32 protein-coding genes are annotated in these 42,529 nt (G+C 47.2%); 22 read left to right on the forward strand and 10 right to left on the reverse strand.

What is annotated here, in order from left to right:
• From AAGC78_RS18845 to AAGC78_RS18860, 4 genes are all read left to right on the forward strand, one after another.
• A partial coding sequence (locus AAGC78_RS18845; RefSeq protein WP_435785654.1) for an ABC transporter permease occupies window positions 1–1,055 on the forward strand: 1,055 nt, incomplete at its 5' end.
• 46 nt (window positions 1,056–1,101) lie between these two features.
• A complete protein-coding gene (locus AAGC78_RS18850; RefSeq protein ID WP_435785655.1) occupies window positions 1,102–2,301 on the forward strand; it encodes an ABC transporter permease in 1,200 nt (399 codons plus the stop codon).
• A gap of 15 nt (window positions 2,302–2,316) precedes the next feature.
• Window positions 2,317–3,684, forward strand: coding sequence for a sigma-54-dependent transcriptional regulator (locus tag AAGC78_RS18855; protein WP_435785656.1), 1,368 nt, complete (start codon window positions 2,317–2,319; stop codon window positions 3,682–3,684).
• A complete protein-coding gene (locus AAGC78_RS18860) occupies window positions 3,668–5,011 on the forward strand; it encodes a sensor histidine kinase (RefSeq protein WP_435785657.1) in 1,344 nt (447 codons plus the stop codon). The genes AAGC78_RS18855 and AAGC78_RS18860 overlap by 17 nt, the downstream gene beginning before the upstream one ends.
• A 167-nt stretch (window positions 5,012–5,178) precedes the next feature.
• On the opposite strand, the gene AAGC78_RS18865 is transcribed toward AAGC78_RS18860, so the two are convergent.
• Window positions 5,179–6,426: an MFS transporter gene (locus tag AAGC78_RS18865; RefSeq protein ID WP_435785658.1), complete on the reverse strand. Its 1,248-nt coding sequence runs from the start codon at window positions 6,424–6,426 to the stop codon at window positions 5,179–5,181.
• 152 nt (window positions 6,427–6,578) lie between these two features.
• Between AAGC78_RS18865 and AAGC78_RS18870 the strand changes: the two genes are divergently transcribed.
• The gene (locus AAGC78_RS18870; protein WP_435785659.1) at window positions 6,579–7,367 is read left to right on the forward strand and encodes an AraC family transcriptional regulator; all 789 of its coding nucleotides are present in this window, start codon (window positions 6,579–6,581) and stop codon (window positions 7,365–7,367) included.
• Between the two features lie 6 nt (window positions 7,368–7,373).
• On the opposite strand, the gene AAGC78_RS18875 is transcribed toward AAGC78_RS18870, so the two are convergent.
• Both AAGC78_RS18875 and AAGC78_RS18880 read right to left on the reverse strand, forming a co-directional pair.
• Entirely contained in the window at window positions 7,374–8,426 is a 1,053-nt protein-coding gene (locus tag AAGC78_RS18875) for an AraC family transcriptional regulator ligand-binding domain-containing protein (RefSeq protein ID WP_435785660.1), read from the reverse strand.
• A gap of 1 nt (window position 8,427) precedes the next feature.
• Entirely contained in the window at window positions 8,428–9,360 is a 933-nt protein-coding gene (locus tag AAGC78_RS18880; RefSeq protein WP_435785661.1) for a GGDEF domain-containing protein, read from the reverse strand.
• 436 nt (window positions 9,361–9,796) lie between these two features.
• Between AAGC78_RS18880 and AAGC78_RS18885 the strand changes: the two genes are divergently transcribed.
• From AAGC78_RS18885 to AAGC78_RS18895, 3 genes are all read left to right on the forward strand, one after another.
• On the forward strand, window positions 9,797–12,562 hold the full coding sequence (locus AAGC78_RS18885; RefSeq protein ID WP_435785662.1) for a TonB-dependent receptor: 2,766 nt from the start codon (window positions 9,797–9,799) through the stop codon (window positions 12,560–12,562).
• Between the two features lie 112 nt (window positions 12,563–12,674).
• Complete coding sequence (locus tag AAGC78_RS18890) at window positions 12,675–14,645, forward strand: phytase (RefSeq protein ID WP_435785663.1); 1,971 nt, start codon at window positions 12,675–12,677, stop codon at window positions 14,643–14,645.
• Between the two features lie 7 nt (window positions 14,646–14,652).
• Entirely contained in the window at window positions 14,653–16,635 is a 1,983-nt protein-coding gene (locus AAGC78_RS18895) for a PhoX family protein (protein ID WP_435785664.1), read from the forward strand.
• Window positions 16,636–16,706: 71 nt separating this feature from the next.
• Here the strand turns inward: AAGC78_RS18895 and AAGC78_RS18900 are convergent, their stop codons facing one another.
• Window positions 16,707–17,000: a hypothetical protein gene (locus AAGC78_RS18900; protein WP_435785665.1), complete on the reverse strand. Its 294-nt coding sequence runs from the start codon at window positions 16,998–17,000 to the stop codon at window positions 16,707–16,709.
• A gap of 97 nt (window positions 17,001–17,097) precedes the next feature.
• Entirely contained in the window at window positions 17,098–17,667 is a 570-nt protein-coding gene (locus AAGC78_RS18905) for a gluconokinase (RefSeq protein ID WP_435785666.1), read from the reverse strand.
• Between the two features lie 115 nt (window positions 17,668–17,782).
• Here AAGC78_RS18905 and AAGC78_RS18910 point away from each other — a divergent pair, with 115 nt between their 5' ends.
• The 3 genes from AAGC78_RS18910 to AAGC78_RS18920 are packed head-to-tail and all read left to right on the forward strand — an operon-like array spanning window position 17,783 to window position 22,621.
• Window positions 17,783–18,817 carry a LacI family DNA-binding transcriptional regulator gene (locus AAGC78_RS18910; RefSeq protein WP_435785667.1) on the forward strand — a complete coding sequence of 345 codons (1,035 nt, stop codon included), beginning with the start codon at window positions 17,783–17,785 and terminating at the stop codon, window positions 18,815–18,817.
• 51 nt (window positions 18,818–18,868) lie between these two features.
• Entirely contained in the window at window positions 18,869–20,242 is a 1,374-nt protein-coding gene (locus AAGC78_RS18915; protein ID WP_435785668.1) for an MFS transporter, read from the forward strand.
• Window positions 20,243–20,266: 24 nt separating this feature from the next.
• Window positions 20,267–22,621: a GH36-type glycosyl hydrolase domain-containing protein gene (locus AAGC78_RS18920; RefSeq protein ID WP_435785669.1), complete on the forward strand. Its 2,355-nt coding sequence runs from the start codon at window positions 20,267–20,269 to the stop codon at window positions 22,619–22,621.
• 76 nt (window positions 22,622–22,697) lie between these two features.
• On the opposite strand, the gene maoP is transcribed toward AAGC78_RS18920, so the two are convergent.
• Complete coding sequence (maoP, locus tag AAGC78_RS18925; protein ID WP_435785670.1) at window positions 22,698–23,108, reverse strand: DUF413 domain-containing protein; 411 nt, start codon at window positions 23,106–23,108, stop codon at window positions 22,698–22,700.
• A 287-nt stretch (window positions 23,109–23,395) separates the two neighbouring features.
• The gene (rpsT, locus tag AAGC78_RS18930) at window positions 23,396–23,665 is read right to left on the reverse strand and encodes a 30S ribosomal protein S20 (RefSeq protein WP_435785671.1); all 270 of its coding nucleotides are present in this window, start codon (window positions 23,663–23,665) and stop codon (window positions 23,396–23,398) included.
• A gap of 296 nt (window positions 23,666–23,961) precedes the next feature.
• Here rpsT and AAGC78_RS18935 point away from each other — a divergent pair, with 296 nt between their 5' ends.
• The 3 genes from AAGC78_RS18935 to AAGC78_RS18945 all read left to right on the forward strand — a co-directional run bounded on the left by AAGC78_RS18935 (window position 23,962) and on the right by AAGC78_RS18945 (window position 29,462).
• On the forward strand, window positions 23,962–26,733 hold the full coding sequence (locus AAGC78_RS18935) for a carbohydrate binding domain-containing protein (RefSeq protein ID WP_435785672.1): 2,772 nt from the start codon (window positions 23,962–23,964) through the stop codon (window positions 26,731–26,733).
• Window positions 26,734–26,911: 178 nt separating this feature from the next.
• Window positions 26,912–28,750 (forward strand): serine/threonine protein kinase, encoded by a 1,839-nt coding sequence (locus AAGC78_RS18940; protein ID WP_435785673.1) that lies wholly within the window; start codon window positions 26,912–26,914, stop codon window positions 28,748–28,750.
• 31 nt (window positions 28,751–28,781) lie between these two features.
• The gene (locus AAGC78_RS18945; RefSeq protein WP_435785674.1) at window positions 28,782–29,462 is read left to right on the forward strand and encodes a hypothetical protein; all 681 of its coding nucleotides are present in this window, start codon (window positions 28,782–28,784) and stop codon (window positions 29,460–29,462) included.
• 79 nt (window positions 29,463–29,541) lie between these two features.
• Here AAGC78_RS18945 and AAGC78_RS18950 read toward each other — a convergent pair whose 3' ends face one another.
• The 3 genes from AAGC78_RS18950 to AAGC78_RS18960 all read right to left on the reverse strand — a co-directional run bounded on the left by AAGC78_RS18950 (window position 29,542) and on the right by AAGC78_RS18960 (window position 32,265).
• Window positions 29,542–30,423, reverse strand: coding sequence for an SPFH domain-containing protein (locus AAGC78_RS18950; protein ID WP_435785675.1), 882 nt, complete (start codon window positions 30,421–30,423; stop codon window positions 29,542–29,544).
• Between the two features lie 76 nt (window positions 30,424–30,499).
• The gene (gene murU, locus AAGC78_RS18955; RefSeq protein WP_435785676.1) at window positions 30,500–31,189 is read right to left on the reverse strand and encodes an N-acetylmuramate alpha-1-phosphate uridylyltransferase MurU; all 690 of its coding nucleotides are present in this window, start codon (window positions 31,187–31,189) and stop codon (window positions 30,500–30,502) included.
• The gene (locus AAGC78_RS18960) at window positions 31,186–32,265 is read right to left on the reverse strand and encodes an aminoglycoside phosphotransferase family protein (RefSeq protein ID WP_435785677.1); all 1,080 of its coding nucleotides are present in this window, start codon (window positions 32,263–32,265) and stop codon (window positions 31,186–31,188) included. The genes murU and AAGC78_RS18960 overlap by 4 nt, the downstream gene beginning before the upstream one ends.
• 291 nt (window positions 32,266–32,556) lie before the next feature.
• Here AAGC78_RS18960 and AAGC78_RS18965 point away from each other — a divergent pair, with 291 nt between their 5' ends.
• The 8 genes from AAGC78_RS18965 (at window position 32,557) to coxB (ending at window position 42,442) form a co-directional block, all read left to right on the forward strand.
• Complete coding sequence (locus AAGC78_RS18965) at window positions 32,557–35,004, forward strand: LPS-assembly protein LptD (RefSeq protein WP_435785678.1); 2,448 nt, start codon at window positions 32,557–32,559, stop codon at window positions 35,002–35,004.
• Between the two features lie 15 nt (window positions 35,005–35,019).
• A complete protein-coding gene (locus AAGC78_RS18970) occupies window positions 35,020–36,339 on the forward strand; it encodes a peptidylprolyl isomerase (protein ID WP_435785679.1) in 1,320 nt (439 codons plus the stop codon).
• 138 nt (window positions 36,340–36,477) lie between these two features.
• Window positions 36,478–37,476 carry a 4-hydroxythreonine-4-phosphate dehydrogenase PdxA gene (gene pdxA / locus AAGC78_RS18975; RefSeq protein WP_435785680.1) on the forward strand — a complete coding sequence of 333 codons (999 nt, stop codon included), beginning with the start codon at window positions 36,478–36,480 and terminating at the stop codon, window positions 37,474–37,476.
• A 13-nt stretch (window positions 37,477–37,489) separates the two neighbouring features.
• Window positions 37,490–38,329, forward strand: a complete 840-nt coding sequence (rsmA, locus tag AAGC78_RS18980) for a 16S rRNA (adenine(1518)-N(6)/adenine(1519)-N(6))-dimethyltransferase RsmA (protein ID WP_435785681.1) — start codon at window positions 37,490–37,492, stop codon at window positions 38,327–38,329.
• A gap of 1 nt (window position 38,330) precedes the next feature.
• A complete protein-coding gene (gene apaG / locus AAGC78_RS18985) occupies window positions 38,331–38,699 on the forward strand; it encodes a Co2+/Mg2+ efflux protein ApaG (RefSeq protein ID WP_435785682.1) in 369 nt (122 codons plus the stop codon).
• Window positions 38,700–38,729: 30 nt separating this feature from the next.
• Entirely contained in the window at window positions 38,730–39,542 is an 813-nt protein-coding gene (locus AAGC78_RS18990; protein ID WP_435785683.1) for a symmetrical bis(5'-nucleosyl)-tetraphosphatase, read from the forward strand.
• Window positions 39,543–39,694: 152 nt separating this feature from the next.
• The gene (locus AAGC78_RS18995; RefSeq protein ID WP_435785684.1) at window positions 39,695–40,528 is read left to right on the forward strand and encodes a putative porin; all 834 of its coding nucleotides are present in this window, start codon (window positions 39,695–39,697) and stop codon (window positions 40,526–40,528) included.
• 753 nt (window positions 40,529–41,281) lie between these two features.
• Window positions 41,282–42,442 carry a cytochrome c oxidase subunit II gene (gene coxB / locus AAGC78_RS19000; protein ID WP_435785685.1) on the forward strand — a complete coding sequence of 387 codons (1,161 nt, stop codon included), beginning with the start codon at window positions 41,282–41,284 and terminating at the stop codon, window positions 42,440–42,442.
• Window positions 42,443–42,529 lie beyond the last annotated feature (87 nt).

Genomic DNA, 42,529 nt, shown 5'->3' on the forward strand with positions numbered 1-42,529 from the left:
CGCTTTATGATGCACATGTAGCAGACGAAGTTGTCGTGATGCGTAAGGCTGGAGTGACTATCCAGCATCCTGAACCTACGGAGATTCCGTCGACCTACCATACGCGCATGACGACGCGTGATTTTTTTAGCATGTTCGATGTGCAATTTATTTACGGCGGCCCCTGGAGTAAAAACGCGGACGAAAGTCCAGAGCATGTCGTTATCCTTAGTGAAGGAATGAATAATAAGTTCTTTAAGGGAGAGAACAGTTTGGGGCAAGCGATTTTGCTGGATGGTGAGTTATTTACGGTGGTCGGTGTAGTCAGCGAGAGATGGCAGTTGGTGCCCAATGTTTACGATTTGAATAATCTGCCGTTTGAAGCTGCACCTGATGCGTACATTCCTTTCTTTTTTGCTGCAGCCAAAGCTTATCAAGGCTGGGGCAATGTTCAGGGGTGGGCAAATGAAAACATACGAAATCACCAGGATTTTTTACAAAGTGAAGATATATGGATACAAGCCTGGGTTAGCCTTAACTCTGCGGAAAAACGGCAAGAGTTTACCCAGTTTCTGGAAAACTATATTGCCACTCAAAAAGAGCAAGGCCGGTTTAAGCGATCACCAGCCTATCAATTGAATACTCCAGAAGAGTGGTTAAATATTAATAATGTGGTGTCCAAAGACAACAAACAATTGTTAATGATCTCATTTGTGTTCTTGATGATTTGTCTGGTCAATAGCACGGTATTGATGCTTGCAAAATTTTTGCGAAAAGCACCTGAAACGGGCATTAGACGAGCCCTCGGAGCGAGTCGTTATTCGATATTTTTTCAGCATTTAACCGAAGCCTTTATCGTTGGCGTTGCTGGCGCTTTACTCGGGTTACTGTTATCGCTAGGCGGGTTGGCAGCTGTGCGCGCGCTTTACAGCAATTACGAAAATGTTGCCGTGTTTAACAGTGTTACGGTCGCAGCAGCGATGTTACTTGCTTTGGTTGCCACTCTATTAAGTGGCTTTCTACCTGCCTGGCGAATTAGCCACTCAGCACCTGCAAAATATTTAAAAACCCGATAACAGCAATCAATAAAAATGAGCGCCAAGCTCATTCCAGGATTATTTTATGTTAGATGTCATTATTAAAAGTTTGTGGCGAAATAAAACCGGGCCGTTGCTTATTATTATTCAACTTTCGCTCACCATTGCCGTTGTCAGCACTGCATTATTCGTAGTCAGCGAGCGAATAGCGAAAATTGAGCGGCCGAGTGGAATGATCGAAGAAGAAATATTCAATATGTGGATGCGACAAAATTCATCCGATTCAGATATGGAACACATTGTGAAAAGAGATATGGACATTATTCGCGCAATGCCAGGTGTTATTGATGCTGCGCCTGTCTCTAATATTCCTGTATCAGGTGGTGGATCTGCAACATCACTCTACAAAAGCCCGGAAGAAAAGCTCACAGATTTTAATACTGCGATTTATGAAATGACCGACCATGGCTTGCCGACGCTTGGGCTAGTGCTGATAGAGGGGCGAAATTTTAATGCAAACGAAGTTAATTTTTTTGCGCAAGAGAATGCACCTGAACAGACGGTAGCTATTATTACCAAGGAGCTTGCCGGGAAAATGTTTCCCGATGAGTCCGCTGTAGGTAAAGCGGTATATATGGGAAACGTACAACTGACAATCATCGGGGTTGTAGAGCGCTTGATGGGCCCCTGGCCGGATTCTGAATACGCCACTAGTGCGACAATTATTCCCGAGATTATTAAAGACAACACTATCAATTACCTCGTGCGAGCCAATAGCGAACAACGCAATGAAATAATGCTCTCTCTGGTTGAAAAGCTGCGCTCGATCGATAGCACGCGTTTAATCTCAGATGAAAAGTCAGTGATGCAAATAAAGCGTGAGACTTACACCAGTGACTATGCAATGATCAAAATTTTGTCGTTTGTTATATTTCTGCTGACTTTTGTGAATGCCTTGGGAATCTTTGGTCTTACCACATTTTGGGTAACCCAGCGCCGCAAACAAATTGGTATTCGGCGTGCGCTGGGTTCTACTAAAGCGGGTGTCATGCGCTATTTCATGCTTGAAAATGTCACCTTGGTGGTATTCTCTGCAATTGTCGGCAGTGCTATCGCTTATGTGAATAGTAGCTATATGGCGCGAACACATGGGACGGAATTGTTGCGTATCGAATATGTGCTGATAACAGTGGTTTTTCTGTTACTAGTTACGTTATTGGCAGCCTACTCGCCAGTTCGAAGAGGTGCGCAGATTTCCCCGGTTGAAGCCGTGTCCAACGTTTAAATACATGTGAGATGTATGCCAAAAGAATCCGCTCAAAAAGTTCTGATTGTTGATGATAATCCCGCTGTCGGAAAGGCGCTTCACTTGCTGTTTGATGTGCATGGTATTGCAGCAGAAATTGCGCTGACACCACAAGCGGCAATCAAACGTTTGCAAGGGGATGGCAACATTGCTTTAGTTTTACAGGATATGAATTTTTCTGAGGACACTACGTCGGGCGAGGAAGGCAAAACACTTTTCTACAAGCTCAGGCAAGTGCGGCCAGATATCCCCGTCATTTTAATCACTGCGTGGACACAACTCGAAACTGCCATAGAGTTGGTTAAAAATGGCGCAGCTGATTATATTGCCAAGCCTTGGGACGATATTAAATTAGTGACAACCGTTAAAAATTTATTGGAACTGGAAGACTTGCAACATCAGCAACGATTGCAAGCTCAAACATTGCTCACTGAAAAAGCGCGCTTATTAGCAACCGCTAATCTTTGTGGACTCGTTTACCAAAGTGCTTCGATGCATGCATTGGTTGACCTTGCTGTAAAAATTGCTCGTTCGGATGCGCCAGTATTGATCACTGGTCCCAATGGTTCAGGTAAGGAAAAAATTGCGCAAATTATTCAAAAAAACTCGCAGGTCAACAGTGGCCCCTTTGTGTGCATCAATGTTGGTGCATTACCACAAGAATTGATTGAGGCAGAATTGTTTGGTGCTGAGGCGGGTGCTTATACCGGCATCAGTAAAAGGCGTATCGGTCGTTTTGAAGCGGCAGATGGCGGTACCTTATTTCTTGATGAGCTGGGCAACCTGTCAGCAACAGGGCAGGCAAAGCTGCTGCGAGTTTTGCAATCCGGAGAATTTGAGCGGCTGGGTTCGAGTGAAACCCGTCATTGCAACGTGCGGGTTATCAGCGCCACCAACACCAACCTTGAACGTGCTATTAAAAGCGGTGAGTTTCGCGAAGATTTGTTTTATCGCCTTAACGTATTTGAATTAAAAGTTCCTCCTCTGGAAGAGCGCAAGGAAGATATATTGCCGCTCATACACCATTTTCTGCGCGGACAAGCCAAGTTGGAGGATTCGGTCTTGCAGGCCTTGCATTGCTATTCTTGGCCGGGAAACATACGTGAACTGGAGAATGCCTGTCAACGAGCATTGATATTAAACGAAGGTGGCAAGTTTCTACTCAAAGACTTTGGCTTACCCATAGATGAAACAATAACTGATAGCTACAAGCCCCTTATTACAGAGCCCTCGCGCGACGTTATCGAAATGGTACTCAAACAAAATTATGGTGTAGTCGCTCAAGCAGCGCGACAGCTTGGCTTTTCCCGGCAGGCACTCTACCGTCGATTGGAAAAATATAAGATTGAATATAACCAATAAAAAATTCTCCCTCGAAGGAAAACTCTGCGCGATAGTTGCGCTATCGGTCACGCTTGGCTTGGGAATTCTTGTTATAGGGTCGATGTTCATTGATGAGCTATTCGTTGCGCTTGTAGTCGCTCTCCCAATCGCACTGTCGGTCTCAATTTGGTTGGTGCGTAAATTGGTGCTGAATCAAAAGGTCAAAATCGCCGCCATCCAGAGTGGCATGCTCAATCTTATGGACAACGATTTTAGCGTGAGCATCGCAAATACCGGCGGTGATGAGTTAGGTGAAATCATCACCATTTTTAATCAGCTCTCTGAAAAGTTGCGCAAAGAACGTCAACATGTTCATCAGAGAGAATTACTTCTGGATATGGTGATTCAAAATTCCAATATGGGTGTGGTGCTCATCGATCAAGAAGACAGGATTATTTATTCAAATGGATTTGCAAAAGAAATGCTTAACGCCGGCAAGCCAATTAATGGCTTGCACTTTGTAGATGCTATAGAAACAGTTGGTAACTCGCTGAAAGAAATTCTAACCAGCAGGAGCAATGGTTTATTCAAAGTGAAGGATAAATCAGGTGAGGAGCTGTATCACATAACTAGCGGGCATTTTATTCTCAGTGCACGCAAGCATGAGGTGTTGCTGCTAAAACGAATGACGTTTGAACTCCATCGCCAGGAAGCGATGATATGGAAAAAAGTGATTCGCACTATTACCCATGAACTCAACAATTCGCTAGCACCTATCTCTTCAATGGCGCATTCCGGGCAGTTGCTGGTTGAGCAGGAAAAATACAATCAATTGAGTGTGGTTTTCGAAACTATAGGCGAGCAAGCTCAGCATCTTAGACATTTCATTGATGGTTACGCGCGAATTGCCAAATTACCAATACCTGAAAAAAAGTTAGTTGATTGGTCGGAGTTTATAAGAAAACTATCGATAGCATTGGAGTTTTCTTTTGACGGAAATATGCCTGTCAGACCAGGATATTTCGACCCGGTGCAGATCCAGCAAGTGATAACCAATTTGCTAAAAAACGCTCACGAATCCGGCTCAACCACAGATCAGGTGTATTTGACGTTGGAGCAAAATAGTCAAGGTAGTGTGCTGCAGGTTTTGGATCGAGGCTCAGGTATGTCTATCAGCACTATGGAAAACGCGTTGCTACCTTTTTACACCACCAAACAATCGGGCAGTGGAATAGGTTTGTCTCTGTGTCGCGAAATAGTGGATGCCCACGGAGGACATATCTTTCTTGAAAACCGTAGCGGTGGTGGGCTCTGCGTGAAGATATTACTACCTAACGACCCTGGTTACAGTTATATAAAACATTGAATACTTGGTGTGTCTAACGGTACCCGTGCTTTATAAGCTATGAGTAAACTGATATTTAACCAGATTGAAAAATAGCGGCCTAAAGTAGAATTGTTTGGCAGTCACGCTAAACAGTTCTACCTTCAGGCCACATCCGCCTAGTCACAGTCACATGTACATACAAATCATTAATTGCGTTTCATGCTCGGCAACAAAATAGTCACTACACCGAGCAGTGGTAAGTACGCGCAATAAGCAAACACGTGTTCGATCGTGGTTGCGTCTGCTAATGCGCCCAAGGCTGCTGCTGCGATTCCGCTGATTCCAAACGCAAAACCAAAAAATACTCCGGAAATCATGCCGATTTTGGTCGGCACCAATTCTTGTGCGAGTACGATAATCGCGGAAAATGCTGAGGATAAAATCAAGCCAATCACTACCGATAACACCGCTGTCCAAAATAAGTTGCAGTAAGGGAACAGCAAGGTGAACGGCGCAACACCGAGAATGGAAATCCAGATTACTGCTTTACGGCCGATCTTGTCGCCAATCGGGCCGCCGGCAAATGTACCCAGTGCAACGGCTGCTAAAAACACAAATAAAAACAATTGCGCATCAGAAACTGACGTGGAAAATTTTTCCATCAAATAAAAAGTGTAGTAGTTAGCAAATGCTGTCATGTAAATGTATTTGGAAAATACCAACAGCGCCAATACCGTTAATGCACCTATCACTTGATTGCGCGACAGATGCGCGAAGTGCGCGTGTTTTTTTACGCTCTTGATTGATGCCTGCGAGCGAATTGTCCAGCGCGCTACGCTGAATAACACGGCAAATCCGACAATCGCAAACAATGTGAACCAGCCGATTGCACCTTGCCCACGCGGAATAATAATTGCCGCCGCCAGCAGCGGCCCCAAGGCTGCACCGGCATTGCCACCAACCTGGAAAGACGATTGCGCAAAGCCAAAACGGCCGCCCGATGCCATACGTGCAACACGCGAGGCTTCCGGGTGGAACGCCGATGAACCCAAACCAATTACCGCAGAAGCAATCAACAGCCAGGCAAAATTATTTGCGAATACCAGCATCACCAAACCGACCAAGGTGAATAACATTCCGCTCGGCAATAAATAGGGCTTTGGATGTTTGTCGGTGTAGAGCCCGATTGCTGGTTGCAGCAACGATGCAGTCACCTGGAACGCGAGGGTGATCAGGCCGACCTGGGTAAAGCTCAGCGCGTAGTCTGTTTTCAACATCGGGTAAATCGCCGGCAAAACCGACTGGATCAAGTCGTTAATCAAATGCACAAAGCTGACCGCGCCGATTACCGGTAACACCGTTTTGGTTGCATCAAAGCTGTTGGCAGGAGCGGTAACCGGCGGAATTTCGCTCAAGACTGCACCGGCAGGAGTAAGGGTTTCTATCTGGCTCATAAATACCACTTTTAAAAGGGAACATGCGGCCATCACACAGGTAATGGCCGGGCAGGTCAGTATAAAATGTCAGAAAAAGTAGAAATGACATAAACTGTCGAATAAGTGACAAACTGAAACCTGTTAGTGACTGATATCGAGTGGGAGCCGTGATGAGTATTGTCGAGCAGCGCAGCCCGGATGAGTTGCAGTATGTGCCGCGCCCTATAGTGGCATGGGGTGGGCACTATGCCAGCGGCGATGAAATTCCCATCCACACCCATCGCCGCGCGCAGTTACTGTACGCGGTTGAAGGCGTGATGCGGGTGATTACGCCCAACAGCGTCTGGACTATTCCCTCACACCGCGCACTCTGGGTGCCGCCCAATGTTGAGCATCACTCGTTTATGATGAGCGATCTGGAAATGCGCACGCTCTACGTTAGCGAAGATGTTCCACTAGCACTTGGCAAAGAGTGCCGCGCAATTTCGGTGTCGGGATTATTGCGCGAATTGATTTTGGGTTTGCTGCAAGAACCAGCGGAATATCCGATACCAGGGCGCGGCGAACATTTGGTGGCGTTGATCCTGACCGAGATTAATCGCGCGGCGACGCAATCAGTAGAAATTCCCTGGCCGCAAGATCGACGTTTACAAACCGTTTGCCAATTTGTAATGAACTCACCCGGCGTCAGTCACACCATTGATGATCTCGCGGCTATGGCGGGCGCAAGCGCACGCACGCTGATTCGTTTATTTCCCAAAGAAACCGGTTTGAAATATCACCAGTGGGTGCAACAAGTCCAACTCGCTGAAGCGCTCTGTCGGCTTGGTCGCGGCGAAAGCATCGCGCGCATTTCCAACTTCCTCGGCTACTCCAATCCCAGCGCATTTTCGGCAATGTTCAAACGCAACTTTGGCGTTACACCGAATCAGTATTTTCAAAATAAAAGCGATAGCTAAAACTTTCTAACAGTGTTTATTGATTTTACTCGGCAGGGCACCGGTCCATTTTTTAAAGGCGCGGCGCAAGTTAGCGGCATCGTAGAAGTGAAGTTTTTGGGCGACTTGCTCGTTGGTCCAACCTTCGTGGCTCAACCAGTAAATCGCCAAATCCTTGCGTACTGAATCGTATTGCTCCTGAAAGTGGCTATTATGCTTTTTCAGTTTGCGCTTAAAGCTGGCGCTGCTCATACCAAAATCCTCGGCGGTTTTTTCGAGGTTGGGATTGCTGTGAATATTATTGTGTAGATAGGTGTAGGTTTCCGCCAAAAATCCCTGCTGCAATTGCAGTTCTGCTAATTGTTGTTCGGCCGCGCGTTGGGCAATAACCCGCGCACTGGGCGATGTATTTTTCCATGGGCGATGGAGATGTTCGCGTGCAATCGCCATTGCATTTGCTGCTGCATTAAAATGTACTTCACCATCCAGATGCACTTCGTATTGTTCGGTATGTGCAGGTTGTGTGCAGGTAAAATAGAATTGCCAGGGCAGGGCTTCACCACCCAGCCATCGTGAAAGAGCGCCCAGAGCTGTTGCCATCATCTCCAGTAAAAATAATTGCGTCGCTTCGTTTGCGCCTGTGCCTTGCCAGTAAATCACCAAACGCTCTTGCTCATAAATAATGCGTGGATTGAGCAGTGGTACAAGCAGGATTTTATAGCTTGTTAATGAATCCAGCGCATCTTGCAAATTCGTTGCGTTCACCAAGGCATTTCCTGCGGCCGCGTAATTTCCCGGAAATAAACGGTGCCCGAGCAAAAAGGCTAATTCATTTGCGTTGTGATGCTTGCGCGCATTTTCTATCAGCTGGAAACACTGTTGCGGCGATACGGTTAAATTACCGCTGAGTATATCGGCATAAAAAATTCCGGTTCCGCGCAGCAATTTATGTTCTTCCTGCCCGCGTCCCAACGCCAAATCAATAAGCGCTGCTGGCCACTGGTGCGCAGCAATAAACGGCGTGTCTATTTCGTAAAAGCTGCCGGGCATGTAGTTGTCGGGCGAGAGAGTCGTGTTCATATCAGGCGGCGAGATGAATAGCGCATTGGGATTTTTCTTTTGCGTGCAACAAGGCTTTGTTTGCGCGAGTGATCAATGCTTCCGGCGTATCGACTGTTTGATTGTCCGATACCGACAAAGCAACACCGATACTCACGGTATGAAATACACTTTCACCTTGGTTATAGGTTTTAAATGCAAAGTGACGCACTGCATTGGCAATTTCCTGTGCGAGGGTTTCTGCCATCAATTTCCCGGTGGTTGGCATTACTACGGCAAAGCGGTCACCCGCGTAATGGCAAAGCAAATCGTTGCGGCGGATATTAAGTAGCAGTAATTCGCCGAGCGATTGCAATAAACGGTCACCTTCGCTATTACCGTAGCGACGATTGATCTGAGAAAAGTTGTCGACATCGATTAAGAGTAGCGCTAGCGGTGCGGATTCACTTTGATGCATAGCAAGTTCATGCTGTAGCTGCTTACGCAAATAATTCGCACCACTTAAATTGGTGGTGAAATTCAAATCGCGATGTTCGCGAAAAAGACGTTCGCGCTTGCGCAATTGTTCGCTGATGATCAATTGTTCCCTGTGCCAGTGATAAATACCGATAGTCAGTAAAATTAGTCCAATTGGCATAAAGCCCGATTCAATCCAGTGATCCCATACCACGACTTCCGGTAGCGCAATAAATTCGTCGAGCACATCCTGAAATCCTGCCAGTGCAATACAACTTAATCCAAGGCTGAGCAATTGAGTTACGCGGCCGGAAGGGCGGCTGTGCAAAATTAACATCAACCAGACTACCGCCAGCGTCGCTAAACCACCTTCACTGAACACATCCAGCCAATTTATTTCCGCCCAGGTTTTTACATCCCCTGCGCCAAGGTTAGCGATCAGGGCGATATTGGTCGCAATTCCCAGCAGGGCGATTTTCCATTTATGGAGTTTCAACATGATTCTTTAGCGCTCACGAATAAGTTCGCGCACTGTTAACAGGTTTTTGTGACGATTTTGTGACGGAGAGTTGTGTGGTTAAAAAATGCTTCAAACGGGCGCAGGAGGCAAATCAGATCAAACGAAATTTTTCTCTTGCGGTGCTTATTTTCAGGCGTTGAACATAAGCCGCTGATTTAATTGGGAACATGAATGATAAAGATGTATATGCCGCTGCTATTCGATTGATCGCACGGGAGTTCTTGAAAAATACAAGAGTCATATCAGCTCAAATTAATCCGTTTTTTAAGAGGATTTAGCAAAAAAAATCCCTTCTTCTAATGCGCTAAAAAAACGCGTCACGTAACTGTCATTTATCCCCATTAGCGTGGCGGCGTCTAAAGCCCTGTGGCATTTATTAAACCAACACCTTCGCATTCACTATTGGGGACCAGCCGTGAAAAAGCCTGCACGATTTACTTCTGCTACACAAAAACATTTTGCCAAAACAACCTTTGCTTTGGTGTTCGCTGGCCTTGCAAGCCACGCCTTCGCCGACGGACAAGTAGAAGGTGTAGTAAAGGCAACCGAGCAGGGTATTGCGCTGCAGGGTGTGAATGTTCGTATTGAAGAATTGAATCGTCTTGCAGTCAGCCAGCGCGATGGTCGCTATACATTCCTCAATGTAAAACCGGGTACTTATACATTGGTAACCAGCTACATTGGAGCGGACGATATTCGTCGCTCGATTGTGGTACAGGACAACCAAACTACCAAATCCAATTTTGAATTGAGTGGTGTATCGGGTGCGGTCGAAAACATTATCATCATCGGTCAGGCTGCGGGAATTAACAAAGCGCTGAATAATCAACGCAGTGCTGACAATATTATTACTGCAGTTTCTTCTGATGCGATTGGCCAATTCCCGGATACCAACGTTTCAGAATCTTTGCAGCGTTTACCAGGGCTTTCAATTGAGCGTGATCAGGGCGAGGGTCGCTATGTGCGCGTACGTGGTATGGGGCCGGATTTTAATGCGGTAACCATTAATGGTGTTGGTGTTCCTGGGCCGGATGCAGATCGTCGTGCAGTGGCGCTGGATGTAATTCCTTCCGATTTGTTGGAAGGTTTGGTGGTAACTAAAAGTTTGACTCCGGATATGGATGCTAACTCTTTGGGCGGTAGTATTGATGTGCAAAGCCTTTCCGCATTTGATCGCGATGGTTTCTTTTATCAATTAACCGCTGAAGGAAGTTATGACGATAACACCGAAGAAGTCAGCCCTAAGATTGCGGCTACGGCGAGCAACCAATTCAGTATCGGCGGCGATGACAATAATCTCGGTGTTGCATTCGGAGTGAGTTCGTTCAAGCGTGAATTCGGTTCCGATAACGTTGAAACTGGCGGTGCATGGGATTTTGAAGACGGTGCCCGTCTGGAAGAAATGGAGCAGCGCGATTATCGCATCACCCGTGAACGTTCTGGTTTAACCTTGAACTTTGATTACAAACCATCAGACAGTACCGATTTATATCTGCGTAACCTGTACAGTGAATATTCGGATTCAGAAATTCGTCTGGCTAACGTGATTGAGTTTGAAGATGCACTTGCCGAAGGTGAAACTGGTACTGCAGAAGTACAGCGCGAATTAAAAGACCGCAAAGAAACCCAGAAAATACTTTCGACTTCTTTGGGCGGGCAAACCCGTTTGGAGAAATGGACACTGGATTACCGTCTCGCTTACAGCAAGTCCAGTGAAGATGAACCACAGAATGTTGCGGGTGCGGTTTTTAAAATCGATGACGATGTAATTGCCGATGAAGTATTTGATGTTTCTTACACCGGCACCCAAAAAATCAGTATCTCTGCACCTGCTGAATTTTATCAGCCCGCATCCTATAAGCTGGACGAAGTAGAGTTGGGTAGCACTAACACGAACGATGAAAGTTCCGCATTGAATCTGGATTTTACTCGCGAGCTTGAATTGGGCGGCAACGCTGCACAAATAAAGTTTGGTGCAAAATACGTTGAGCGCAGCAAAGATAATAATGTTGATATCTGGTTGAGCGAAGATTTTATCGGCGATACTTCACTCGCGGCTTTCTCGGGTGGTAATGTGGATTATCACTTCGGTCAATTTGGCTCAACTATCAATGCCTCAAGTGTTAAAAAATCGCTCGATAATATTGAGGTGGATGAAGTTGAAAGCAGTATCGGTGACTACGAAGTAACTGAAGATACCAGCGCAGCTTATATCATGGGGCGTATTGATATTGGTGATCTGCGTCTCTTGACCGGTGTGCGTTATGAAAATACCGATTTTACCGCGCAGGGTTTTTCTTATGAGGAGGCGGCTGAACAGCAATCATTTGAAAACTCTGATGATTACTTTTTACCAGCACTGCACATTCGCTACAGCATCAGTGATCAAACCCAATTGCGTGCTACCTGGACTAACTCGGTTGTGCGTCCCGGATTTGCGCAGCTATCGCCCGGTCGTTTAATTGAAGAAGATGACGGTGATATTGAAGCCGAATTTGGCAATCCGAATTTGAAATCGTTGGAGTCAAGTAACTTTGATTTGGGTATTGAGCATTATCCCGGTGTGGCCAGTGTAATTTCTGCTTTCGCCTTTTATAAGGCAATTGATCATTTTGTATATCAAACTGATTTGGGTGGCACTGAGGGTTACCAAGAATTTGATAAAGCAGTGACTTACGTAAATGGTAAAAGCGCTGATATTTTTGGTATCGAACTGGCTGCATCAAAACAGTTTTCAAGCTTGCCAGCGCCCTGGGATGGGTTGTTAATTGGCGGTAATGCGACCTTCGTTGACTCGACTGCCGAGATTGGTGGTTATGACGATGGTGAATTTATTGCACGCGATATTGCTATGCCAAGCCAATCCGACACCTCTGCAAACTTTATGATTGGCTATGAATCAGATCTTCTCAGCATGCGTTTGTCTGCCAACTACAAATCCAAATATGTATTGGAGGTGCTCGATCCACTGGATGCAGATTACGATGCCTATGTTGATGACCAAGTGCAACTGGATTTCTCTCTACGTTACTATTTAACTGATTCTATCAAGCTGCATTTTGAAGCACTGAACCTGACCGACGAAGTTTATTACACTTATGTGAAAGATAAAAAATACAACACCCAGTATGAAAGTTACGGCCCTACTTACAAATTGGGCATTACTTTCCTGCAATTCTAGAATGTTAAATTAAGATTTTAAGAATCAATTAAGCATGCATTTGTAAACTCGTGAAATCACTCCACGGCTAGCAAAATAGCCGTGGAGTTTTTACTCACCAGAGACTGTATCCATGAATAAAACCAATATTATTTTTGCGGCGCTTACCTCGGCTGTTGTGTCAATAAGCGCAGTGCAAGCAGCACCAACCCCTGTTGCAACAATGGGTAACAACTTTTCGGCTGCGGCGATTGCTCCGCTAAACGAAGGGAAATCAACCTCCTATCTCGCCGTGGATGAGTCTGCCGGTATCCGTTGGCTTGATGCCAAAGGCAAAACCCTGGCTCATTTAAATCAGCCAGCCGAATTGCTGGATTCGCGTTTATCTGTTGTCGTGAATGAAAAAGGTGAAAGTAAATCGCTCACTGTGGGAGCAACTGTTTTTCTACCTGAACAACAACCCGGTTTAGTGGTGCTGGATTCGGCAACAAAAAAAGTGCGCGAATTATTACGCCTGCCTATCCCGTCTTTTAAAATTGAAAACCTGTGTTTAAGTCGCGATATTGCCAATAATCTTTCCATTTATTTGCTGGATGAGCGTGGCACCGCGGAACATTGGTTGCTGTTGGATGCAAAAGGCAACCAACGTATCCGTCATTTGCGTAACCTACCCATATCACCCAATAGCAAATCTTGCGCAGTGGATGACCAGCAAAACTTGTTATTTATCGCAGAAGAGTCAATTGGTGTATGGGCTTATGGTGCCGATGTAGAAACAGCGCCGGGACGTCGCGCGGTTGATATGGCCGCGCCGTTTGGGAAATTGATTGGTGGTGCTGAAGTTATCGCGACTATTCCTCAAGGGTTGCTAGCGATTGAGCCTGAACAGAAAAACCTTATGGTTTATCGCACAGCTAATAATCAGTTTGTATTGCAACAGACTATTTCCCTTGCTGGTTTGGAAGAGCCTGAGGGGGTGAGTGCACAATACAATGCGACTACCAAAAAAATAGATGCATTTATTTATGATGAAGAAAGTAGCCAGCAACAGCATGTGCAATTTGACTGGGATTATTCTGCGCCTGTAGCAAAAACAGAGTTTCCTATAGTGCCGGTAACTGCATCGGTACAGACGCAAGTAATGGCACGTTTTGGCGATGCTGCGGATGATCCTGCTATTTGGGTTAATAAAAAAGATGCTACCAAAAGCCGTGTTATAGGCACCAATAAACAGCAGGGTCTATTTGTTTACGATATGCAAGGGCGCGAAGTGCAGCACTTCAATACCGGTAAGTTAAACAATGTCGATGTACGTTACTCGGTTTCTTTTGGTAAAAAAGTGGTGGACGTTGCGGTAGCGACTAACCGTGATGACAACAGTCTTGCGATCTACACTATCGATCCTGACTCAGGCGAACTCGCTTTCTCTGGCAGCGTAGCTACTAATCTCGAAGAAATTTATGGCTTCTGTCTTTATCAATCACCTGCTAATGCAAAAAATCCTAATGGAATTTTATATGCAATCCCCAACGCAAAAAGCGGGGAGTTCCAGCAGATCCAATTATCGGCTACTAATACTTCTGCAAACAAAGCTCCATGGAAAGGCAAAAAAGTGCGCAGCTTTTTTGTGAAGAGCCAACCTGAAGGTTGTGTTGCTGACGATAAAAACCAGCGCTTGTTTGTCGGTGAAGAAGATGTAGCCGTGTGGACAATTGGTGCCGAGCCAAATGCGGGTACTAACGTCGAATTGGTGATGCAAGCGGGTGATGTACTGGTTGCTGATATCGAGGGTATGGGAATTTACCAAGGTAAAAAGGGAAATTATTTAGTGGTGTCCAGCCAGGGTAATAATAGTTACGTCATTCTTGATGCTGTAGCTCCTTTTAAGGTTCGCGGCATTATCCGTGTGGATATGGATGCGGAATTGGGTGTTGACGGCGTGTCTGAAACTGACGGCCTTGAAGTGACGCATTTTAATTTGGGTGGTGAATTTACTGAGGGAATGTTGGTGGTGCAGGATGGTCACAAAGTAATGCCGGAAGCGCCGCAAAATTTTAAATATGTAAGTTGGGAAAAAATTCGCACTGCTCTGGGTTTGGAGTAGTTGAAAAATGCTAGCTGATAAATCAAGCAAATATGAAATTGATGTGGATGACATTCCGGTTAATCCAACAACCAATCCCTGGCTGACTGATGTTATTGCCAATCGGCGCAATTTATTAAAAGGTGGTTTAGGTTTGGCGCTCGGCGGTTTTCTTGGCGGTACTTTGTCTGGTTGTTCTACTGTAACAAAAGAGACAATAGGAATTTTGCCAAAGAAAGGATTACCTCTAATTGGTTTTTCGTCTGTACCATTACAACACGCGGCCGATTTTGATCGCGTGTTGGTTGCTGAGGGCTACAGTGCGCGCGCGTTTTTTTCCTGGGGTGATGAGGTAGTTGCAGGTGCTGTGCCCTGGAAAGCAGATGCGACTAACACTTGGCAAGAACAAATGTTGCAAGCGGGACAAAATCACGATGGTATGGCGTATTTCCCGTTTGCCGATGCACCTAACGATCACGGCTTGTTGGTAATCAACCACGAATATACCAACCCGACCTTGCATACCAATGGCCCAACGGAAACGCGCGATGCACAGGGAATGATTCATCGCCCCGAGCAAGAAGTATTGAAGGAGCAAGCTGCGCATGGTGTAAGTGTTATCGAAATAAAACGTGATCAGCAAGGCGTGTGGCAGCGCGTAAAGGCGTCGCCTATTAATCGTCGTTTGACCGCCAATACACCAATGCAGTTGACTGGTCCTGCCGCTGGTTCTGAGCATTTGAAAACGATGCAAGATCCGACGGGCACGCGCGTATTGGGAACATTAAATAATTGCTCAATGGGGAAAACACCTTGGGGAACCTATTTGGTGTGCGAGGAAAACTGGCACAACTATTTTGTGAATCGCGACAAGTCCGATTGGCAGGCGCGCAAGTCTCATTCGCGTTACGGTATTTCCAATGAATTAAATAGCAGCAAATATTTTTGGGAAACGGTTGATCCGCGTTTTGATGCAACACCAACGCAAAAAAAATATCACGGCGGTTATGTAAATGAACCTAATCGCTTTGGTTGGGTGGTAGAATTCGATCCCTTTGATCCAACATCAGTCCCAAAAAAACGCACGGCCATGGGGCGCTATTCGCGCGAGTGCGCTACTGTATCAACGGGAGATGATGGAAAAATCGCGATCTATTCCGGCGATGACACCCGCGGTGAATATGTTTATAAATTTGTGCCCAAAAATCGTCTCAATAAAGATGACGCGGCAGCAAATCGTGATCTGCTCGATGAAGGTACGCTATATGTCGCGGCCTTTTATGCTGATGGTCGCGGTGCATGGTTGCCATTAGTTTGGGGGCAGGGTGGCCTTACTGAACGCAATGGATTTTTTAGTCAGGCGGATGTTGTGATTAATGCGCGTGTGGCTGCCGATATTCTCGGTGCGACGCCCATGGATCGCCCTGAGTGGGTGGCGGTTGATCCGCACTCGCGCGAAGTCTATGTAACGCTCACGAATAATATTGAGCGCGGCATAAAAACAGACCAACCGATTAACGCGGCAAATCCACGCGTAGAAAATCATCACGGCCAGATAGTGCGTTGGACAGAAAGGAATTCCGATCCAACTGCAACAGAATTTAACTGGGAGATTTTTTTACTCGCGGGCAATCACGCACAGGCAGCAGTGCCTGAAAATCAAAAAGGCAATATTCGCGGTGATTTATTTACCTGCCCCGATGGCCTTTGGTTTGATGCGGATGGTCGCTTGTGGATTGAAACTGATTTTGACGATGAGGAAGATGTTTATCATCCGATGGGGTGTAACCAGCTACTGTGCGCAGATTCCGTAACCCGTGAAGTAAAACGTTTTTTGGTGGGGCCGCGCGGTTGTGAAATCACCGGCTTGACCGGAACACCGGATGGCAAAAGTTTGTGGCTGAATATCCAGCATCCGGGAATTAGTTATCCTGCTAGCGACGGCAAAACCCGCCCGCGTTCTACAACGGTTTTGGTCACTAAGAATGATGGCGGTGTGATTGGCACTTGAGTGGATTTTATCCGGCACAAATAAAAAGGCTCGCTGAATAGCGAGCCTTTTTATTTTTGGCGAAGAGCGGGTTATTGGCCTTTGCGCGACTCGCGGATATAGAAGCGCGCGTCTTTGGCGTGGTTGTAGCAATTATCAAAATTTTCCACGGTTTGCATGGTGCGTGCGGAAGTGATCAATGTGAGGGCTTTGCCATAACTTACAGTCCCGCTAAAACCTTCTGCTTTGGCAATCGACAATTCGCTCCAGGCGGCGTCGACTTCCTGAGCACATGCACTGCGATACTGGGTTTTACCTGCGCAGGCCGATAATGCTGTGGCTAGAACCAACACACTGCTAATACACAGGATTTTTGCGGATGTCATAAGTGATTCTCCATGGGTGACGTCGATCATTGGATCAATATCTGGCTCAAGAGTTCACATTCTCGCTGGTGCCGAGGCGATTGCCAAGTGGGATGTTTCAGGCGGGCAGTGCATCGGTCTGGCAGTGCAATTCCCGGTCGATAATTTGTATCGCGTTTGCCAGTACTTGATCAAAGCTTGCCTGCACATTAATTTCAAAAACATCGGCTTCAAGGCTGGGATCTTCCAAGCTGTCAAACTGGCTATCGACCAAACTCGGTGCCATAAAATGCCCTGCGCGTTGGTTGACGCGGGTTTGGATTGTGCTTCTGTCGCTGTGCAAAAACAGGAAGATTGTTTTGGTTCCGGCTTTGCGTAGTTCATCGCGATGGACGCGCTTCAAGCCCGAGAAGGCGAGGGTGGAATGCTGATGGTTGCGTGCGGCATCGCGAAAGTAATCACGCATGCGAATCACCCAGGGTAAGCGCATTTCATCGGTCAATGGCAGGCCTTGAGCCATGCGGTCGCGCGACTCCTGGCTGTGGAAATCATCACCGTCCAGATAATCATAACCATAATGCTCAGCGAGGGCTTTGGCGATAGAGGACTTACCGCTACCGGAAACGCCCATCAGGATAATGAGATTAGTGCTGGAATCCGGGTTGGAAATGGCAGTTGGGTGAGGCATGTGAAGGCTTCTCTTGTACATCTGTGATCACGCTTTGCACATCTGCAAATGATAGCGCAATCATTGCGCTTGTGGTATGTTAGCAAAAAATAATAACTGCGTGCAGAATTTGCCTATGAAAACAACAAAAAAAAGAAGTTCAGATAAGAAAATCACCCTCGTAGATGTTGCCGACGCTTCCGGTGTTAGTGCAATCACCGTCTCCCGGGTCATCAACCAGCCAGAAAAAGTATCCGAATCCCTGCGTATCCAGGTGCAGAAAGCCATTGATTCGCTTGGCTATATACCCAATCAGCACGCCAGTTCCCTCGCTTCATCCAGATCCAAAGTGATCGGGGTCGCCATTCCTTCATTAAGTAACATCGTTTTTACCGAGGTGTTGCGCGGTATTTATGAAGTGATGGGCGCGGCTGGCTACAAGGTGTTGTTGGTGGATACCCATTACTCGCCGCTGGAAGAGGAAAAAATGGTGCGCACGCTGCTGAGCCAATCCCCGGAAGGATTGATTATCACCGGTGGCGACCAGACCAAAGCTTGCCAAAACTTCCTGCAAAAGGCGCGGATTCCAATTGTTCAGATCATGGAGTTGTTGGCGGAGCCTATCGATATGAACGTGGGCTTTGCCCATGGCCGCGCAGGTTTTGATGTGGTGCAGCATTTGCTCGGGCAGGGTTACCAGCGCATTGGATTTATAGGTGCGCGCATGGACCCGCGTGTGCAGCAGCGTATGCAGGGTTACAAGCTTGCGCTGGAGCAGGCGGGTAAGTTCGATAAAAACTTTATCGTCACTACACCTGAACCTTCATCCACTGGTGTTGGTGGTGAATTATTTAAAAGTTTGATGGCATCGACCAGCGGTGTTATCGATGCAGTGTTTTGCGTAAACGATGACCTCGCATTGGGTGCATTGTTTGAAGCGCAGCGCATGAATATCCGCGTGCCGGAAGATTTAGCGATCTGCGGATTTAACGATATTGAAGTCGGTGCCTACACCAATCCATCGCTGACCAGTGTTTCCGTTGGTCGTTATGAGATGGGTGTGAAAGCATCGGAGATGATTATCCGGGTGCTCAATGACAAGCCTGTTGAATCTAAAAAAGTGGATATGGGTTACGAAATTAAAAAGCGTGCGTCGACTAGCCGGCTCTAACAATCGCTGCTGTTATTTATGTGTTTATAAAAATTATTCGTGGAGTCTGTTGTGACCACTGACCAAACTACTACATCTTCTACCAGCTCGCGTCTTGGCTGGCGGGAAAAAATCAGCTATGGCGTTGCCGATCTAGGCTTTAATTTTTATTGGGCCAACATCGCAACTTTTTTAATGATTTTTTATACCGATGTATTCGGTATTTCGGCGCTCGCTGCCGGTAGCATGATGTTCACCATCAAGCTTATCAACGCGTTTACCGATCCAATGATTGGTGCGCTTTCGGATAGAACTCGCACTCGCTTCGGAAAATTTCGCCCTTATTTAATCTGGATGGCATTGCCACTCGCGTGCGCGGGTGTGCTTACCTATACCACTCCCGATTTGGATGAAGATGGAAAATTGGTCTGGGCTTATGGCACCTATTTGTTGATGATGGTGTGCTACACCTGCATCAATATTCCTTACAACGCTTTATCCGGTGTGATGTCGAGTGATACACAAGAACGCTCGACCATTAATGGTTTGCGTTTTATTTTTGCATTTACTGGCAGCACCATAGTCACTTATTTAACGCCGGATCTGGTGAAGTATTTAGGCCAAGGTGATGAGCGTTTGGGTTGGCAATTAACCATGGTGGTCTGGGGAATTGCAGCCAGTATTTTATTTATCTGGACATTCTTTAATACTAAAGAGCGTGTAAAGCCAATCGCACCTGAACCAAGTTCTGTTATTCAGGATATTAAAGACCTCACGCGCAATGGCCCTTGGGTTGTGCTGTTTTTCCTCGCCTTGATTATCATGATCACCATTACTCTTCGCACTAGTTCATCGGCTTACTATTTCAAATATTACGTGGGTGATGCGGATCTGATCAAAACATTTGTGCCGGCTTACATGGCCGCTGCTGCGGTTGGAGCATCGCTTACGCCCTTGATGACGCGTTTCATCGACAAAAAAATCCTGATGATGATTTTGATGAGTATTACTGCCGCTTTATCCTTCGCGTTTTATTTTATTCCCAAAGATCAAGTTGAGTTGATGTATGCATTGCAAATTGCGATTGGTTTTGTGTTGGGGCCAAAATCGCCGCTGGCATTTTCAATGTATGCCGATACGGCCGATTACAACGAGTGGAAAACGGGTCGTCGTGCAACTGCAATGACATTTGCGGCCGCTACTTTCTCGCAAAAATTAGGTAATGCATTGGCTGCATTGATGATGGGAATTATTTTTGCGTCTTTGGGTTATGTCGCCAATGCTACTCAATCGGATACGTCACAAACTGGCATCGTTATGCTGATGTCATTTATTCCGGCCGTCTTTGCTGTGCTGGCTGTGGTGGTGATGTTTTTCTATTCACTCGATAACAAGCTGCTCAAACAAATCCAATTCGATCTGGCTGCCCGTAAAGCCCAGCTGTAAATCATTTAAGTTCAGGTAATGTCGATGTTAAAACCTTCTCAAAATGGTGAGCGTTACGATTTGTTAACGCCCACCGCCATGCCGCGCGCTGCTGGTTTTTTATGGAACCAACGCATGATGATTCAATCCACTTGTCGCGGTTACGCGGTCGCACAATTTATGCAGCCGGAGCCGGCAAAATATGCCTATGCGCCCAATCTGGAAGCAAAGACATTTATGCAACCGGAGCAACCGTATTATGCGCATCATCCGGGCCGCTTCTTTTATGTGAAAGACGAAGACACCAATGAAATTTTCTCTGCGCCTTACGAGCCTGTACGCGCGGCTTATGAAAATTATGTTTTCTCGATTGGCAAAAGTGATTTGCGTTGGACCTTGCAATCATTTGGTATTGAAATAGAAATTACCTTGTCGTTACCTGTAGCGGATGTAGTTGAGTTGTGGAGCGTAAAAGTCACCAATCGCTCCGGGCGTGCCCGCCGGATTAGTGTTTATCCCTATTTCCCTGTGGGTTATATGTCGTGGATGAACCAATCTGCGGAGTATCGTGCTGATCTTGGCGGTATGGTTGCGACCTGTGTAACGCCCTATCAAAAAGTGGCGGATCACTTTAAAAATAAATTCTTTAAAGACAAAACGTTTTTCCTGCACGAACAAGCCCCCGCAGCATGGGAAGCAAAACAGGAAACCTTTGAAGGCGAGGGCGGGCTGCATAATCCGTCCGGCTTGCAAGAGGAAACTTTATCCGGTGGTGATGCTCGTTACGAAACCCCTGCGGCAATTTTGCAATACCGCCTTGAGTTGGCGGCTAATGGTGAGCAGGTTTATCGTTTTATTTTTGGTCCCGCATTTGATGATGCAGAAATCAAAAAAATGCGCGATAGCTATTTAAGTGAACAGGGTTTTGCTAAAGCGCACGCAGAATATTCCGCTTATGTGGCCAGTGGTAGTGGTTGTTTGAAAATTGAAACGCCCGATGCGGAGTTGGATAATTTTGTAAATAACTGGCTGCCGCGCCAGGTGTTTTATCACGGCGATGTAAACCGCCTCACCACTGATCCGCAAACGCGCAATTATCTGCAAGATAATATGGGCATGACGTTTATTAAACCCGACGTCACGCGCGCTGCGTTTTTGCATGCATTAAGTCAGCAGGAAGAGTCGGGGGCAATGCCTGACGGTATCTTGTTGGTTGAAGGTGCAGAGCTGAAGTATATCAACCAAATCCCGCACACCGATCACTGTGTATGGTTGCCGGTCTGTTTAAAAACCTATCTGGATGAAACCAACGATTACGCTATTTTAAATGAGCTTGTTGCCGGTCACGACGGTAAAACCCTGAGCGTTTTTGAGCGTATTAGTGGTGCGATGCGCTGGCTGTTGCAAGCGCGTGATTACCGCGGCTTAAGTTTTATCGCACAGGGCGACTGGTGTGATCCGATGAACATGGTCGGATACAAAGGCAAAGGGGTTTCCGGCTGGCTCTCGGTCGCAACCGCATATGCATTAAATTTGTGGGCTGATGTGTGTGCGAAAACAGCGCGCGCCGATTTGCAGCAAGAGTTTATCGCGGGCGCACAAAACGTAAATGCAGCGGTGAATAAATATCTGTGGGATGGTGAGTGGTTCGGGCGCGGCATTACTGATGATGATGTTGTGTTTGGTATCAGTAAGGATAGAGAAGGGCGCATCTTTTTGAATCCGCAAAGCTGGGCGATTCTCGGCGGCGCTGCCGATGAGGAGCAACGCAAAAAAATGATTGCCGCCGTGGAAGCGCAATTGGAAACACCTTACGGTGTTGCCATGTTGGCGCCGGCATTTACGGCAATGCGCGATGATGTTGGTCGTGTGACCCAAAAGCATCCGGGTTCGGCAGAGAACGGTTCTGTCTACAATCATGCGGCAATATTTTATATCTACAGCTTGTTCACTATTGCTGAAAAAGATCGTGCTTATAAGTTGTTACGGCAAATGATTCCTGGTCCAACGGAAGCGGATTATTTACAGCGCGGCCAGTTGCCGGTGTACATCCCCAATTATTATCGCGGCGCTTATTACCAATATCCGCGCACAGCGGGGCGCTCATCGCAGTTGTTTAATACGGGTACAGTATCCTGGGTTTATCGCTGTTTGGTGGAAGGCGTATTTGGTTTGCAGGGTGACGAAAATGGCTTGCGCGTCGTGCCGCAATTGCCGGCAGAATGGAATAGCGCCAAAGCTACCCGACAATTCCGCGGGGCGGTATTTAATGTTGATATCGCGCGCAGTGATGTCGATGCAATTGAGGTTCGTTGTGACGGTAAATTGATTGATGGAAACTGCATTCAAGACATCGAAATAGGGCGCGAATATTCCGTGCAGGTTGTATTGCCCCGGTAATTTTTTTGCAGATCATCGGCCAATAAAAAAGCGCTTCCTATGAAGCGCTTTTTTTACGTCCCGCCTTACCGGTTCATTAATCTGTTTTTGCGGTTTTCTTAGGGGCTTTGGCTTTAGCCGGTTTTGCTGCCGGTGCGGCTGCTTTGGTTTCTTCTTCAGCAGGTTCGGCGGCTTTTGCTTTGGTTGCCTTTGCTTTGCTGGTTTTGGCTGGTGCAGCGGCTTGACGGGTTTTTACGATGGAGAGGTATTTGACCCAGGCTTGCTCGATTGGACTTTTAGGGGCGCTTTGGTTGGCGATGACTTTGAGGATGTGTTGGTCATCGGCCGTAGCATCAGATACTTCTTCCATCATCAAAGCATTAACCAGAACGCCTTGCTTGCGAATAAGGCGAGCCTGAATATCAGAAAGGCCACCTTTTTCAAAACCATCGGGGAAATTAATAGCATCCTGAAAAGTTTGTTTCAGATAGTGGTCGCGCGGCAGCATAAAGTATCTCCATTATTAGTATGTGCTTCGGGGACTGGCGCTAACTGTAAACAACCGCGTCCTTGTTGTGGATTGTCTGCAGGTTGATACCGCCCCAAGCCCAGCTCTCTTTTTGTTATGCCGGAAAAGCCTTCCGAGCAAAAGTTGCTGCCGAAGATAATCTGTTTTTGTGACAGTGTATAGAGCTAAAGTTGTGCTTTGTGGTGCCTATGTCGCCAGCTTGGGTAAATTGCAGGCATAAAAAAACCGGCCTGAGCCGGTTTTCACGCTTGAAACCAGATGAGCAATTAGGCAGCTGCCAATGCTTTGATCTTGGCGTTCAAACGGCTCTTATGACGAGCAGCCTTGTTCTTGTGGATCAGGCCTTTGTCAGCGATACGGTCGATCACTGATACAGCTGAAACATAAGCAGTTTGGGCAGCTGCTTTATCGCCAGTAGCGATAGCGGCAAGCACTTTCTTGAGGTAAGTACGCCCCATAGAGCGCATGCTTGCGTTGTGCTTGCGAGCTTTTTCATTTTGACGCGCGCGTTTTTTGGCTTGGGGTGTATTTGCCACCTTAGTGCTCCTGTGATTCTAGATAAAGGATAAATTCTGGATTAAACACCCGAAAAATAGGGTCGGGATTCAAGGACGCGACATTATGCCGTGTTCGATTGGTTTGTCAACCAAAGATGCACCCCTTTTATGGTCAGGCGGCGATAAACGGCCGGTTGTTATTTGGGCGGTTCCTGTCTGGTGGTTTGGGTGACTATTTGCATATGTTTACACGCTCAATCGGGCGCCAAAACCGCAATACTGGATACACTTTGGGCTAATCATAAATATAACGACCTTTAAGTGGAGCCTATCCGATGAAGTACCTCCTTATTCCTCTATCTATCCTGTTCCTGGCTGGTTGCGGCAGTGGTGGCGGGGGCGGGGGCGGAAAGACCTCCGGAGGTGGTACATCCAACGCCGCCAGCTCCTTGCAGGCCAGTTCAGTGGTTGCATCTTCGGTTGTGGCTAGCTCATCTACTCCCTCGTCTGTGGCCAGTTCTGTTGGTGTGACCGCCAATCAGATGGTGCCCTTTGTCCTGCCGTTTGACGATGCCAGCGGTGGCATCACCAATTTTGGGGAGCAGCTCAATCATCTGCCTGCCGGGAAGTTCGGTGCTGTCAAAACCAATGCGCAGGGGCATTTTGTTGCGGGCGATGAGCGAATTCGTTTCCTTGGCGTCAACATCACTGCGAGTTCTACCGTGACCTCCAAGGCGAATGCAGAGAAGGTTGCTAAACGGTTGGCGAAATTTGGGGTGAATCTGGTGCGCTTTCATCATATGGATAACCACTTCGGAGGCAAAAGCATTATCAATTATGCCGCTGGTACCAGTCGTACCCTGGATGCAGAAAATCTCGATAAGTTGGATTACTTCATCTACCAATTAAAACTTAACGGCATCTACACCAATTTGAATTTGCTTAATTCACGTGAGTTCTCCGCTGCCGATGGTTTACCTGCAGAAATCAGCCAGCTCAGCTGGAAACAATCCCACGTGCTGGGTTATGTAAATGACGCTTTTCGTTCGCTTGAAAAAGAATATGCGACTTTATTAATCAGCCATAAAAATCCCTACACCAATTTAACTTACGCCGAGGACCCCGCTGTTGCATTTGTCGAGATCAATAACGAGAACGGCATTTTCCAGCAATATTTTGATGGCTCCATTGATAAATGGCCGCAGGTATTTCGCACGCAATTAAATAGCAAGTGGAACAATTGGCTTGCAGCCAAATATACGACAGCAGCTGAGCTTGAATCTGCGTGGGGCGCAGTCGATGAGCCACTGGGTGCAGAAAAGCTGGTTAACAATAATTTTTCCGACGGCATCAGCAGTTGGAATCTTGAGCAGCACGACACGGCAAAAGCCAGCGCAACAACCGGCAGTTTTGATGGCCGCACCGGTGCGCAAATAAAAGTGACGCAAGCAGGATCGGCAAGCTGGAATGTGCAGCTCAACCAAAGCAATTTGGTAATTGTTAAAGACCAGCTCTACACACTGGGTTTTTGGGCTAAAGCCGATAGCAGTCGCACCCTCGGTGTTGCTGTGGGGCAAGCATACGATCCTTGGGCGACTTTGGAAGCGCGCAATTACGATATCGCTACTGCTTGGCATTATATCGAGGTGCAATTTATCGCTCGTCAAAGTGATAACAATGTGCGTATTAATTTCAACGGTTTTGGCAACCAGTTGGCGACTGTTTATTTAGCTAATGTGAGTTTTAAAAGCGGTGGTGTGATTGGCAAATTACCCGCCGGAGAAAGTCTTGCTGCAAAAAATATCAGCAACAACTTGCGCGCTGAAGGTTATACCGATGGGCGCAATAAAGATTGGGTGGCATTTTTACGTGAGTTGGAAACCGCTTATTGGGCCGATATGAACAGCCACATTAAAACTGGTTTGTCATATCGCGGTTTGGTGACGGGAACGGCAATTATGAATACGCCGCCCGGCACACATAAACAATTTGATTTTGCCGATGCGCACGCTTACTGGCAGCACCCGGTATTCCCCACTGCCGATTGGAATGCAGTGGAGTGGACGGTAGAAAACCAATCGATGGTGAATACCTTTAATAACACGCTCACCGGTTTAGCGAAGCAGCGTATTCACGGATTGCCATTTACTATTTCTGAATATCAGCACTCATCACCCAATTCTTTTGGTAGTGAAGGACCATTATTGGTTGCTGCTTATGGCGCGTTACAAGATTGGGACGGCATTATGATGTTTGCCTATGATGCTGCAGAAAATGACAATTGGAACGCAGGATTTTTTAACGATTTTTTCAGTATGAATGCGCATCCAACTAAAATGGCGAACATGTTAATCGCTGCAACTATTTTCCGTCGCGGTGATGTGGCGGCAGCGCAAAGTCAACTGTTAATGAATTTTGATCCTGCAACTGAACTGGATATTCTTGCCAGCAAAGGCGGTGCATGGAATATCGCCAATGGCTCGCATTTGAATGTCCCCAATGATGTGCCGCTCACTAAACGTTTTGCTCTGGATGTAAGCGCAACTCCGCAGGGGCAAACTACTGCCCCGGTGGCATCAACAGCTAAAACAATGGTGGCTGATACTGGCGAATTACAGTGGAATCTGGATGTCGCGAACCAAGGTGTGGTTACCGTGAATACCAGTAAGACGAAATCGGTGATTGGTTTTATCAGCAATCGCGCGCAGCAGTTAGGTAACGTCAATATTAAGGTTGCCACGACTACGCGCAACTGGGCAACGGTTTCACTGACGGCAGTGAGCGGAAATTTTATAGATACAAATGCAGCCGCGCGAATTTTAGTGGTGGCAACGGGCGATGCTGAAAACACCAATATGCAATGGAAAAGTGCGGCGAAAAATTCAGTCGGTACCCAATGGGGCCGCAGCCCGACCTTGGTAGAAGTGATTCCGGTTACTATCGAGTTGCCCTTCGCCAGTGCACGAACCAAAGTGTGGGTACTGGATGAAACCGGTCAGCGCAAGGGCGAGTTGGGTGTAACCGATAACGCAGGCAAGGCGCAGTTGATCTTGAATGGGGCGACCGCCAGTTTGTGGTATGAGATTGAGGTGAGCGCGGCGAATTAGTTTGCCATTGCGATTTTTTCACCCCGCGTTTTGGTAGCAGAACGCGGGGTTGTTTTTATCTGATATTTTGCCTGCGGGGGTGGCGCTGTATTCTGTGTAAATCCCTGCGGTTTTATTGATGCATCATGATAATATCGACGCCAGCGATCAAGGTTGAAACCGGTAGGGGATTTTTTGCGTGGCGACTCACAAACAATCGGGCGAGGATGAATCCGGTCAAGACCAATCAAACCAGGATGGTGCTAATCCCACTACCATTCGCGGTGGTGACGAACCTGTTCCTGCCCAAAACGCCACTCAATTCACCCAGTACAGCGCCCCACACAATCACTCCGCCGGTTTTGCGCAAGCGCGCGAGCTGGTCAAGCAATCCCAAAGCGGCAAAGGCACGCTGCTGAAAAAGCGCTTTTTATTGGAAGATGTTTTGGGGCATGGCGGTATGGGCACCGTCTACAAAACTAAAGATTTACGCAAAGTTGAAGCAGAAGATCCTAATCCTTACATCGCCACTAAAGTCCTTAACCAGGATTTTAAAGATCACCCCGATGCATTTGTTACCCTGCAGCAAGAAACAGCAAAATCGCAAACACTCGCGCACCCGAACATAGTCACGGTGCACGATTTTGATCGCGACGGTGATACGCTGTTTATGACCATGGAGTTGCTGGAAGGTCAGCCGTTGGATCAGCTTATCAAAGGCCGGCAAGGCAAAGGGCTTGCGAAAGAGAAGGTGTGGAAAATCACGCGCGACTTGTGTGCCGCACTTGCCTATGCGCACCAGCGCCATTTAATCCACGCTGATTTCAAACCGGGCAATATTTTTGTTAACACCGATGGCAATGCAAAAGTATTGGATTTCGGTATCGCCCGCGCTACTTCTAAAGAAGTCCAAAAACATAAATTTGATGCCGGGCAATTAGGTGCACTCACACCCGCTTATGCCACTATCGAGATGGTAAAAGATGAACCGCTTGGTTTTAGTGATGATGTTTACGCACTTGCCTGTGTGGTCTATGAAATGCTGGCGGGGCGCCATCCTTACAGTAATCGTTCGGCTTTATATGCGTTTGAGCAAAAATTTCAACCCAAGCGGTTGGATTGTTTAAGCCTGCGTGAGTGGCGAGTGTTGAGCCGTGCGCTTACACCTGTAAAGGCTGAGCGCTATCAAACAATTTCGCAGTTTGCGGATGAGTTATTTCCCAAACGCAATCCGCTGTTATTCACAGCGGTGTTTGGATTTTCATTAGTATCATTGGCGGGAGCTGGTTGGTTTGGATATAGCCAGCATCAAGCGTCACAGCATTTGCAAAAAACCATTGCAGAAAAAATCACGGCGGCGCAAACCTGTTTTGCATCGCAGGATTTTGATTGCACTATCGAGCAGAGTTTGGTGGCTACCAATCTTGATCCACTGAATAGCGTTGCAATGCAATTGCTGGAAGCGGCACAAAAGGCAAAAGAGCAGAGGATGAATGATGAACGGGTGCGAGAACTTATCGCCGAAGCGCAGCAATGTTTGCTGCAACAGGATCTGGATTGCGCTGCTTTATTCCTGCAAAAAGCGGAAGCCATAGGCGTACACAATTCCCATGTGGTTAGTTTCCACGAGGCGTTGAGTGTAGCGCGTGCGCAGCAAGCCCAATCTTCTGCGCAGAAGCAACAGCTGATTGCTTCTGCATTGGCGAGTGCACAAAACTGTTTATTGAATAAGGATTACACCTGCGCGCTGAGCAATACCAATACTGTTCTGGAGCAAGACGCAGCAAATGCCTCGGCGATTGAAGTCAAACAAGCGGCTACTCTCGCACAAAACCAGGCGAAAGGGCTGACAGGAAGAATTAACAAGCTGATGGCTGATGCTAATAGTTGTATGGAAAAGAAAAACTATTCCTGCGCAATCGCTAAAGCGGAGTCGGTGTTGGATCTTGATGAAGGTTATCAGCCGGCCGCAGCCTTAAAAAACCGGGCACAGGAAACCCAGCGCAAATTGAAAGAAACGGGCTTTACTATTAAATAATGAAATAAATAACCTTCTTGGGGCGGGTCATATGAAATCCAGATTATTGGTTGCGATCATAGCGTTTGCGTTGGTAAATCCGGTGGCGGCATTTAGCCTTGGGGATCTGAAGGACAATATTGATCGTTCACATAAGTGTAAAAGTAATGATCAAGGCTGCAAAAACCGCGAACGCTTAAAGGCAGCAGCACGTGTTGCCGCCGTCGCAGTAGCGGTAACCTTGATCACCAAAATGATTATCAACTATCGCTCAGAGCGAATTGCTAAGGAAGAGCAAGTAGCTGAAGAGTACAAAACCAAAAACCAAAACTTGCCTGCAGAACCCATTGCAACTGAATACCAAACCAAAACCCTGCCAGGTAATGTGGTATCGCCCGGGCAAGAGGTAATTATTCAGTCAGATATAGTCGTGGTGCCGGGCACCCAACAAAAAACAGCATTGATAGAAGAACGCATTGCCATCTATGACAATGAAGATAACACCAAAGAATTAAAAAACTTCACCAAACCAGTCAATGAAAAATCCAAGCAGGGCGGACGCTATCAAAATGAGTTTTCATTCACCTTGCCAGAGGGATTGCCGCAAGGCGTTTACCCGATAAAAACCGAACTGTTGTTAAATGGCAAAGTAGTTAATACTGCAAACAACGATATTCAATTGGTATTGCAGGTGAATCCAGCCGGCGTAATGCAACTGGTTGCGATGAGATGATTTTGTGGCAGGAAGATAGCATCGGTTGAAAATAAAAAGGGCGCTATTTTTAGCGCCCTTTTTAATTGGTACTGAGTGTTTATTTGTTGGTGTTAAAAAATGGCAGTGTGCCATTCGGCAGCATAGTCGTCGGCAGTTGCCCGTTCCATTTTTCCGCTTTAGTCAGCTCAATCAAGTTCTGGTTTTGAGCGAGTGCTTCAGCGCGGCTTTTAATTGCAGAGGCTTCAGCATCGCCTTTAATACGGATACTTTCCGCTTCTGCTTTCGAGCGAGCAAGTTGTGAGTCCGCTTCTGCTTGCGCTTGTGTTACAGCGATCTGCGCGGTGACGCGCTCTTTTTCCAGATTTTGCTTTTGTGTCTGCACTTCAACTTCTGCACGCATACGGTCTTCTACGGATTTTTCATAGGCTGCACTGAAGTCGATATTTTCAATTTGCACCGAGTTAATCACGATGGGGCCATTAATGGATTTGGTGATTGCATCGGTAACATCAAGGCCGAATTTGATCCGTTCCTGCACAACAGAAATTGCCGTGTATCTACCGAAAATGTTTTCCACTTGCGTGGGGACCTGACGATCAACCAGACGTGCAATCATTGCCTCGACACTTTTAAAGTTCTCGTACACTTCTTCCACTTTGTCGGCCGGTACGCTAAAGGTTACCGATGCATTAAGCGTAGCTGGTTGTTGGTCGCGGCTATAGGCTTGCAGATCTTTGTAGCTTGCAGTGTGTGTTTGGACCGAAATTTTCACAACCGTATCGATTAGCGGAACTTTAAATCCCAAACCCGGTGATGCTGTGCCGATAATTTTGCCGTTGCGCAAATGTACACCGCGCTCACCTTGGTCAACGGTATACCAGCTGCCGTAGAGCACGGTGAGAATAAAAATAACAATTATTACCGGGATAATTCTTTTTGCACTGATTGGGTTGGGTGAGCTGAAATCGGTTTTTAACATGGTGCGTCCTTTTGTGTGTTTAGCTATTGTTTTGAGTGTCCGGTTTTGTTGGTAATTCAGTTGTTAATGGTGTTTTTCAACGGGATAAATAATCTTCCAACTCCTGCAGTCGTGCGGGTGTGCCCACATCACTCCAATGGCCTTGATGTAGTTGTCCGGTTAGTTGCCCGTTACTGATCGCGCGGCGCAGTACTTCTACCAGCGGAAATTTTTGGCGCTTGTCTGGATAGCCTGCAATCAATTCAGGGCTCAATAAACTGATTCCACCGAAGGTAAAACGCTGTGGATGCGTTTTATCGGGATCATCAATTAAATGGCTGTGATTATCCAGTGCAAAATCGCCGAGCGGATGAAAATCGGGATTGGGTACCAACAGCAGGTGACCGAGTTGGTTTTCTACAAACGGATGTTGAATGAATTGCGTAAAGTCCAGATCGCACCAAACATCGCCATTCACCAATAAAAAAGGTTCTGTGCCGAGTAGCTCCAGCGCATGCAAAATTGCACCGCCTGTTTCCAATGGCTCCGGCTCGGTGGAATAAATAATCTCCAGGCCGAATTGTTTTCCATCGCCCAGTTGCGCGCGAATTTTTTCGCCGAGATAAGCGAGGTTGATAATGACCTCGTGGATACCGGCTCGCTGCAAATTTTCCAGGTGGTATGCGATCAATGATTTACCACCTGCTTGTAATAGCGGTTTTGGCAAGTGATCGGTGAGTGGGCGCATGCGGTTGCCGAGCCCGGCGGCGAGAATCATTGCTTTCATTGATCGCCCGCCGTGCGGTAATCCTGATACCAGGATTGTTGTTCAGCGAGCGGCAATAAACGTTGCTTGAACCAATCGGCGAACGCCTGCAGTTCAGGATATTGTTCGGCCACTTCCAGGGTGTAGCGAATCACTAATGGCAGGTCGTTGAGATAGCCGGTTTTGTTATCGCGCAAACACAGGCGCGCAAAAATGCCGAGCACTTTTATATGTCGCTGTAGGCCAAGCAAATCAAACCAGCGCAAAAATTCTGCTTCGCTTACGGCAGGAATAATGCCGGCGCTGATGGCTTTGGTGCGATAGTCGAGCGCCCAGCGATTGACCTGATCGGATGGCCAGCGCAGATAACAGTCGCGCAGCAGCGATACCAGATCGTAAGTAACCCCGCCCCAGAGTGCGCCCTGAAAATCAATTACGCCTAGGGAATTGTCGGTGAGCAATAACAGGTTGCGTGAGTGATAGTCGCGATGCACAAAAGTTTGTGGCTGGGCGAGGGCACTGTCTTCAAGCTGGTTGAAAAGGGTATTGAGCATTTGCTGTTCGGTGTCGCTGAGGGGATATCCCAACAAATTACCGACAAACCACTCGCTAAAAATCTCCAGCTCGCGGCGTAACAGGGCGCGATCGTAACGCGGTATAAGTGCGCTATCGTCCTGACTGCGGTGGAGTTGCAGTAGAGTATTCATGGCTTGTTGGTAGAGCGCATCGGCGGTATCGCTGGTCGCTTCGCGGAAGAACAGGCGATCACCAAAATCCTCTACTAACAAGAAACCCTGGGTGGCATCCGCTGCGGGGATCGCCGGGCTACGCACACCTTGCTGCGCCATAAAGCGGGCGATAGCGAGAAATTGCTGGGTATCCTCAGTTGCCGGTGGTGCATCGACCGCCAGCCATTGCGATGGAGTTTGATAGCGGAAGTAGCGGCGAAAACCTGCATCACTTCCCAAGCTATGCAACTCTATAGGATGTTCGTGTTCAGATGTATTCTGGGTTACCCAGTTTGCAAGTGCTAACTTCCTGGTGTCAATTGGCGATGATGCCGCATCAGGATTCAACGGGGATTGGGGGCTGGTCATGCAGATTCCGCGATCAGGTTAGTTATTGGCCGGGCTTGGCGCCTGGTTGTCTTGATGCCCGAATTCTAACCCAGGCAGGTGATTTCCCCCAATTCATTCCCAGTACAGTCGCTTTACAGTAGAATCGCTGCAATTTTTTCGGCGGCATACGCATGGCGCGCCTATTTGAGACCGCGGTTAATGGCTCCAAACCAACATCATTCCAAACAGAACCTGCGCAGTAAATTCCTTCGCTCCCGCCTTGCCCTGTGCGTAGCAGCTCAATGCGCGGGCATATTACTGGCGTCCCCCTTGTCTTCCTGGGCGGTGGATGCGGCAGTTACCGTTAATAAAGATCCTAATGACGAATTGCGCGAGCTGGACTGGATTCCGCTCGAAGAGCTGACTGAAGAGCAGAAAGCAAAGATACCGACCTCTTGTTGCGGTGCCTATGTCGCGCCACCGCGCGATGATGCTGAAGCGGAGATGGATCCGGAAACGGCCAACATTTTCGGTACAGCTGATTATTCGGAAGCGGAGAAGCAGACCAAATTCATCATGCGCAATGATGTGCACCTGACTCAGGGGCGCAGATCATTCCGTGCCGATACTTTTACCTTTGATAAAGGCACCCGCGAGGCAGAGCTGGATGGCAATATCCAGGTGCGCGAACCGGGCCTGTTGTTGCGTGCGGATCACGCTTATGTCGATACCAATACCGGTGATGCCCGTTTGGATAACGCCCGTTTCGTGCTGTACGAAACCCGTGTGCGTGGGCGTGCAGGAAGCTTGGAGAAATTTGGCGATGCCATAATTCGTCTCGATCAAGGCACCTTCACCAGTTGTGAGCCGGGCGATAATACCTGGTCAATTGAAGGCTCCAATATCACCCTGCACAACGACAAGCATTACGGCACCGCCAAGCATATGCGTCTGCATATCAAGGATATTCCGGTTGCCTATGCGCCTTATTTCCGTTTCCCGATTGGCCCTGATCGCCTGACCGGTTTCTTGTTTCCATCGGTTGGGCTTGATCAATCCGATGGTATCGGTGAGTTTTCTGCACCTTTCTATTGGAATATCGCACCCAATTACGACGCGACTTTCACGCCCCGCTATTTGTCGGATCATGGCTATATGTTGGCGACCGAGTTGCGCCACATGTCGTCGTATTTCGATACCGAGTTGAGCGGCAGCGTGCTGAACAATGATCGCAGTGGCGATACTGGCCGTGATGATGATGTGATCGATGACCGTTATCGCGGCAAAGATCGCTGGCAATACAATGTGCTGCAAACCGGTGGGCGCAACCAGCGCTGGTCGACCGAAGTCGATTACACCGATGTCAGCGATACCGATTACCTGCGCGATGTAGATGGCAGTGCGGTTGACCTCAATCGTCAGGCTTATATTCGCCAGCGCGTTGCCGCCGGTTATGCGAGTGAGAACTGGCAGTTTGGTGCAAAAGCAGAAGAGTTCCGCTTGCTGACCAGCACCCAATTGCCTTATCGCGAGTTGCCGCGTTTGCATGCGGATGGCCAATACCGCGTTAGCGATTGGCTGCTTGAGTTGGACAATGAGTACACCAACTTCAGCATGAACCGTTATTTTGAAGAAGATCCCGCCAACGCACTCTACAAAGCTGACCTGATTACCGGTGAGCGGGTGCGCACCAACTACAAATTGACCTGGGATAAAGAGTTTACCCAGGGTTATATCAAACCCGGTGTGGGTGTAAAAACCCTTGGGTACGAGTTGGAAGCGACCAATATGCGCGCCGATGTAGACAGCAGCCAGCAATACGCTGCGCCGCAAGGCTCGCTGGATATGGGATTGTTTTTTGAGCGCGATACTTCCATGTTTGGCGATGCGTTTATCCAAACCCTTGAGCCACGTGCCTTTTATCTGTACCGCGATTACGAAAACCAGGACGAGCTTTACGGCCTGACCTCAGCCGCCAGTTATGTCAACTTTGATACTTCGGATCTGGTGTTCACCTACGACCAATTGTTCCGCGATTCACGTTTTTCCGGTGGCGACCGTATCGACGACACCAACCATCTCACATTGGGTTTGACTAGCCGCTATGTCGAGTCAGATACCGGCATTGAGCGTTTGCGGATGAGTGCAGGCCAGATCATCTATTTTGAAGATCGCGAAGTCAGTATTCTCAATGACGATGATGCCTACGCAAACACCCGTAGTAGTTCAGCGATTGCGACCCAAGTGAGTGCGCAGATTGGTGACCATCTACGTATTACCAATGATTTGCTCTACGACCATCAGCAAGACCATGTAAACACTGTCAGCACCAGCTTGCACTACATGGACGAGCAATACCGCATTCTCAATCTGGGATATCGCTACAGCCGCGATCCGGTATCGCTCAGCCCATTGGAAACCGCCCCGAGCATTGGTCAAAATCTTAATCAAGTAGACTTCACCACAATCTGGCCAGTCTCTGACCAATGGGCACTAATTGCCCGTGCCAACTACGATTTTACATACAATGCGGAACTCGATACCTTTGCCGGGCTCGAATACACCGATTGCTGCTACCGTGTCCGCGTTCTCGCACGGCAGTGGGTGGATTTCGACTTCAGTCCCGACTTTATGGAAAACCTCAACAGTGATGATTATGACCGTGGGGTTTTTATCGAAATTCAATTGCGCGGCTTCGGCAGTCTAAGTCAACGTATTAGCAACCTGCTCGACAAAGCCATGTTTGGCTACGGCGAGCGTGAAAAATCTCTACAATAAAACAGTGATCGAATTATGAGTAAGAACCAAAACAAGCCACAGTCATTGCGCATGGGCTGGACATTATTACTGAGCGGTTTGGTATTAACTGCCAGTCAGCTCAGCTTTGCCCAAAGCACGGCGGTGTCACTGGATCGCGTGGTTGCGATTGTGGATAAAGATGTGGTGCTGGAAAGTGAGTTGAATGATCGTAAAGCGTCGGTATTGGATCGTTTGCGTGGTCAATATCAACAATTGCCACCGGAAGATGTGCTCAACAAACAAATCCTGGAACAATTGATTATCGAGCGTATTGAATTGGCGATGGCTGAGCGATACGAAATCAAAGTAGATGAAGCAGAAATCGATCAGGCAATTGGTCGTGTCCTGCAAAAAAACCAAATTACGCTGGCGCAGTTGGAAGCCGACCTTAAGCGTCAGGGGCTTGACCTCAATGGCCTGCGTAAACAAATGCGCAATGAGCTGACTATCAGTAATTTGCAGCAAGGCATTGTGAATAGCCGTATCAAAGTGACTGATCAGGATATCAATAACTTCCTCGCTTCCAGCGACGGCAAATATGCGACTTCACCGGACTTCCACATCGGCCATATTCTGATTGCAGTATCGAGCAGTGCCGATGCCGACGCTGTTGCAGCAGCGGAAAAGCAGGCGAATGATATTTACCAAAAATTGCAGGCGGGCAGCGATTTCTCGCAAATGGCGATCAGTTTCTCCAATGACCAAGCCGCACTGCAAGGTGGTGATATAGGTTGGCGTAAGCTGGCGCAATTGCCAGAGTTGTTTGGCAACCAAATGGCTAATCTGGTGGTAGGGCAAGTGTCCAAACCTTTCCGCAGCGGTGCCGGTTTCCATATCCTGAAAAATATTGAGCAGCGCGGTGGTGGTGAGCAATTGATTGATCAAACTCACGCACGCCATATTCTGGTGAAGACATCGGAAATTATGGATGATGCACAGGCGCGCGAAAAATTACTCGCCCTGAAAGCCCGAATTGAAAAGGGTGAAGATTTCGCTAAGCTCGCACGTGAAAATTCAGAGGATACCGGCTCTATGCTGAGCGGCGGTGATCTGGGTTGGTCAACTCCCGGTATGTTCGTGGCGGAATTTGAAGAGGCAATGAGAAACACCTCTATCGGCAGCATTAGTCGTCCGTTCAAAAGTCAATTTGGCTGGCACATTTTGCAAGTGATTGAGCGTCGTAAAGAAGACATGAGCGATAAAATGAAGCGCAATCAAGCGGCTAACGTTTTGCGTTCACGTCGTTTTGATGAAGAATTCCAACTTTGGTTGACGCAAATCCGCGAAGAGGCTTACGTCGAAATCAAACTCTAAGTTAGCTTTCTTGCCCGCGGCGGCTAAAAATGAATTGCGTTAAAACATAGCGCAATTTGTTTTTAGCCGCTGTGCATTTGGATACTGCATTTTTATCGTGTATTTTTCTCCCGTGTATTGTTTCAGGCTCAGACCACTATGACCTCCTGTTATCGAATTGCGCTTACGCCCGGTGAGCCGGTTGGTATAGGCCCGGATTTGGTTATCACTCATGCGCAACAAGCGCAGCAACATGAAATTGTTGCTATTGCCGATCCGGATTTATTGCGCGCACGCGCGCAGCAGCTTGGCTATCCGCTAACACTGCGTGAAGTTAACCTGCAAGATGCACCGCGACCTACGCTAGCCGGTGAACTTGCCGTGCTGCCAGTTGCGCTTGCTGAAGCAGCTGAGCCGGGCAAATTGAATGTTAAAAATGCGCCCTATATTTTGCGCACGCTTGATGCGGCAATTGCTGGCTGTGTCAGTGGGCAATTTGCGGCGCTGGTTACCGGCCCCGTACAAAAAAGTATTATCAACGATGCGGGTATCGCCTTTAGTGGCCACACCGAATATCTTGCCGAGAAAACCAATACCGAAAAAGTCGTGATGATGCTCGCCACTGAAGGCCTGCGTGTTGCACTCGCCACTACTCATTTACCATTAAAAGATGTAGCGGCAGCCATCACCGACGACGAACTTACGCAGGTAACGGAAATTTTGCATCGCGATATGCAAGTGCAATTTGGTATCGCCGAGCCGCGTATTTTGGTGTGCGGATTAAATCCTCATGCGGGTGAGGGCGGTCATCTCGGGCGTGAAGAAATCGAGGTGATAGAGCCGGTGCTGGAAAAACTGCGTGCACGTGGCATGAATTTGATTGGCCCACTGCCTGCCGATACCTTGTTCACCCCAAAATACCTTGATCATGCCGACGCTGTGCTCGCTATGTATCACGATCAGGGGTTGCCGGTTTTAAAATACAAAGGCTTCGGTCAGGCGGTAAATATTACGCTCGGCTTGCCGATTATCCGCACCTCTGTCGATCACGGTACGGCGCTGGATTTGGCAGCAACCGGCAAAGCCGATTTGGGCAGTCTTCGCACTGCATTGAGCTACGCACTGGCAATGGTGCAAGCGAAACACGCGCGCAACTAAGTGGAAATTGTTCATGAAAAAAAATCTTAACCAAGAGTCACAACACAAAGCGCGCAAACGGTTTGGGCAAAACTTTTTGATCGATCACGGCATCATCCGTGACATAGTTCGCTCAGTGCATCCACAAAAAAATGATCTGATTGTCGAGATCGGGCCAGGTAAGGGAGCGATTACCCAATTGCTGGCTGATAGCTGTGACAATCTCAGTGTGATTGAATTGGATCGTGATCTAGTGCCCTGGTTAAAAGTGAAATTTGAGAGGCATCCTAATTTCCAATTATTCCAGGCTGATGCTCTGCAATTTGATTTTGCGCAATTAATTAAAAATGGCCAGCCGTTGCGTATTGTGGGCAATCTGCCCTATAACATCTCAACGCCGTTGATTTTCCATCTGCTGACTTATGCTAATCGCGTGCAAGACATGCACTTTATGCTGCAAAAAGAAGTAGTAAAACGCATGGCCGCGCAACCGGGCGATAGTGCATACGGCCGCTTGGGGATCATGGTGCAATATTATTGTGCAGTAGAGGATTTGTTTGATGTACCGCCAACGTCATTCGACCCTGCACCTAAAGTCGATTCAGCGATTGTGCGTTTGACTCCATACGAAACTCTACCGCATGTTGCCAACAACGTGAAAAGTTTGGAGACGTTAGTGAATGTTGCGTTCCAACAGCGCCGCAAAACGCTGCGCAATTCACTCAAACAATTACTGACCGCAGAGCAAATGGAAAGCTTGCCGGTTGATTTACAATTACGCCCGGAAGAAATCAGCTTGCCTGAATATGTAGCAATGAGTAATTTGCTCGGTGAGTTATCGCTTAATGGCCAAACGCTGAAAGAGGCAGATTAAAATGTCGGATATCCAGGTTCTGGTGCGCACTAATTATATTGAAGCGCAATCTGTACCACTTGAACATCGCTATGTGTACAGCTATACCATCACCATCGCCAATAAAAGTGCGGAGCCAGCGCAACTAATCAGTCGCCATTGGCGCATCACCGATGCCAATGAAAAACTGCAAGAAGTGCAGGGCATGGGGGTGGTGGGTGAACAGCCACATATTAAACCGGGTGAGAGTTACACTTACACCAGTGGCGTTATTTTGGAAACGGAAACCGGTATTATGGAGGGTACTTATCATATGCGTGCTGATGATGGCGCTATGTTTGATGCAGCGATCCCCACTTTTGCATTAGTTCCCCCGCACGCGATTCACTAATCCAGTCCAATCGTTTTTACAGGTATTGATATGGCAACCTACGCAATTGGTGATATACAAGGCTGTCTTGAACCCCTGCAATGCCTGTTAAAAGAAATCGAATTTAATCCAATCAAAGATAAACTCTGGCTCGCGGGCGATTTAATTAATCGCGGGCCGGATACCTTGGCAACCCTGCGTTTTTTATATCGCCTGCGCGACTCCATTACGATTGTATTGGGCAACCACGATTTGCATTTTATCGCCGTGTATTACGGGCTGCGTAAACGCGGTAAAAACGATACGCTCGATGAATTGCTGCGCGCACCTGATTGCGCCGATCTGGTGTATTGGTTGCGGCACCAAAAACTGGTGCATCACGATCCCATTTTAAATTTCACTATGGTGCACGCTGGCATTCCACCGCAGTGGGATTTACACGATGCGCTGATACGTTCGCGTGAAGTAGAAGCCGTTTTACAAACCGATAAAATCGAAAGTTTCCTCGCCGGTATGTACGGTAATTTGCCCGGGCGCTGGGATGATAATCTTGATGGCGTTGATCGCTGGCGACTCATTACCAATTATTTTACACGCATGCGTTTTTGCAGTGCGGACGGTGAATTGGAATTGCAAACCAAAGAAAGTGCCGATGCTGCGCCAAGCGGTTTTGCCCCTTGGTTTTCATTCGCTGAGCGAAAAACCTACACCGATAAAATTCTGTTCGGCCATTGGGCAGCGCTTGAAGGCCGCACCGATGTTGAAAACGCTTATGCGTTAGATACAGGTTGTGTGTGGGGTGGATCACTTACTGCATTGCGCTTGGAAGATGAGCGCTGGTTTTATTGCGATTGTCTGGCGTAAAAAATCAATATTGTTTTATTTTTGTGTGTTTTGATTGCCAAATAAACACAATTTGTAACGCTCTGTATCGTTCAGGTTAAATTCAAATTTGTCCCTCTAGTATGAACTCAAGCATCAATGCAGATGCTGTTGTTTTTATCAGAGGATAGATTATGAAAATCAAACTATTGCCTACCATTATTGCAGCCGCCGGTTTTTTAACTGCACCTTTCGCACTTTCTGCAACCTATCAAAGTGAAATATCCGCCGCTTACGCTGACATTGATGTCAGCAACGATTCTGAAGAAGGCTATTTTGTTGGCCTTGAAGGAACATATTATTTCTCTCCGGTGGACACTAAAAATCATCCACTGGCCGAAGCTGCCTTTATTGAAAAGGCGAGTAATCTTTATATAGGTTTGGGTAACTTTGAATTTAAAGAAGCGGGTGATCGTCTTGATATCTACCAGCGTTCAATCGGCGTAGATTTTTATATTCCCAATACTATGTTTTATTTAGGTGCTGGCGTAAATGAAATTAAATCCAAATACACCTGGCCAGCAGAGGGCAATTTTGCAGGTGGTACCGATTCGTCCAAATGGGATTCCACCTGGTTTGTAAAAGCCGGTGTAGCACCCGTTACCGGGTTATTGGTGTGGACTGAATTTACCGAAGATATAGATGTATCCGATCAATGGAATATCAATGGTAAATACGTTATTCCACTATCTGGTGAGCAGGCGTTGAATATTGAAGCCAGTTATGAAAAATCCGATATCAGCTACGCCGAAGATACCATCACCGGTACGGTAGATTATTATTTGGATCGCAATTTAAGTCTTGGTGCTGGTTTTGTGAATGTCTCATACAACAGCGATGAAGATAGCACTACTGATTATTTTGTCCGCGCCCGCAACTTTTTTACCGATAATATTAGCGCTGAGCTGACCTATACCGATGGTGACTATGAAAGCAGTTTAATGCTGGGCGGTACTATTCGTTTCTAGAGCCAGTTTCCAAAAAATTACTGTGTTTATGCAATAGGGATGTTTAATGTGTTGATAAAACGCCAAGGCTGTTCCTGCTTGGCGTTTTTTTGTTTTGAGATAGGTGATCGCATTCGGTTATATAAAAATATTTAGTTATCGTGGATATTTTTTAAAGGGTTATTATTAGTTTGTTCTGATGTTGTTTCTTGCGTTTTAACCCGATGGGTTTATAGTTAATCCGTCGGGTAGCTTTTTATTCTCAGTCGTTTTTTAGCTTAACCGCTCTCTGGGAACCTTGGCATCCCGCCGTTGTTGGAATTGAGGTGTCCGGTTTTATCTGGTACGTCCTGTGTTCTGGCTGTGCGTCTTTGTATTTTAAAGACCAGGGAGTTGAAAGCTTTTTTGTTGAGGCTTTCCCAAGTGTCCCCCTCTTATTAGCCAGTTGGCTGTTTCTGTTGTCAGGTCGCGCCTGTGGTCCAGTTTGAATTGCTGGATATGTTCACCTGATTCCTTTGCCGGTGTTTACCGGCGCCTGTGCGTTGCTAAAAAAGCATGTGCAATATCAATTGCCAGTCATCTGGTTATTTCGTTGCTATTGCCAATCGTGTTTGCCAGTTGCTTTTTGTGAGTCGTTGTTGGGAATAGTAGGTTGGATCAAGTTGCAATCCTGCGCAATGCGTGGGATGGACTCGTTCATCTGTGCATTCCGCTCCGCAAAAAATGCATAAGGCCAAAGCATAAGAATTAACGCCGTAAAAAAGGAGTCGTGCAGTGAAACGCTATTTGCTCAGCATGATAGGTGCGGTGAATTATTTGGCCCTGATAGTGGTGCTGTTAACCAGTTGGCCAGTGCAAGCACAGCAAGAAAGATACAACATGACCCGCGGTGCAACCGATATTAGCCATCAGGTGTACAACCTGCACATGGCGATTTTTTATATTTGCTGCGCTATTGCATTAATCGTATTCGGATTGATGTTTTGGTCGATTGTGCGGCATCGAAAATCCAAAGGTGTAACACCTGCACAATTTCATGGCAGTTTAAAAATTGAATTGCTGTGGACTGCCATCCCTGTGGTCATACTAATAGTTATGGCTATTCCCGCCAGTAAAACACTGATCGCAATGGAAGATACTTCAAAAGCCGATCTCACCATTCTCGTTACCGGATCACAATGGAAATGGCATTACAAATATCTGGAATACCCGATCGAATTTTATTCGCTGTTAGCAACCCCGCGTGAACAAATAAATAATGCGGCAGAAAAAACCGAATTGTATTTGCGCGATGTAGACAAGCCTTTAGTTATCCCTACCGGGAAAAAAATACGCTTCCTTGTTACTGCTGATGATGTGATCCATGCCTGGTGGGTGCCTGCATTTGCCATCAAAAAGGATGCAAACCCCGGGTTTATTAATGAGACCTGGACCAAGGTTGATACGCCCGGTATTTATCGCGGCCAATGCGCTGAGCTGTGCGGCAAAGACCACGGTTTTATGCCGATTGTGGTGGATGTAAAAACTCCAGAAGATTTTGATCGCTGGGCTGCAGAGCAAGTCGAGCTACAAGCCCAGGCAAAAGAGGCAGAAAAAGCTGCGGCACTGGCAACCCAAAGCATGGATGAATTAATGAGTCTCGGGCAAAAAGTGTATGAATCCCATTGTGCCGTTTGCCACCAGGTTTCCGGTGAGGGATTGGCCGGTGCTATTCCCGCGCTCAAAGGTAGTGTGATTGCAACCAAAGATATTCCTGCACATATTCACATGGTGGTATTTGGAAAACCCGCAACCGCAATGCAAGCTTTCGGTAAACAACTGACTACCAGTGAGCTAGCGGCGGTAATTACTTATGAGCGTAATGCTTGGGGCAATAATACTGGCGAGTTGGTGCAAGTGTCCGATGTTGCCGCCGCTTTAGAAGCAGGGGAATAAATAATGAGTGCAGATAATACCAACACCCTCGATGCCGGAAATGAACACGCACACACCGATGAGCACGATCATAAACCCAGGGGATTG

Source organism: Cellvibrio sp. (assembly GCF_039207905.1).
In the GTDB taxonomy this organism is placed as follows: domain Bacteria; phylum Pseudomonadota; class Gammaproteobacteria; order Pseudomonadales; family Cellvibrionaceae; genus Cellvibrio.

Coding starts and splice junctions, on each gene's coding strand:
- AAGC78_RS18900 (WP_435785665.1), bottom strand. CDS start 17,000: ATGACATCCGCAAAAATCCTGTGTATTAGCAGTGTGTTGGTTCTAGCC.
- rsmA (WP_435785681.1), top strand. CDS start 37,490: ATGAAAAAAAATCTTAACCAAGAGTCACAACACAAAGCGCGCAAACGG.
- AAGC78_RS18855 (WP_435785656.1), top strand. CDS start 2,317: ATGCCAAAAGAATCCGCTCAAAAAGTTCTGATTGTTGATGATAATCCC.
- pdxA (WP_435785680.1), top strand. CDS start 36,478: ATGACCTCCTGTTATCGAATTGCGCTTACGCCCGGTGAGCCGGTTGGT.
- AAGC78_RS18905 (WP_435785666.1), bottom strand. CDS start 17,667: ATGCCTCACCCAACTGCCATTTCCAACCCGGATTCCAGCACTAATCTC.
- AAGC78_RS18850 (WP_435785655.1), top strand. CDS start 1,102: ATGTTAGATGTCATTATTAAAAGTTTGTGGCGAAATAAAACCGGGCCG.
- AAGC78_RS18910 (WP_435785667.1), top strand. CDS start 17,783: ATGAAAACAACAAAAAAAAGAAGTTCAGATAAGAAAATCACCCTCGTA.
- AAGC78_RS18945 (WP_435785674.1), top strand. CDS start 28,782: ATGAAATCCAGATTATTGGTTGCGATCATAGCGTTTGCGTTGGTAAAT.
- AAGC78_RS18875 (WP_435785660.1), bottom strand. CDS start 8,426: ATGAACACGACTCTCTCGCCCGACAACTACATGCCCGGCAGCTTTTAC.
- AAGC78_RS18880 (WP_435785661.1), bottom strand. CDS start 9,360: ATGTTGAAACTCCATAAATGGAAAATCGCCCTGCTGGGAATTGCGACC.
- maoP (WP_435785670.1), bottom strand. CDS start 23,108: ATGCTGCCGCGCGACCACTATCTGAAACAAACTTTTCAGGATGCTATT.
- AAGC78_RS18960 (WP_435785677.1), bottom strand. CDS start 32,265: ATGACCAGCCCCCAATCCCCGTTGAATCCTGATGCGGCATCATCGCCA.
- AAGC78_RS18970 (WP_435785679.1), top strand. CDS start 35,020: ATGAGTAAGAACCAAAACAAGCCACAGTCATTGCGCATGGGCTGGACA.
- AAGC78_RS18895 (WP_435785664.1), top strand. CDS start 14,653: ATGCTAGCTGATAAATCAAGCAAATATGAAATTGATGTGGATGACATT.
- AAGC78_RS18990 (WP_435785683.1), top strand. CDS start 38,730: ATGGCAACCTACGCAATTGGTGATATACAAGGCTGTCTTGAACCCCTG.
- murU (WP_435785676.1), bottom strand. CDS start 31,189: ATGAAAGCAATGATTCTCGCCGCCGGGCTCGGCAACCGCATGCGCCCA.
- apaG (WP_435785682.1), top strand. CDS start 38,331: ATGTCGGATATCCAGGTTCTGGTGCGCACTAATTATATTGAAGCGCAA.
- AAGC78_RS18950 (WP_435785675.1), bottom strand. CDS start 30,423: ATGTTAAAAACCGATTTCAGCTCACCCAACCCAATCAGTGCAAAAAGA.
- AAGC78_RS18870 (WP_435785659.1), top strand. CDS start 6,579: ATGAGTATTGTCGAGCAGCGCAGCCCGGATGAGTTGCAGTATGTGCCG.
- AAGC78_RS18865 (WP_435785658.1), bottom strand. CDS start 6,426: ATGAGCCAGATAGAAACCCTTACTCCTGCCGGTGCAGTCTTGAGCGAA.
- AAGC78_RS18995 (WP_435785684.1), top strand. CDS start 39,695: ATGAAAATCAAACTATTGCCTACCATTATTGCAGCCGCCGGTTTTTTA.
- AAGC78_RS18890 (WP_435785663.1), top strand. CDS start 12,675: ATGAATAAAACCAATATTATTTTTGCGGCGCTTACCTCGGCTGTTGTG.
- AAGC78_RS18935 (WP_435785672.1), top strand. CDS start 23,962: ATGAAGTACCTCCTTATTCCTCTATCTATCCTGTTCCTGGCTGGTTGC.
- AAGC78_RS18920 (WP_435785669.1), top strand. CDS start 20,267: ATGTTAAAACCTTCTCAAAATGGTGAGCGTTACGATTTGTTAACGCCC.